57 protein-coding genes (1 of these 57 cut by a window edge) are annotated in these 57671 nt (G+C 37.7%); 21 read left to right on the forward strand and 36 right to left on the reverse strand.

What is annotated here, in order from left to right; all coding sequences use genetic code 11:
- Window positions 1–717: the 5' portion of a GDSL-type esterase/lipase family protein gene (locus AC0VXV_RS09930; RefSeq protein ID WP_475527980.1), read on the reverse strand. The gene continues 195 nt to the left of window position 1, outside the view; only the first 717 of its 912 coding nucleotides appear in the window; its start codon is at window positions 715–717; its stop codon lies off the left edge, out of view.
- A gap of 157 nt (window positions 718–874) precedes the next feature.
- Complete coding sequence (locus tag AC0VXV_RS09935; protein ID WP_475527981.1) at window positions 875–1720, reverse strand: DegV family protein; 846 nt, start codon at window positions 1718–1720, stop codon at window positions 875–877.
- Between the two features lie 197 nt (window positions 1721–1917).
- Here AC0VXV_RS09935 and trhA point away from each other — a divergent pair, with 197 nt between their 5' ends.
- The gene (gene trhA, locus AC0VXV_RS09940) at window positions 1918–2562 is read left to right on the forward strand and encodes a PAQR family membrane homeostasis protein TrhA (protein ID WP_475527982.1); all 645 of its coding nucleotides are present in this window, start codon (window positions 1918–1920) and stop codon (window positions 2560–2562) included.
- 51 nt (window positions 2563–2613) lie between these two features.
- Here trhA and AC0VXV_RS09945 read toward each other — a convergent pair whose 3' ends face one another.
- From AC0VXV_RS09945 to AC0VXV_RS09955, 3 genes are all read right to left on the reverse strand, one after another.
- Window positions 2614–3084, reverse strand: a complete 471-nt coding sequence (locus tag AC0VXV_RS09945; RefSeq protein WP_475527984.1) for a dihydrofolate reductase — start codon at window positions 3082–3084, stop codon at window positions 2614–2616.
- A gap of 12 nt (window positions 3085–3096) precedes the next feature.
- Window positions 3097–4074, reverse strand: a complete 978-nt coding sequence (locus AC0VXV_RS09950) for a thymidylate synthase (RefSeq protein ID WP_475527985.1) — start codon at window positions 4072–4074, stop codon at window positions 3097–3099.
- A gap of 238 nt (window positions 4075–4312) precedes the next feature.
- Window positions 4313–4504, reverse strand: coding sequence for an ABC transporter permease (locus tag AC0VXV_RS09955; RefSeq protein ID WP_475527986.1), 192 nt, complete (start codon window positions 4502–4504; stop codon window positions 4313–4315).
- 436 nt (window positions 4505–4940) lie between these two features.
- Between AC0VXV_RS09955 and AC0VXV_RS09960 the strand changes: the two genes are divergently transcribed.
- The gene (locus AC0VXV_RS09960; RefSeq protein WP_475527987.1) at window positions 4941–5276 is read left to right on the forward strand and encodes a DUF378 domain-containing protein; all 336 of its coding nucleotides are present in this window, start codon (window positions 4941–4943) and stop codon (window positions 5274–5276) included.
- 399 nt (window positions 5277–5675) lie between these two features.
- Here AC0VXV_RS09960 and AC0VXV_RS09965 read toward each other — a convergent pair whose 3' ends face one another.
- Window positions 5676–6269, reverse strand: a complete 594-nt coding sequence (locus AC0VXV_RS09965; RefSeq protein ID WP_475527988.1) for a YpjP family protein — start codon at window positions 6267–6269, stop codon at window positions 5676–5678.
- 671 nt (window positions 6270–6940) lie between these two features.
- Between AC0VXV_RS09965 and AC0VXV_RS09970 the strand changes: the two genes are divergently transcribed.
- Window positions 6941–7996, forward strand: coding sequence for a nucleoid-associated protein (locus tag AC0VXV_RS09970; protein ID WP_475527989.1), 1056 nt, complete (start codon window positions 6941–6943; stop codon window positions 7994–7996).
- A gap of 65 nt (window positions 7997–8061) precedes the next feature.
- On the opposite strand, the gene AC0VXV_RS09975 is transcribed toward AC0VXV_RS09970, so the two are convergent.
- The 4 genes from AC0VXV_RS09975 to rsgA form a co-directional block, all read right to left on the reverse strand.
- Window positions 8062–9858, reverse strand: a complete 1797-nt coding sequence (locus tag AC0VXV_RS09975; RefSeq protein WP_475527990.1) for a M3 family oligoendopeptidase — start codon at window positions 9856–9858, stop codon at window positions 8062–8064.
- 125 nt (window positions 9859–9983) lie between these two features.
- Entirely contained in the window at window positions 9984–11432 is a 1449-nt protein-coding gene (gene cls, locus AC0VXV_RS09980) for a cardiolipin synthase (protein WP_475527991.1), read from the reverse strand.
- Between the two features lie 189 nt (window positions 11433–11621).
- Window positions 11622–12284 (reverse strand): hypothetical protein, encoded by a 663-nt coding sequence (locus AC0VXV_RS09985; RefSeq protein ID WP_475527992.1) that lies wholly within the window; start codon window positions 12282–12284, stop codon window positions 11622–11624.
- Window positions 12285–12406: 122 nt separating this feature from the next.
- Window positions 12407–13468, reverse strand: a complete 1062-nt coding sequence (rsgA, locus tag AC0VXV_RS09990; RefSeq protein WP_475527993.1) for a ribosome small subunit-dependent GTPase A — start codon at window positions 13466–13468, stop codon at window positions 12407–12409.
- 369 nt (window positions 13469–13837) lie between these two features.
- Between rsgA and AC0VXV_RS09995 the strand changes: the two genes are divergently transcribed.
- From AC0VXV_RS09995 to AC0VXV_RS10020, 6 genes are all read left to right on the forward strand, one after another.
- Entirely contained in the window at window positions 13838–14353 is a 516-nt protein-coding gene (locus tag AC0VXV_RS09995) for a GNAT family N-acetyltransferase (protein WP_475527994.1), read from the forward strand.
- A gap of 9 nt (window positions 14354–14362) precedes the next feature.
- Window positions 14363–14965: an FMN-binding negative transcriptional regulator gene (locus tag AC0VXV_RS10000; RefSeq protein WP_475527996.1), complete on the forward strand. Its 603-nt coding sequence runs from the start codon at window positions 14363–14365 to the stop codon at window positions 14963–14965.
- Window positions 14966–15097: 132 nt separating this feature from the next.
- The gene (locus AC0VXV_RS10005; RefSeq protein WP_475527998.1) at window positions 15098–15625 is read left to right on the forward strand and encodes a YceI family protein; all 528 of its coding nucleotides are present in this window, start codon (window positions 15098–15100) and stop codon (window positions 15623–15625) included.
- Between the two features lie 114 nt (window positions 15626–15739).
- The gene (locus tag AC0VXV_RS10010; RefSeq protein WP_475528000.1) at window positions 15740–16285 is read left to right on the forward strand and encodes a DUF5412 family protein; all 546 of its coding nucleotides are present in this window, start codon (window positions 15740–15742) and stop codon (window positions 16283–16285) included.
- Between the two features lie 5 nt (window positions 16286–16290).
- The gene (locus AC0VXV_RS10015) at window positions 16291–16962 is read left to right on the forward strand and encodes an HAD hydrolase-like protein (RefSeq protein ID WP_475528001.1); all 672 of its coding nucleotides are present in this window, start codon (window positions 16291–16293) and stop codon (window positions 16960–16962) included.
- 1 nt (window position 16963) lies between these two features.
- A complete protein-coding gene (locus AC0VXV_RS10020) occupies window positions 16964–17227 on the forward strand; it encodes a translation initiation factor 2 (protein ID WP_475528002.1) in 264 nt (87 codons plus the stop codon).
- A gap of 55 nt (window positions 17228–17282) precedes the next feature.
- On the opposite strand, the gene AC0VXV_RS10025 is transcribed toward AC0VXV_RS10020, so the two are convergent.
- A complete protein-coding gene (locus AC0VXV_RS10025; RefSeq protein ID WP_475528003.1) occupies window positions 17283–17852 on the reverse strand; it encodes a hypothetical protein in 570 nt (189 codons plus the stop codon).
- Window positions 17853–17969: 117 nt separating this feature from the next.
- Complete coding sequence (locus tag AC0VXV_RS10030) at window positions 17970–18479, reverse strand: AraC family ligand binding domain-containing protein (RefSeq protein ID WP_475528005.1); 510 nt, start codon at window positions 18477–18479, stop codon at window positions 17970–17972.
- Window positions 18480–18730: 251 nt separating this feature from the next.
- On the opposite strand from AC0VXV_RS10030, the gene AC0VXV_RS10035 reads away from it, so the two are divergent.
- The gene (locus AC0VXV_RS10035; protein WP_475528006.1) at window positions 18731–19069 is read left to right on the forward strand and encodes a GlpM family protein; all 339 of its coding nucleotides are present in this window, start codon (window positions 18731–18733) and stop codon (window positions 19067–19069) included.
- Window positions 19070–19146: 77 nt separating this feature from the next.
- Here AC0VXV_RS10035 and AC0VXV_RS10040 read toward each other — a convergent pair whose 3' ends face one another.
- Window positions 19147–20499, reverse strand: coding sequence for a TraB/GumN family protein (locus AC0VXV_RS10040; protein ID WP_475528007.1), 1353 nt, complete (start codon window positions 20497–20499; stop codon window positions 19147–19149).
- A gap of 331 nt (window positions 20500–20830) precedes the next feature.
- On the opposite strand from AC0VXV_RS10040, the gene AC0VXV_RS10045 reads away from it, so the two are divergent.
- Complete coding sequence (locus tag AC0VXV_RS10045; RefSeq protein ID WP_475528008.1) at window positions 20831–21307, forward strand: YusW family protein; 477 nt, start codon at window positions 20831–20833, stop codon at window positions 21305–21307.
- Window positions 21308–21434: 127 nt separating this feature from the next.
- Here AC0VXV_RS10045 and AC0VXV_RS10050 read toward each other — a convergent pair whose 3' ends face one another.
- From AC0VXV_RS10050 to AC0VXV_RS10065, 4 genes are read right to left on the reverse strand one after another with little or no spacing between them, the layout of a single operon-like run.
- Window positions 21435–21644 (reverse strand): S-layer homology domain-containing protein, encoded by a 210-nt coding sequence (locus tag AC0VXV_RS10050; protein WP_475531442.1) that lies wholly within the window; start codon window positions 21642–21644, stop codon window positions 21435–21437.
- Entirely contained in the window at window positions 21620–22216 is a 597-nt protein-coding gene (locus AC0VXV_RS10055; protein ID WP_475528010.1) for an S-layer homology domain-containing protein, read from the reverse strand. Before AC0VXV_RS10055 ends, AC0VXV_RS10050 begins: the two co-directional genes overlap by 25 nt.
- Complete coding sequence (locus AC0VXV_RS10060) at window positions 22213–22638, reverse strand: hypothetical protein (RefSeq protein ID WP_475528012.1); 426 nt, start codon at window positions 22636–22638, stop codon at window positions 22213–22215. The genes AC0VXV_RS10055 and AC0VXV_RS10060 overlap by 4 nt, the downstream gene beginning before the upstream one ends.
- The gene (locus AC0VXV_RS10065) at window positions 22577–22783 is read right to left on the reverse strand and encodes a hypothetical protein (protein ID WP_475528014.1); all 207 of its coding nucleotides are present in this window, start codon (window positions 22781–22783) and stop codon (window positions 22577–22579) included. Before AC0VXV_RS10065 ends, AC0VXV_RS10060 begins: the two co-directional genes overlap by 62 nt.
- A gap of 325 nt (window positions 22784–23108) precedes the next feature.
- Between AC0VXV_RS10065 and AC0VXV_RS10070 the strand changes: the two genes are divergently transcribed.
- A complete protein-coding gene (locus AC0VXV_RS10070; protein ID WP_475528016.1) occupies window positions 23109–25616 on the forward strand; it encodes a sensor domain-containing protein in 2508 nt (835 codons plus the stop codon).
- A gap of 57 nt (window positions 25617–25673) precedes the next feature.
- On the opposite strand, the gene AC0VXV_RS10075 is transcribed toward AC0VXV_RS10070, so the two are convergent.
- From AC0VXV_RS10075 to AC0VXV_RS10085, 3 genes are read right to left on the reverse strand one after another with little or no spacing between them, the layout of a single operon-like run.
- The gene (locus AC0VXV_RS10075) at window positions 25674–27488 is read right to left on the reverse strand and encodes an ABC transporter substrate-binding protein (protein ID WP_475528018.1); all 1815 of its coding nucleotides are present in this window, start codon (window positions 27486–27488) and stop codon (window positions 25674–25676) included.
- A 19-nt stretch (window positions 27489–27507) separates the two neighbouring features.
- Entirely contained in the window at window positions 27508–29004 is a 1497-nt protein-coding gene (locus tag AC0VXV_RS10080; RefSeq protein WP_475528019.1) for an ABC transporter permease, read from the reverse strand.
- Window positions 29005–29018: 14 nt separating this feature from the next.
- A complete protein-coding gene (locus AC0VXV_RS10085; protein ID WP_475528020.1) occupies window positions 29019–30416 on the reverse strand; it encodes an ABC transporter permease in 1398 nt (465 codons plus the stop codon).
- A 170-nt stretch (window positions 30417–30586) separates the two neighbouring features.
- Between AC0VXV_RS10085 and AC0VXV_RS10090 the strand changes: the two genes are divergently transcribed.
- Entirely contained in the window at window positions 30587–32323 is a 1737-nt protein-coding gene (locus AC0VXV_RS10090; protein ID WP_475528022.1) for an ABC transporter ATP-binding protein, read from the forward strand.
- 51 nt (window positions 32324–32374) lie between these two features.
- Here the strand turns inward: AC0VXV_RS10090 and AC0VXV_RS10095 are convergent, their stop codons facing one another.
- From AC0VXV_RS10095 to ilvD, 11 genes are all read right to left on the reverse strand, one after another.
- Window positions 32375–33499 (reverse strand): Ger(x)C family spore germination protein, encoded by a 1125-nt coding sequence (locus tag AC0VXV_RS10095; RefSeq protein WP_475528023.1) that lies wholly within the window; start codon window positions 33497–33499, stop codon window positions 32375–32377.
- Window positions 33474–34589, reverse strand: coding sequence for a GerAB/ArcD/ProY family transporter (locus AC0VXV_RS10100; RefSeq protein ID WP_475528024.1), 1116 nt, complete (start codon window positions 34587–34589; stop codon window positions 33474–33476). Before AC0VXV_RS10100 ends, AC0VXV_RS10095 begins: the two co-directional genes overlap by 26 nt.
- Window positions 34586–35929 carry a spore germination protein gene (locus tag AC0VXV_RS10105; RefSeq protein ID WP_475528025.1) on the reverse strand — a complete coding sequence of 448 codons (1344 nt, stop codon included), beginning with the start codon at window positions 35927–35929 and terminating at the stop codon, window positions 34586–34588. The genes AC0VXV_RS10100 and AC0VXV_RS10105 overlap by 4 nt, the downstream gene beginning before the upstream one ends.
- Window positions 35930–36168: 239 nt before the next feature.
- Window positions 36169–36759 (reverse strand): 3-isopropylmalate dehydratase small subunit, encoded by a 591-nt coding sequence (gene leuD / locus AC0VXV_RS10110; RefSeq protein WP_475528026.1) that lies wholly within the window; start codon window positions 36757–36759, stop codon window positions 36169–36171.
- A gap of 12 nt (window positions 36760–36771) precedes the next feature.
- Complete coding sequence (gene leuC, locus AC0VXV_RS10115; protein ID WP_475528027.1) at window positions 36772–38181, reverse strand: 3-isopropylmalate dehydratase large subunit; 1410 nt, start codon at window positions 38179–38181, stop codon at window positions 36772–36774.
- A 71-nt stretch (window positions 38182–38252) separates the two neighbouring features.
- Window positions 38253–39353 (reverse strand): 3-isopropylmalate dehydrogenase, encoded by a 1101-nt coding sequence (gene leuB / locus AC0VXV_RS10120; protein WP_475528028.1) that lies wholly within the window; start codon window positions 39351–39353, stop codon window positions 38253–38255.
- A 127-nt stretch (window positions 39354–39480) separates the two neighbouring features.
- Window positions 39481–41025, reverse strand: coding sequence for a 2-isopropylmalate synthase (locus AC0VXV_RS10125; protein ID WP_475528029.1), 1545 nt, complete (start codon window positions 41023–41025; stop codon window positions 39481–39483).
- 1 nt (window position 41026) lies between these two features.
- Entirely contained in the window at window positions 41027–42040 is a 1014-nt protein-coding gene (ilvC, locus tag AC0VXV_RS10130) for a ketol-acid reductoisomerase (RefSeq protein ID WP_079526917.1), read from the reverse strand.
- A gap of 117 nt (window positions 42041–42157) precedes the next feature.
- Window positions 42158–42673 carry an acetolactate synthase small subunit gene (gene ilvN / locus AC0VXV_RS10135; RefSeq protein ID WP_008403681.1) on the reverse strand — a complete coding sequence of 172 codons (516 nt, stop codon included), beginning with the start codon at window positions 42671–42673 and terminating at the stop codon, window positions 42158–42160.
- Entirely contained in the window at window positions 42670–44415 is a 1746-nt protein-coding gene (gene ilvB / locus AC0VXV_RS10140) for a biosynthetic-type acetolactate synthase large subunit (protein WP_475528032.1), read from the reverse strand. The genes ilvN and ilvB overlap by 4 nt, the downstream gene beginning before the upstream one ends.
- Window positions 44416–44861: 446 nt before the next feature.
- Window positions 44862–46532 carry a dihydroxy-acid dehydratase gene (ilvD, locus tag AC0VXV_RS10145; RefSeq protein WP_475528033.1) on the reverse strand — a complete coding sequence of 557 codons (1671 nt, stop codon included), beginning with the start codon at window positions 46530–46532 and terminating at the stop codon, window positions 44862–44864.
- A gap of 674 nt (window positions 46533–47206) precedes the next feature.
- On the opposite strand from ilvD, the gene AC0VXV_RS10150 reads away from it, so the two are divergent.
- Together AC0VXV_RS10150 and AC0VXV_RS10155 are read left to right on the forward strand one after the other, a co-directional pair.
- Window positions 47207–47749: a cysteine hydrolase family protein gene (locus AC0VXV_RS10150; RefSeq protein WP_475528035.1), complete on the forward strand. Its 543-nt coding sequence runs from the start codon at window positions 47207–47209 to the stop codon at window positions 47747–47749.
- A gap of 172 nt (window positions 47750–47921) precedes the next feature.
- The gene (locus tag AC0VXV_RS10155; protein ID WP_340801317.1) at window positions 47922–48179 is read left to right on the forward strand and encodes a GlsB/YeaQ/YmgE family stress response membrane protein; all 258 of its coding nucleotides are present in this window, start codon (window positions 47922–47924) and stop codon (window positions 48177–48179) included.
- A gap of 57 nt (window positions 48180–48236) precedes the next feature.
- Here the strand turns inward: AC0VXV_RS10155 and AC0VXV_RS10160 are convergent, their stop codons facing one another.
- Entirely contained in the window at window positions 48237–48920 is a 684-nt protein-coding gene (locus tag AC0VXV_RS10160; RefSeq protein WP_475528036.1) for a lytic transglycosylase domain-containing protein, read from the reverse strand.
- A 142-nt stretch (window positions 48921–49062) separates the two neighbouring features.
- On the opposite strand from AC0VXV_RS10160, the gene mscL reads away from it, so the two are divergent.
- The 3 genes from mscL (at window position 49063) to AC0VXV_RS10175 (ending at window position 51915) form a co-directional block, all read left to right on the forward strand.
- A complete protein-coding gene (mscL, locus tag AC0VXV_RS10165; RefSeq protein WP_475528038.1) occupies window positions 49063–49455 on the forward strand; it encodes a large conductance mechanosensitive channel protein MscL in 393 nt (130 codons plus the stop codon).
- Window positions 49456–49639: 184 nt separating this feature from the next.
- Window positions 49640–50755, forward strand: a complete 1116-nt coding sequence (locus AC0VXV_RS10170; protein WP_475528039.1) for a methionine biosynthesis PLP-dependent protein — start codon at window positions 49640–49642, stop codon at window positions 50753–50755.
- Window positions 50752–51915: an aminotransferase class I/II-fold pyridoxal phosphate-dependent enzyme gene (locus AC0VXV_RS10175; RefSeq protein ID WP_475528040.1), complete on the forward strand. Its 1164-nt coding sequence runs from the start codon at window positions 50752–50754 to the stop codon at window positions 51913–51915. The genes AC0VXV_RS10170 and AC0VXV_RS10175 overlap by 4 nt, the downstream gene beginning before the upstream one ends.
- Window positions 51916–51975: 60 nt before the next feature.
- Here the strand turns inward: AC0VXV_RS10175 and AC0VXV_RS10180 are convergent, their stop codons facing one another.
- Window positions 51976–52407, reverse strand: coding sequence for a DUF4362 domain-containing protein (locus AC0VXV_RS10180; RefSeq protein ID WP_475528041.1), 432 nt, complete (start codon window positions 52405–52407; stop codon window positions 51976–51978).
- Window positions 52408–52583: 176 nt separating this feature from the next.
- On the opposite strand from AC0VXV_RS10180, the gene AC0VXV_RS10185 reads away from it, so the two are divergent.
- From AC0VXV_RS10185 to AC0VXV_RS10195, 3 genes are read left to right on the forward strand one after another with little or no spacing between them, the layout of a single operon-like run.
- Window positions 52584–53018: a MarR family winged helix-turn-helix transcriptional regulator gene (locus AC0VXV_RS10185; protein ID WP_475528042.1), complete on the forward strand. Its 435-nt coding sequence runs from the start codon at window positions 52584–52586 to the stop codon at window positions 53016–53018.
- A 17-nt stretch (window positions 53019–53035) separates the two neighbouring features.
- Window positions 53036–53974: a ring-cleaving dioxygenase gene (locus tag AC0VXV_RS10190; protein WP_475528043.1), complete on the forward strand. Its 939-nt coding sequence runs from the start codon at window positions 53036–53038 to the stop codon at window positions 53972–53974.
- A 13-nt stretch (window positions 53975–53987) separates the two neighbouring features.
- Entirely contained in the window at window positions 53988–55043 is a 1056-nt protein-coding gene (locus AC0VXV_RS10195) for an LLM class flavin-dependent oxidoreductase (protein WP_475528044.1), read from the forward strand.
- Between the two features lie 92 nt (window positions 55044–55135).
- On the opposite strand, the gene AC0VXV_RS10200 is transcribed toward AC0VXV_RS10195, so the two are convergent.
- From AC0VXV_RS10200 to AC0VXV_RS10210, 3 genes are all read right to left on the reverse strand, one after another.
- A complete protein-coding gene (locus AC0VXV_RS10200; RefSeq protein ID WP_475528045.1) occupies window positions 55136–55726 on the reverse strand; it encodes a hypothetical protein in 591 nt (196 codons plus the stop codon).
- Entirely contained in the window at window positions 55726–56532 is an 807-nt protein-coding gene (locus AC0VXV_RS10205) for a hypothetical protein (RefSeq protein ID WP_475528047.1), read from the reverse strand. The genes AC0VXV_RS10200 and AC0VXV_RS10205 overlap by 1 nt, the downstream gene beginning before the upstream one ends.
- Before the next feature lie 124 nt (window positions 56533–56656).
- Window positions 56657–57550: a 3-hydroxyacyl-CoA dehydrogenase gene (locus AC0VXV_RS10210; protein ID WP_475528048.1), complete on the reverse strand. Its 894-nt coding sequence runs from the start codon at window positions 57548–57550 to the stop codon at window positions 56657–56659.
- Window positions 57551–57671 lie beyond the last annotated feature (121 nt).

A 57671-nucleotide genomic window follows, 5' to 3' on the forward strand; every position in this document is an offset into this window, starting at 1 on the left:
AAGCTTTTCGATTTCATCATTCCACTCCGAAATAATCGGATCAAAAGGTGTAATCTCATCGACTACGATTGAAAAGGGATTATAAAATCCAACTAAAATAATTGGGGCATCAGGATTTATTTTACGGATTTCTGCAATGACTTGCTCGTAGCGTTCAGCAAATCGGGGCAATTCCTTATCAAACATAGACTTTTTCATTGAAAATAAATTCTTTTTTACAATTTTCATTACATCATTACCGCCGAGCGTAATCGTGATCAGATTTGCTTTTTGCAGCTCTTCTTCATAGTGGCCACGCTCTAGTAAACTTAACAGCTGGTCACTGCGTCTACCATTTTTACCTCGATTATCGAGTTCCACTTCCTCTACCATCGGCCATTTTTCCAGCTCCTGCTGCAGGCGAATTGTATAACCATAATCCTGGGTTTCGTCTCCAACACCACGTGTAAGCGAATCACCTAATGCTAAATAATAAACCGATTGTGCATCTTCTTCCTTACGATCAGACCAGTCTAGTTGAAATACATCATTTATAATATCAAAAAAGCTCGTATTAATTGTTTCTTCGTTTTCGGCTTCTTCTTCTGATATAGACAAATCATTGTTTTCATTGGATGAATTGTCGGATTGTTGTGCTTCTTCTATTTGTGGGTCAATTGTAACGGAGCATGCGGACAAGAAAATGACAGCTAATGATGTAAGTACTAACCGCCACATGCAACTTCCCCCTTTTTATTTTGTTATTTCATTATAAAATATTTTCCCCGCCTTTAGGAATGATTTGCCTATAAAAATAGTGATATATCAGAAAATATTTTTTCACTTTATAAAAAAAGTAATTCTAAAGTCAGTATCCTTTAGAATTACCTTTTAACTATTCTGTATAATAAATAAAGCCGATTGCACCTTCACCTGTATGTGTACTAATAACCGGTGAAGTAAAGGCAACTTCAACTTGTCCTGTATAACCTGTTGCTTTTACCTGTTCGATTAACGGATTCACTAATGTATCCATTGCATTCGCATGAGAGATCGCAACACCTGCTACTTTTTTACCTTGGGTATCCTTTTCAAATTCACTCATTAAATATTTCACCACTTGCTTATAGCTGCGCGGTTTTGCACAAATCGTCACTTCCCCAATATCTAAGTGACCAATTGGCTTAATATTCAATAAAGAACTAACGACTGCCTTACCTTTTCCGATTCGGCCGCCTTTTACCATGTTCTCCAATGTGTCCAATGCAACAAAAAGACGTGTGTTTTCACGTACACGATTCACACCAGCAACAATTTCCTCCACTGAAGCACCTGCATTACGTAGACGGATCGCTTCACGAAGCTGGAATGCTAACCCAAAAGCGATATAACGCGAATCCATTACGGTTACGTCAGAATCAGTCATTTGAGAAGCTTGATTAGCTGACTGATATGTACCGCTCATACTTCCTGTCATATGGATTGATATAATTTTTGAACTGTCTTTTCCAAGCTCGTCATATAATTCTTTAAATACACCAGGAGACGGTTGAGAACTTTTCGGAAGTTCTTTTGCTGTTTTTAATAATTTAATAAATGTATCCGGTTGCAAATTTACACGATCTGTATACGTTTTATCATCAATTTGAACTGTTAGTGGTACTACATGAATTCCATGTTCCTGAATTTCCGCGTCTGTTAAATCGCAAGTTGAATCTGTTACGATATGAATTTGACTCAAAGAAAACACATCCTTTTTCTATCTTCCTTACTATTATAAAGAAATCATATTTGTTTACCAATATGACATTTGTCATTGAAGAATAACCCAGTTTATCACTATTTTCATATGACATATAGCAGTATAACATCATGACATCTATCTATCACGAATATTATGAATAAGAATTATACTAATATAAAGGAGCGTGATGACTCATGCACAATTTAGACGTATTTGACTATAAAAACTGGAAAGAAGAACTTTGGAATGCCATAACACATGGTGTAGGACTTGCCATCAGCATACCTGCTTGCATACTATTAATAATTCATTCAGCAGTTAATGGCACCGCAGTACATATTACTTCCTACGCTATTTTTGGCTCATCCTTGATTTTACTATTTTTAATGTCGACATTATTACATAGTGTTCCTGAAAAATATAAACGGTTCTTTTCTATACTGGACCATTCTTCAATATATATATTGATTGCTGGTACTTATACCCCGTTTCTACTTGTAGCAATCGGAGGTATGACAGGCATTGTAATGTTATGCATTATTTGGTTTATTGCAATATTAGGCGTTGTATTCAAATGTTTGTTCATTCATCGATTCGAAAAATTATCATTGATGCTTTATATTTTCATGGGCTGGCTTATCATTTTCGCCATTCGACCATTATATGAATATTTGTCGTTTGATGGTTTTATGCTCATGCTTATTGGCGGACTGCTATTTACATTTGGCGCAATTTTTTATGCGTGGACACGCCTTCCGTACAATCATGCAATTTGGCATTTATTCGTCATTGCAGGCTGTGGATGTATGGTGGCTTGTGTATATATTTATTTAATATAAAAGTAAAGGACGTGCTAAAGTTTAATTCAGCACGTCCTTTTGTTTTAAAAGCTATTTTTCATAAATACAGTACTGGAACCTATATCCGTCTTCAGACTCGATCGGCTCGAGACATGAGACCTTCTTCCAGTCATCGTATGATGGGAAATAAGTGTCCCCTTTAAAACTATGGTTGATAAAGGTAATATATAATCGATCGGCAATCGTCATAGACTGCTCAAATATTTGAGCACCGCCAATGATCATCACTTCTTCTTCACCTTCAACAAGCGCCAAAGCTTCTTTTAGGCTTCTTACCACTTCAATTCCTTCTGCTGTAAAGTCTTCATTTCTTGTAATGACAATATTTCGGCGTCCCGGCAAAGGTCGTCCAATTGAATCGTATGTTTTACGGCCCATAATCATTGGTTTGCCCATTGTCATTTCTTTAAAGTATTTCAAATCCCCCGGTAAATACCATGGCAAATCGTTTTGATAGCCAATGACCCGGTTTTCATCATGTGCAACGATTAATGAAATCATTGAGATCCCCCTTTATACCGCAATCGGTGCTTTAATTGTTGGATGCGGATGATAGCCTTCCAGCGAAATATCTTCCATTTCAAAATCAAAGATCGATTGCTTTTCTTGGTTTAACTTTAAGATCGGCAATTGCTTCGGTTCACGTGTAAGCTGTTCTTTTACTTGTTCAAAATGATTTGAATAAATATGGGTATCTGCCATGCTATGCACAAACTCACCTAATTCAAGCCCACATTCATGTGCAATTAAATGCGTCAGCAATGCATAGCTCGCAATGTTAAAAGGCACCCCTAGAAATGTATCTGCACTGCGCTGTGTAAGCATACAGCTCAATTTACCGTCAGCTACGTAAAACTGGAACATTACGTGACATGGCGGTAAAGCCGCTTTACTGCCCTTTCCTCCTGCATCAATCACGTCTTCCGGGTTCCATGCATTCACGATAATACGACGCGAATCCGGATTATGTTTAATTAAATCGATTGCATCTTGTAATTGATCAATCGATTCACCTTCTGAAGTTGTCCAATTACGCCACTGCTTTCCGTAAACATTACCCAAATCTCCGTATTTAAAAGCAAACTCATCATCATATAATACACGTTCACAAAATGAAGAGATCTCTGTTTGATACTGTTCATTAAACTCTTCATCAATAAGGGAGCGTCGTCCAAAGTCGGTCATGTCTGGTCCGCTGTACTCTTCTGATTCTACCCATTTTTTAAATGCCCATTCATCCCAAATATGGTTATTGTTCTGAAGTAAATAGCGGATATTCGTATCGCCTTTAATAAACCATAGAAGTTCACTTGCTACTAGCTTGAATGGAACGCGCTTAGTCGTTAGAAGCGGAAAGCCTTCCTGTAAATTAAAGCGCATCTGATAGCCGAAAACGCTGCGTGTCCCTGTTCCTGTACGGTCAGATTTATCGGTACCGTTGTCCAAAATATATTGCAATAAATTTAAGTATGTATGATCTGCATGTGCCAATGTTTTCACTCCTATAGAATATTCTCCGTTTATTATATAGACTTATTCCGAGAAAAACACGTGAATCTGCAAAATCGCTCGAAAAGCCTACAAAGCGAAAATTTATTAATGATTCAAATAAAACAATATGTATAAAAAAAGGCACAATAAAAGGCGCTACTCGTATTTCGTCTGCTGAGTAGCGCCTTTAGTCAAATGTGTCTAAGTCATCGTATAGCTCAATCGTTTGCGTCAATTTTTATGTTGCCTCCTTAAGAATTGTTTTGTTGTTTTCCAGAATTTGAATCATTTGCAGTAAAATTTTGTCCTCAATTTTTTGAGTACCATTTACTTCTTTCGCAATAATTTTTGTTAATTCCAAAATTGTATTTACGTCGAGCTTATGTTTTTCCGCTAATTGGAATGCTCGCCCTAACTGACCGGTTATCATCGGCAGTCCTCCTTTTTACTATAGTATACAAATATTATACCTCGAGTTACATAAAAATTCACCTTTAATTTTTAAATTTTTTGTAAATTACTTAAAAAAATAAAGGTTCTTTTTTCAGCCGCATAGTAATATTTTGATAAATCGCAGGATACTCTGTTTCCAACGTTAAATAAATAACTTTTGCTTTATTTATTACGAATCAGAACTATATATTTCGCTCTTTGTTGCTGCAGATATTAATTCCTATTTTTAATTATTTTTATTTTCAAAAGGACATTTTTATTCGTATTTTGATACATTTTCTTTTTTTAAAAAGAAGTATAAACTAACGGTTCCCGGGAAAAATACGAGCAGAAATAGATACTTGAATTTCTTTAGTATGTGTTTTTTACATACCGAATGAACTTCTTTATCTAAAATAAAGGAGATGTTATAAATGGGAGCATTATATAGAATTGCCCTCGTACTTGTAATTATTGGAGCTATTAACTGGGGACTTATCGGGTTTTTCAAATTTGATTTAGTCGCATCTTTATTTGGCGGACAAACTGCCGGATTATCACGAATTGTTTATGCACTTGTCGGTCTAGCCGGTCTTGCATGCATTCCGCTGTTAATGAAAAACCTTGATGAAGAGGACAATGCAACCGTTACTCATACAAGAGCAACTAACAGACCGAATTATAATATGGAAGCTGGAAAAGAAGCCGATTTCTCAGAATACGCAAAGCAAAAAAACAAAAACAACAATAACGACAATAACGAGAAGTAATTCAGAAATAATTCAAAAGCAAATGACCAGGCTCAGTAATGAGTACCTGGTCTTTTTAGCTTATTCAGAACTTTATCTTGGGATTAAGTAAAAAGCTCATCTCTTCGCATATATTTTCCTACTTATAATAAACCGGTTATTATTTTTATCCATCCGAAAATAGAGGTCCATAATATAATGCTTAAAATCAGACCATTCAATAAACCTAAGAAAAATCTGTGTTCCAAGATTACCACTCCTTAAATTAAAGGTTTGCCAATCGGAGACTATTTAAGCTTTGATTCCTTAGGTTTCTTTTGGTAATGGATGGAAAGCATAGTTTTAACCAAAGCGACCGTGGAGTACATTTGCTGTACATAAAAAAACACCCGACCAGTAGGCGGCGGGTGCTGCATATTGCTATGATAACCATTTAGGCGGTGTGTTTTTGCTCCAGTAAATCTCGCCAAGGTCGTAATGCTTTGAATAGTTGTCTTCAAACGTATGATAGTGGAAATTGTAGTAGTAGCCATCAAAAGGACGGTTCTCTGTTCGAACATGGAAGCGAATTACGTCAGTTTTTGATTTGCTGTCAACAATGTGGAAGATTTTTTCTGAGTAATCACCACTCGGTTTTTCGGAAACCGTTAAGTTACGCAGTTTTTCATCGCCAACTCGTTCCACTGTCATTGCAATAGCTTCTTCGATTTTCGGAAAAATATTTGTTTCGAATTGTTGTTCAATAACCGGTCCGACTTTTGTTCCAAATTTTATGTATGATTGTTCTTTTGCAGCAGACACAAAGTCATCCGTAGTTGGCAGCGGTTTTTCATCAACGATAATATCATCCAACTGATAGGCAGCTGAAATATGGTTGTCGCTTGGACGATCCAATACCGATTTGTCATGACGTTCTTCATCAAAATTTGCCCAAATTTCATGCTTTGGTGTAATTAAACCAAACGATAACAACGCGACAGAAACAACGAGAGATTTGTAAATCCATTTCTTCAAGTCTATCACCCACTTTTATTATGTATAATTTTAAAACGCTCTTACTAATATATACGAATATTATAACAAATAGTTTCATCTTTATTGTAATCATTGTACAATAAAAAAGGAAGATATTGTAGGTTATATTGAGGGAGGTTTTAAAAAATGGACATTGTTATGGGTCTTGGATTATTACTAATGCTTGGGTATATGACTTCTTTATGCTTCACGGACTAATATTTTTTAATGTGCCATCCAAACCGATTTGGATTGTTTTTATTCGGAGAATTGGACAAGGGGCCCCCAAATATTGGGGACCCCTTTAGTATTTAATAGATAGATTTATAAATAAATGAAAGTCTCAACCCGATCATCCGGGGAATTTATATTTATTCGGAGTGCACAACTCCAGTTTTAACCGCGGTAAAATTCTACTAATCTCTTCTAACTTAAGCAACATAGTCCCAACCTGCTACTATGTCCTTGCAGCCCTGAAGCTTGCGCCAGTGTGAATAAGTATCTTCAAAAACACTAGCAGAAATGCCAATTCATTTATAGCACTATCTAAAATAGCACAAAAATAATCATAACACATACGTTCGCTTTTGTAAACTAAATTTGACCCCGTGCAAATTTTCATAATGTCCGCTATACTTGAAAAATCGGAATTTAAAAGGAGTTATGTCAAGATGAATGAAGTTGAAACAACATTATCAATCCAAATGAAACGAATGGCTGTAACACTGCTGGATATGCAGCAAAGCCGTTTTGTGTCTGCAAGTGAAACAATGGATTTATCCGCACTCCAATCTGAAGTGTATAATCATTTTTTTGAATCCTACATAGATGCAACAATGAATAGTACGAAATCTGTTGCATGTAAATTTTTAGACCGTGACAATGATATTTTAACGAAAATGAACCGTTATGTAGAATATCCTGATGACACCCACTTCTTATCACTGGCCAATGATTTATCAAATAAACTGTATCAAATTATGCAAACGGTATCGAACAGTAACGGTTCTGTATTTGTCGCGCATATTGAACTTATTGGAGAAGATTATATTCTTCTGCTAAAGCTGGATCCAAAAGATGCAGTACAGATCGATTTGGAAACATTGCATTTGAAAACGATCGAAAATATTTTGCCTGATGCATCCAGTCGTGTACAAAAATGTGCTCTTATTCGCATGAATTATGATCCGCTTGAAGAAAATGTTTATGTACTCGATAAGCAATCAGATGGCGAACCGGCGAAGTTCTTTATGGAAACTTTCTTGCAGGCTACTCCAATCGCATCAGACAAAAAGAAAACAAAAATGCTCATGAAGGAATTATATGAGAAAATTGCGGAATCTCTAAACGAAGAGCATACTCCCCAACTTCAACGAGCGATTGACGAAGAATTTGAACATGGTAAATATATTGAGCTCGACGCATCGGTCCATAATATTTACGAAGCGATCGCCCCACCGGAGAATCGGGAGGATTTTGTTGAGCAGGGTGCCAAGTTGTTTATCAATGAATTTACCGACCGCAATCCCGACTTTACGCCTACATTTGAAGTGAAACGCGATGATTTGCATGTCGTCTATAAATCCAATGAAGGTGAAATTCTTTTCCGTTATGATAAAGGATTGGGCAATATTGATGTAAAGCACGATCAAGTAAGCGGTACATTTACGATCACTATACGTGACGCGGATACATTAGGGTTCACGCTGCACAAAAAACCGCTATAAGCTTATTGATATTATAATAGAACATAAAAAAGGGGCTGTGTTTTTTCACAGCCCCTTTTTGCAACCTATTTAGATGTTAACGCAATAAATTCCTCAACATCTTTTTCACAAAGTGCGATTCCTTTTAACCAGAAATCTTCTTTCGTAATGTCTTCACCTAAATGCTTCATTGCCAATTCTTCAACTGTCATGATAGCTGTGTCACGCAACAGAGCCATATACTTCTCTTCGAAGCCCTTACCTTCTTCTTTTGCTTTCGCGTAAATGCTTAATGAGAACAAATATCCGAATGTGTACGGGAAGTTATAGAACGGTACACCTGTAATATAAAAGTGCATTTTTGATGCCCAGAAGTGCGGGTGTGTTTCACCTAACCCGCCTGCATGCGCTTCAATTTGAGCTTCTTCCATAAGTTCGTTCAAGCGTTTCGTTGATACAATGCCTTTTTTGCGCTCATCATAAAAACGAGTTTCAAATAAGTAACGCGCATGGATATTCATAAAGAAGGCAACAGAACGTTGAATTTTATCTTCCAGTAATGCAATCTTTTCTTGTTCAGTTGTTGCTTCTTCAACCGCTGCATCTGCAACAATCATTTCTGCAAACGTTGAAGCTGTTTCAGCAACATTCATTGCATAGCGGCGGTTCAATGGATGAACAGGACGCAAAGCATACGAATGAAAAGCATGTCCCAGTTCATGTGCAAGTGTCGAAACATTTGACATCGAGCCGGAGTATGTCATGAATATACGAGATTGCTCTGATAATGGCATTCCTGTACAGAAACCGCCCGGACGTTTATTATCACGGTCTTCCGCTTCGATCCACCCATCTTCAAATGCTGAACGTGCAAAGCTTTCCATTTCCGAACCAAAGCGGCCGAAATGCTTCAGGATGAACTCGGCACCCTCCTGATAAGACATAGTTGCTTTTGAATCCGTAACCGGTGCATCAAAGTCAAACCAGTCCAATTGCTCTGTACCTAATAGATTTGCTTTGTGCTGTAAATAACCTGCAAATGTCGCCTTACGAGATGTAATGGCACCCCACATTGCATCGATTGTTTCCTGCTTCATACGGTTAATTTGAAGCGGCTCTTTTGTTACTGAGTCCCAGCCTCGCTTTTTATAGACGGCTAAACGGAAACCTGCTAAGTGATTCAATGTTTTTGCAAAGAACTCTTCTCGTTCTGTAAATACTTTTTCCAATGCTTCAAATGCCGCTTTTCGAACTGTACGGTCTTTATGTGAACTTAAATTGTTCGCTTGTCCAACTGACAGTAATTTCTTTTCGCCATCCACTTCTACTTCCACTTTAATATCGCCGATCAGCATGTTATAAAGTTGGCCCCAAGAACTGTACCCATCAACACCTAAAGCTGAAATTAGCGCTTCTTCTTCTTCGGATAATGACTCTTTTGATTTTTCGCGCCATTCCGTTAAGATGAATTCGAATTGAGCTAATTCTTCTGTCTGCAATAATGCTTCGAAAGTTGACTGTTCAATTTTACCCAATTTTTGATTGAAGCTTTCTAAGATAGGAGATGAATTTGCCGCAATACCGGATAATTGGCCTTGCAATAATAATGCATCACGATCTGTCGTGTCTTGTGCAGTTAAGCAAGAAAGTACCGCCCCTGCCTGAGAAATATGCAGCATTACTTCTTTGATGCTTTCCAATATCGATTGAATTTCTAATGCGGCATCACTATTTTGCGGAACTTCGAATTTGTCGATTTTCTCTTTTAATACTTCTAGTTTAGGAGTCAAACTTTCAATATGCTCGATTAATTGTGGAGAAGCACTACCACCAGGGAAAAACACATCCAAATCCCAAACTTCAGGATATTTAACATTCACCATTCTATTACCTACTTTCTGAATTATATTTCAATTCTTATTTTACTAAAAAATAAGTTAAAATGCTCGAAAATATTTCGGTTTAAGAAATAAAAAAAGCTAGCCTTTGTAATTGGCTAGCTTCAGCATTATAAAATTGGTGATAATAAACGCGAAACGGATTCTCGAATTTTCGTCCAATTTTTGCGCTCATCATATTGCTCCTTCGTTAATTCAAAACTGTCATTAATATCTGCCTCAAACAGCTCTCTGCATTGTATCGCCAAATTAGCATCATATAGAATGGCGTTAATTTCAAAATTCAGGCTAAAACTTCGGACATCAATATTTGCCGTACCAATTGTCGCCACTTCATCGTCAATGACAATCATTTTTGCATGAAGGAAGCCCTTTTTATAACGGTATACTCGACCGCCAACCTCCAACAAGTCGCCGCTGTATGCAGAATTGGCTCCATATACAAAGGGATGATCGGTTACTTCGGGTGTCATAATGCGCACATCAACGCCTGATGAAGCAGCAATTTGAACCGCATGCATAAATGGTTCGTCCGGTACAAAATATGGCGATTGAATATAAACATACTTTTTGGCACTTAAAATCATCCGGATATAGCTGTTTTTAATCGATTCAAAATCCGTATCAGGGCCACTCGATACGATTTGAACAGGTGTGTCCGCATCTACTGTAAACGTTGGAAAATATCTTTGTTCGATTTCAGTCAGCTCTTCTTTTCTCGCCTGGTACCAGTCAAATAGAAAATGTGCCTGCATGTTATAGACAGAATTGCCTTCGATTCTCAAATGCGTATCGCGCCAATATCCGATTTCATCATCCAAACAGGCATATTCATTTCCGACATTAAACCCTCCGATATATCCTACCTTGCCGTCAATAATAATGAGTTTCCGGTGATTACGAAAATTGATACGCGGATTAAACAGCTTAAAATACGATGAAAAATACGCTTCCACCTGCCCACCGGCATCCGTTAATTTTTTCAGATCTTTTTTGCGTAATGTCCGAGAACCTAAATCGTCGTACATCATCTGCACTTCAATGCCCTCTTTTGCTTTTTTAACGAGCGCATTAAAAATACTTTTACCGACATCATCCATTTTATAGATGTAGTACTGAATATGAATGGTCTGTTTTGCATTTTCGATATCTTCAATAACCGAGCGGAATTTTTCTTTCCCTTCGGACAGTATTTTGACATCATTTTTCGAACTCAATAGAGAATGGTTATAATCGACGTTCATCTTAATTAATGGTGCATGTTTTTTAGTAATGGCATTTGGAAATTCGTATGTTCCCTCTTCCAACGCATTTTTTTGATCCTGGAATATTTCCAGTGTTTCCTCCTGCTGTACCGCATGCCACCTTACAAAATGTTTCTTCTGTAAATTCCGACCTATTAGTAAATATAATATAAAGCCAAAAATCGGTAAGAAAAAGAGTACGAATAACCATGCCCATGTAGATGAAGCGCTTTTTCGGCTGATAAATATTAATACGAGGGCAAATAATATGTTTAATGCAAATAAGGTGACGGTTAAAATACCAGTGACTGTCATGTAATTCATCTCTTTTCATTATTTAATTATTAAGAGAAAGCAACTACTAAATGTTATAAATTACTAGTTTTTTCTACTATTTTACTATTCCCTGTAAATATACATTTAAGACATATAAATATATATTTTTAAGGAATAGATTCACTTTTGGGGTGAGAATTGTAATTATAGTGAAAATGAAAATACCGCTTACCGGATAAGTAAGCGATAACACGGTTTAACACTTTTTTCCCCCTCATTTTCCTGTTTAGCTTTTTTCAAACTGTAATACAATGAGTAGCGCTGTAATCCTTTTGCACCCTCAATTGCTTTCGCTGCAAATTGGTCATATATCTCAATATCACTTTCTACTAATGCTAATTGGGCATCAACCGCGTCATTCATCCACGCTTTCTTTAATGGATAACTTTTTGCCATATCTCGATTTCCCAATAACGCGGCAATGATGGCCTTTCCATATGGTCCATTTGGTGTACCCATCAGTTTATCCGCAAAATGCTCCGCACGACCAAAATCGTTAAGACGGATTGCCCGGTTCATTTCATATGTATGTTTAATAATGGGTTGCTTGTAATGCGCGATAATGCGATCCATAGCCTCGAGTTCCTCTTCTTTTGTCCCGTTTTCTATGACAAGGATATAATTTAGCATTGGATCTTTTTTATGCTTTTCGATGTACTTTTTTATTTTCAGCAGATTCGTTGAAGCAAATGCAATGTAATACATATAGCCGATGGAACAAAGTGCAAATAGGACAATTATTGATAAGCTTACAGAGAATGGCCAATCCAACATTGCACTAATTACCCCTACTGCTACTCCTAAAATAATGACATAAATCCAGTTAATCAATTTCTCACTTCCTCTTCGTTACTTCATACATTATAGCGCAATCTCCCTTACAATCAATGACTGTTCAATTTTACCGTTTACATGAAAAAGCAGATGCACAAAAACTGTGCATCTACTATAAATTATCTCAATTTCTTTATGCTTTTTGATATTTGCTTCCATTTACGTTTTTCCGCAAGCTGGGCATCTGTATTCGACTTTTTCTCGATATAGGCAAGTTCCCGCTGCAGTTTAAAGAAGCTCGTCAACCTTGCTGCATCAAGTGCTCCTTCTTCAACTGCCTGCAATACAGCACAACCGGGTTCATTTTTATGCTTGCAGTCGCGGAATCTGCAGTTTTCTGTAAGCTGTTCAATATCGGAAAAACTTGCATTTAGACTGTCCCCCTGATCCCATAGCTGCAACTCCCGCATTCCGGGAGTGTCGATCAGGCAAGCACCGGATGGTAAAACAACAAGTTCCCGGTGTGTCGTCGTATGGCGGCCTTTTGCAACATCTTCTCGAATTGTGGACACTTTCATTTGGTCGGTATTTAACAAAGCGTTCGTAAGTGTTGACTTCCCTGCACCGGAAGAGCCGAGTAATGCCGCAGTTTTCCCTTCAGTTAACAACGTATTTAATGAAGCCATTCCTTCACCCGTCTGCGCACTCACCGTCAAAATATCCACACCGAAAGCAACCGATTCGACTTCTTTTAAATACGGCGTGACATCCTCACATAAATCCGCTTTCGTTAATACAATAACCGGTGTTGCCCCTGAATCCCATGCAGCTACTAAATAACGTTCTAAACGGCGTATATTGAAGTCATCATTTAAACTCATAACAAGTAAAATGAGATCAACATTTGTTGCGACGATTTGTTCATCAACTTCAAGACCTGCCATTTTTCTTGTGAATTTGGATTTTCGATCAAATAAATGGTGAATAATAGCACGCTCTTCTCCCGGCATTTGTTCAATACCGACAAAATCGCCAACAGCCGGGTAATCTTTTCTTGAAAAGGCGTGGTATGCAAAGTTTCCGGACACCGTTGCCAAATATTCACCCTGTTCTGTCAGGACACGGTAAGAATGTTTATGTTCGAGTATGACGCGTCCAACAAGCTTAGTCGTCATATCATTCGATAATGTTTGTAGTTGTGTTTCAAAGAATGCTGTAAAACCTAATTGTTGTAAATTCAATGGAATTGCCTCCTAGTGGCGTATGATAATATTTTTGTTTTTCAGGCAAACAAAAAACCTTATGACCAGCAATTTTGCCCGTCATAAGGTTTCATACGCACAGTTAAGAAGCGTGACTCTTCTATATTAGAAGGCACTTTTGTGGCGAATGTCATATGACAAGCATAATTGCATTGATTCAATCTCATGTAATTTAGTCATATTCATCACCATCTTTCTCCATTAGTTATTCCAACTATAACAATAGATAGAATGTTTTGTCAATACAGTTCTTAACTATTTTTTTATCAAAGTATTGGTTTACATCTCTTTAAAAGATTGGGAAAATGTAAGCGAAGAAAAAAACGCAATTATTAAGGAGTAATGATAATGAACATTCAACTAATACAATGTACTACCGAAAATTTAGACGCTTTACAAACAATCAGCCGGGATACGTTTTATGAAACGTTTCATGAGCAAAACAGCGAGGAAAGTATGACGGCTTATTTGAACACAGCTTTTTCATCAGAAAAACTGACAGCTGAGCTTGAAAATAAACACTCTCTATTTAAGTTACTGTATGTAAACAAAGAGCTGGCAGGGTATCTAAAAGTCACTATAGAAGAAGCCCAGTCCGAACAATTAGGGCCGGATATACTTGAAGTAGAGCGAATTTATATTTTGAGCCGTTTTCAGAAACTCGGTTTAGGGAAAGTATTGATGGATGATGCGATCAAACTGGCCAATGAAAAGAATAAAAACAAAATTTGGCTCGGCGTGTGGGAAAAAAATATGAATGCCATTGCGTTTTATGAAAAAGCGGGCTTTGAAAAAACAGGCTCCCATTCATTTTTCATGGGTGAAGAAGAACAAATCGATTTTATTATGACAAAACAATTGTGAGGGAGGACGATGTACATTCCAAAACAGTATCAGTTAACAAATGATCAAAGGATTCATCAGATTATTAAAGAATATAGTTTTGCGACAGTTATTTCCATTCATCAGGGGGTACCGGAAGCCACTCATTTACCGCTCTATTTAAGTGAAGATGGAAAGTTTCTATACGGTCATTTTGGACGTGCCAACACACAGTGGAAAGATATTCTCGATCAACAGGTGCTCGCAGTTTTTAATGGACCGCATAGCTACATCTCCTCTTCCTGGTACGAAACAAAAGATTCAGTACCAACGTGGAATTATGTATCTGTTCATGTAAAGGGGCTTATCGAAATGATGGAGGATGAAGAAGAAATCCGGAGATCTCTTCAACATTTAGTTGAGAAGTACGAAACTCCAAATAGCTCCTATAATGTAAATGATGTTGACTCCAAATATATGACCGGCTTATTGAAAGGCATTGTGCCGTTCAAATTACGAATAAGTTCCATTGAAGCTGCGGCAAAATTGAGCCAAGGTCATTCGAAAGAACGCCAAAAACTCGTCATCGATGAATTACTAAAAAGAAATGACGGTTTTGATGAAGTTATCGCTAAATTAATGATGGAAAATTAACGTATTGTAAAATGTTAGAATTATTTAAATAGTCTTATATTTTAATTGACACCTTTCCCCTGATATGGTAAATTTATCTCGAATTCAAGGTAAAGAATTTCTTGGATTTATAATAGTTGGGAGGAATTTATCATGGCAAAATGGCAAATCGATCAGGCACACTCAACAATTGGTTTTGAAGTCAAGCATATGATGGTGTCGAAGGTTAAAGGTCAGTTTACTAATTATTCAGCGGATGTAGAAGTTGATAATTTAGAAGATTTAACATCGGCTCAAATTGAAATTGCTATCGATACGACGAGTATTAATACAAGCAATGAAGATCGTGACAACCACTTAAAATCAGCGGAATTCTTTGATATTGAGCAATTCCCTGACATTAAATTTAAATCGACAAACATTACAAAAGATGGTGATGATTATAAAGTTTCAGGTGATTTGACGATTAAAGATGTAACAAAACCGGCAGTATTTGCTGTGGAATATGGTGGTAAAGGAACAAATCCATGGGGCGTTGAAGTTTATGGTTTTGAAGCGGAAACGAAAATTGACCGTGAAGAATTCGGCCTTACTTGGAATGCAGCACTTGAAACAGGCGGCGTATTAGTCGGTAAAGATATTAAGATTAAAGTGGAACTTGAATTAAACCCAGCACAATAATTATTTATGAGCAGCCGTTGCTATTTTGGAAACGGCTGTTTTTTTTGCAACTTTCTATTTTATACAGCGTCAAATGTTAAAACAATATTTTCCAGTTGGTTGAGAGGTGCTTTTTTGCGGAATTTTTGGTCTGCCATTACAATCTTCAGTTTCTGTCTAGCCTTTATCGGTGTTTGCTTTTATTTAATGAGTACAACATTATGGACGTTTTCCTATACAACACTTATTGTTGTCGCCCTTCTTTTTGTGCTGATTATATATACGTTACTACAGGAATATAAGCAATTGTCACGCTTAAAAAAAGTGGTTACCTTTTTCGTAAATACAATCTCCATTGTATTTACATCAATCATTATTTTATTTTTCTCATTAAAAATCGTTGTCTATTCATTTGGGGGTACAGAACATCTGTTAACATCTTATTCACTAAACATGGGCTATACTTTGGATTTCTATGCTTTTGATGCAGGGGCGATGGGATCGTTTGGTATCCGTGGAGAACTTGATGGTCCTTTTGGATTTAAAAAGCAGGTTTATTATGAAAGGCATGCCAATGAAGCGAATATTCAATGGCTGACCAATGAGATTGTCGTTATTAATGGGCACGAACTCAATTTAAAAAACGGAGAATCATTTGGCTATAAAATTAATACGAGGTGAAGTTAATGCAAACAGCAATTATTTTTGATATGGATGGCACTTTATTTCAAACAAATGTTATTTTAGAGCCGGCGCTCGAGCGTACATTTGAATATTTACGTCAAAATAATCTATGGTCAGGTGCTACCCCTATCGAGAAATACCGAGAAATAATGGGTGTCCCTCTCAATGTTGTTTGGAAATCGTTGTGTCCCGATCATTCCGATAAAATTCGTGAAAAGAGCAATCATTATTTTCAGGCGGTACTTATTGAAGAAATCCGACAAGGCAACGGTGCACTTTACGAAAACGTATTGCCGACAATTCAAACGTTGAGTGAATCTTACCCCTTATATATTGCAAGTAATGGCGAAACGGCTTATTTACAAACAATTATGTCAACTTATAATTTAGAACGGTGGATAAAGGGATGCTATAGTATCGATATAATTCCTTCAAAAAATAAATCACATCTTGTTGAACATATAATGATGGAACAGGATATAGTCAGCGGTTTTGTCGTTGGTGACCGCGCATCCGATATTAACGCAGCAATTGATAACAATCTAATTGCCATTGCAGTTAACTTTGATTTCGCCCAACTTGAAGAAATAAAAAAAGCCCATCATATCGTAGAACAGTTTCCGCAACTAATCGACATTATAAACACCTATCGAACACCTATAGTGGAGGGATAACATGACAAACTCGACTAGAAGCTCGGATATGCTTAAATTAAGCAGCATATTTGCGCTCATTGGACTACTATTAATTATTTTTAACGGAAGAATTGCCAATACATTTGGTTCAATTTGGATACATTCTCTCGGGGGTATGTCAGATACGAATGAATACATATTTATAAAAACGAGTTATGCCAATGCATCCCTTGTTATTGGCGGGATATTATTGAGCATTAGTTTAATCGCTATGCTGTTCAGCTGGTATCAGCTTAGAAGCTAAACAAAAAAGCATCGATTTTTAATTCGATGCTTTTTTACGTATATTGAGATGAAATTTATTTGTTTTTACTTCTATATTTTTCATGTACAGATGTTTCCTGAACTGGTTCGTCAGGTATACGGTTATATGATTCTTTTTCGGTCGCAACATTTGTTTCTTTTTGCTGATTCCCTTCTACGTGACTGCGTTCATTATAAGATTTCATCTCTTCATCATTACGTTCATCCGGCAAACGGTTATATGATTCTTTAACCGTCTCAGCAGTTTTATCCTGCTTCATGTTATCTTCTACATGGCTGCGTTCATTGTAGTCTTTTAATTTTGCTTCATCACGCTCATCCGGTAAGCGGTTATACGATTTTTTATTCGTTTCTAGGCTTTTTTTTTCCTCGTTCCCTTCGACATGACTGCGTTCATTGTAGTTTTCTATTTTCTTATCATCACGCTCATCCGGTAAACGGTTAAACGATTCTTTATTCGTTTTAAGCAATAAATCATCTTTCATTGATTCGTTTTGTACATTTACGTGATTCGTTTCATCAAATTTTTCTACTTTCTCGTCTTTACGTTCATCAGGTAAGCGGTTATATGATTTTTTGTTTGTTTCAGATTCTTTGTTTCCCATTTTGCATTCCTCCTACTATATACATGTAGCTAACGATGATTGAAGCGTGATAGTCATCTTTTCCCTTTAATAACTAGATAAAAACATGCTGTGAAACTGGCCCCGTATGAAAACATTTCATACCTGGTCCACTACATTGTTTGAAGTTTGCATTTTTGCGCAAATAACAATGAATTCCACCAACTGCAAGAACAGAGTCTTACATTTCAGCCGGTTCATATCGCCCGGTATTTTTTCGAAATGGATTAATTGATGGACTAAATAATCCAATTTATGATGATGACCAGTAGCGATTTCAAAATGGCCTATATCCATTGGAAAAGGACGGTTTAACATTTCATAATGCAGTACCGTATAATGCCATGGTTCCTTACTTATAACTTTAATATCAATCGCCATATTAGGTCCGGCATGGAGGATTACCCCTTTATGTAAAGCGTATACTTCACCATTCAGCGAAAAATTTGCACTACCCGACAGTGTAATAACAAGTCCATTTAAACAGGGTGCTGTATTACGATTGTGATCATGTACATTAGGACCTAAACTTATAACAAATAAATCTGCATATTCAATCGTTGAGTTGGCGAAATATTTTATTAAATCGTTCGTTTGAATTCTCCTCACCTGTTATATTATTCATCATTATGCGAATGATAATCATTTTCAATAAGGGTACAATACTATGACCAGAAAATTCAACATATTTTTACAACTTGAGTGAATTAATGCAATTCTTCATACAAATCTTATTAGAAAATACACTAAGGAGATCTCGTTTTACATTATTAATTCTATATTTTCCGAAAATAATGTTGATAGATTTAAATCGATGATTTATAGTTATTGTATTTTAAAGGAATTGAGGTAAGCGGAACGTGTTTTATGTAATTCAATTTATTCTTGGCGGTATAGTGATGCTGCTCGCTTCTTGGTTAAGCAAATCGAATTTGCATTTTTTATCCGGTATTATTACATTGCTTCCGATATTAACGTTGCTTAATATGCGGCTGCAAATGAAAAATATGACGGATGAAACATTTCATATTGTGCAGCAAAACGCCATTTTCGGAGCTGTCGGTATGGTATTATTTACTGTACTTGTTTTTTATTTTTCAGGTTTGTGGAAGCCTAGTTATGCTATTTTAGGAGCCCTTTCAATCTATATCATTTTCATGGTCGCCGGCAGACCTTTACTTACTTTATTTCAATCATAATTCATATTTTTATGGAGTTCCCAAAAATAAAACGCATGGACCAGTTACTTTTGTAATCAGATCCATGCGCTTTTAATTTATTGATAAAACGGTTTTACTTCGTAACCGCTTTCCTCTAGGTGATAGCGGATATTTTTATCAACTAAAAAGTGACCCGCGCCGACAACGACAAAGAAAGTCCCTTTCTGTTCTTCCAATAAATCAACAAGCTTTGCGGCCATTTCTGCATCACGTTTACCGAAGAGCATCTGATTGAACTCAGATGTGTCTCCTTCCATTTCAGTTAAGCTTTCCGCAAACTTTTCCACATCACCTTTGACCCAATTCGTGAACCAGTCTGCCATTAACTGAACATCTTCTTCAGACTGTTCAGTTGGCTCCAAAATACCGTCAAGTGCAGCTACTAACGATTCTTCCTGTGCTTCTGGCGATAATGCTTCAAACATATCGACTTGTGCATTGATTCCTTCCAGCTCATAAATAGGTTTTTGCTGTAAGTAAGCACTTAATAAAAATTGCATATCTACTCCATGCATCGCCATTTCTTCTGCTGTTAAACCAAATGCCCCGTCCATCATCATTGTTGAAAAATTATTTGAAAGTAGCCATGGCTTTTGCATTTCCAGCTCTTCGATAGGCATTTCAAGCTGTGCTGCAACCTTTTGAAGTTTCGCATACGTTTCTTCACTTACAACATCTTTAATCGTACGTCCATCATTAAACATTGCCTTTTCAATATAATAATCCATACCCGTAGGATCTAATAAGTTCGCCTCAACGAAAAGGCCGTCCGACTCATCAAAGGCTTTTGTCAGTTTTTTATGCATCGGGTACAGATCCGGTGTTCCTACATGAATTGATCCAAGCATATACACTTTTGTATCTTCATCTTCCACTACCCATGCAACACCTTTCGCACCGGCATTTGCCTGCTCAAATGTATTCTGGATTAGGCGTACGGCGAAAATAACCGCATGTTGTGTTGTAGCTTTTTGATCGAGCATCAAGCCTTTTTCAGAACCTTGTAAAATTTTATGTTTCTGCATATATGTAACAGCATCTTCAACTGTATCTAATTTATATTGTCCGACAATATTATAAAGGCGGTTAATAATATCGCCTCGTGTGCCATCACCTTTTACAGCGACTGGATTGAATTTTTCATTTTTATCCAAATTTAAACTTGCAATTTTTTGTGCAGTTAGCTCAATTAATGAATCTAAACGCTCCGTTGTAATCGCTGTACGGAAGCCATCATAGTACCATTCAATCGGGAAAATCCCGTATTTCTCACCTTCATTTAATGTACCGAGTGCCCAGCTGCTAATATCCGGTGTTACTTCATCAGCTTTAACGGCAGGCAAAATCGAAGTTAGCATCACTGTAGTCCCCAATGTTGTAGCCAAAACGGTTTTAGTCATCTTTTTCATTCAAACATCCTCCTGAATTAGAAAGTTATTTCCAATTGGTTTTATGAAATAAATGGGAGAGACAATGGAGAAATTCAGCTTAAGATCATTTTCCATTTAAATCTATTTCATCTGATAAGTGTAACATAAATTTATTTATATATAGAATATTTTGGCATTTAAATTTTTTATTGATGTATCTACTTTATTTTTTAATTGCTGTACTAATTATTTGCTATAGATAATATGACATAAACAAAAATAACTATATTTTTCGAAATAATATTAAGCTGATTAATTTTTGATTAATCGGGTATTTTAACAGTAGTTACAAGAAAGGTGGTTTACATTCATGAAAAAATTTGCATTAATTTGCGCATTAAGTACAACTGCATTGTTAGTAGGCTGTGGTGACAGCGAAGAAGCAACCAATTTGCCTGAAAATGCACCGACAGAACAGAATACAATGAATCAGACAAGTACTGTAACAGAAACAACGGATGCCCCATTTAACTTTACTCACTTTGATTTGGATATCCAGTATGCGGATGATAAAAGTTATGAAGTGAGTTATGAAAATGAAGCATCTCGAGCGGAAGCACAAATTGAAGATGAAGTTAACAAAACAAAATTAGAAGGTAACGAAGCAACGAACAAATTGGTACCGATTTTCGAAGGGTTTACATTCGATAAGAATACACCAGATGATGAAGTAATTGATGAGGTACTGCAAAAATTTGAACAACCTGACAGCTTTTTGGAAGTGGAAATAGAAATTAAATTTGCTGATGGGACAATAAAAGAGTACCGTCGTGTAGCACAGCAATAATAAAAGGGGTGGGACAGAAGCTGAAATTTTATAAGTACCTTCTTTCCGCCCAGTTTAAAAGCCGTTATCTCTCAGAGAAAAACGGCTTTTTAGGTTATCGTCTTACTACTGTAATTTGTCGTTCAATTTAAATCATCTCTGCAATCTGTAATGATTTGTATAATACTTTTGCCATTTGTGAACGCGTCAGATTTCCATTCGGATCAAATTGGCCATTTTCCTTACCATCAAAAATCCCTAATTCGTATGCTGTTGCAACAAAATAACGATCAGATGTTGAAAGCTGTTTAAAATCGGTAAATGGAACGTTATTTAAATCAGGGTCTGAAATTGGAATTCCTGCATATAGAAGTACTCATATTGATAATATAGCCGCATCTTTTCGTGTAACATCTTTTCGGCATTAAAGTAATTTGAATTTGGTTGCTCAAGTATACCTGCTTCCAACAGCGCTTCTATAGAGCTTTCATACCACTTTCCATGGACATCTCGATATGAAGAACCTTCATTTGTCGTTATATTCATCGAACGAGCAATCATAGCAGCATATTGTGCCAATGTTACTTTGGCATTTGGTTTGTAAAATCCGTTCTCTACTCCTGATACGATTTTACGTTTCGCCAACTGTTCAATTTCATATCGTTGTCCACCTGTATGAATATCAAAAAATTGGACTCGACTATTTGTAGCTGTAAATTGTGCGGATGTTTTCGTTTTTATCATAAATTTATTGGCTATTTTTCTGTATGGCGTTGCTATATAATCCCCACCGTCATGCAACCGGACAATTGTTGCTGATGAAGGCAGGCCTTTTACTTCTATATCAATATAGGAAGAAAATTCATAGCTTTCATCATACATATTTGCCGTAAACAGTAGGGATTCTTCATTCATTTCTTCAATTGTCATGTCAAAACATCATTATTAGTTGTCTTTCGCACTGCATCTTTCGGGATTGAAAGTGTAATATTATCTGAAACAGTTATTTTCGTGTTCGTATAACGATTCATTTTGGACAAAGGCATTACTACTGTGTACATTTGATCTCTTTTTGTAACGTCTATATTTGCCGGATATTCGTTTGGCTTGTCCCTATCATTCTCATAGTAAGGGTCCCATCCATAAGAATTATTGCGTTGTACTTCTTCGATATACAGTAGATCATGGTATTTGGAAACAAAGGTTTGCTGTAAAGCAGTTAACCCGCTGTACCTTACACGTACGGATGCTACTTGTTCCTGTAAAGAGTTTGTCGACAATTCGGAAATTTCATTTATTACTTGCTGTGCGATCGGCGATTGTTTGCTGGTGAAAATAAGTCTCATACTCATGCTTTTTCTCATTCATAAGTGGTGTTAACAACATCCGAAAATCATATGGCAATAATTGATACGCCTGCATGGTAGTTTCATAATTGTAAACATAACTGCTGTTCTGTACAGATAATTGTTCAAGTTTAAGTTGTACTGCTTTCATTTTAGCCATGTTATCCATATAATTTTGAAGCTGTAAGTATAGATAATTTGGGGTGATCGCTTGCTGAAGTCGTCAATGAAAGGTAGTAACGATTTGCTTCCTCTATAAAGTACTGTTTCGTGCAGAGATGACAGCCATTTTATTTGTAAACGTCGTCAGCACATATTGATGATCGTCATTACTTACAGTATCGCTAAGTTTTATGAATAAATAAATTGTAATGTCGAAAATAGCATTTTTTTATCATATAATCAGAATACAAATTTTGTTTTGTACTCTTACGTGTCAACTAAATGGATTTTATAGAGGGATGGTGGATAAATTAATGGAAAATGATATGAACTATCACAAATTCAATCAATTATTTTCAGAACAAAATCTCAATCAAGAAGTGAATAAAGACTTTTTCAATTATTTCACATCTCTTACGAATAATCATCCGAATATTGTTGTTGTATTATCTAAATTCGGGAAAGTACTTTCAATGAACAATAATAAACTCCATGATTTACTCGGTAAGCCTATAGTAAATGACGAGGATTTCCAACAGTTTGTGTATGGTGATAACTTAGATTTACTCGAAACTACATTTAATAAAACAATACAAGGCCATGCTGAAAAATGTAATATTGAAATAAAAAATAACCTTAATAAAACACTGTTTCTCGAGCTTACTTTCATTCCGATAGTCATTGAAGAAAATATTGCCGGTGTTTATTTAATCGTTACCGATAATACAGATAAAACTATGATGAAACAAGAACTGATGCAATGGGAAAACCATCTGAACTATGCTCAGCAAATTGCTGAAATCGGAAGCTGGGAATATCATTTTAATGAAGATAAACTTTTCTGTTCCAAAAATTTTTACAATATGTTTGGACTTGATTATCAAAAATATATAAGTATTGATGAGCCGTTCAAGCTAATACACCCTGAAGATTTGAATATGTCTTTACAATATTTAAAAAAGTCCATTAGTGACGGCGAAAATTATACGCATAAAATTCGGGTTTATCATAGAAAAACAAAAGAACTAAAATATTTCAAAGTACATGCAGAAGTGTTTTCAGAAGAAGGAAAACCAGCTAAAATCTTCGGGATTATTAAAGACGAGACATATCAAACATTTCTTAAAAAAAAGCTGATCGAGCAGAATGAAGAATATAAGTCAATTTTTGATACTCTGACATCAGGAATTTGGATGCGTGAAAAGTTAGGTGGTAAATTCCTTTTCGCTTCAAAAGGATTGGAAGACATATTGGAGATCCCCCTCTCAAACCTTTATGCGGATTCTAAAGCCTGGTATAACATGATCCAGCCTATCCATCTTCCGGAGTTGGAAAACGGTAAAAAGAAAATGATGAGCGGGCAAAGTTTCCAGTGGATTTATCGGATTAATTCCGGAAATGGTAATATAAAGTGGCTGCTTGAAGAAGTTGTTCCCCGTCTTGATGATCACGGCCAAATAACGAATATATTCGGTTTAGTTACGGATATTACTTATGAAATAGAAAAAGAACATAAAATAAATTACTTATCCAACTACGATAATCTTACAGGCCTGCCAAATCAGCAAAGTCTATTTAAAAAATTGGATGACATGTCCGAAAGTGATGAGCCATTTGCCATTCTTTATTTCGACCTGGACCGCTTTAATATAATCAATGATTCACTCGGTTATTTCATCGGGGATGAAGCATTAAAATTCGTCGCAGACCGGCTTGAAAAAATAATGCCTAAAGATAGTTATCTTGCACGTTTGAGCAGCAATGATTTTATTATGATCATAAAAAATTTCGGAAATAAAAAAGAAGTGCTTCAATACGCCAAAACAGTCATCAAAAAAATTAGAGAACCGTTCACTATTCAGGATTATGAGTTAAATATCTCGACTAGTATCGGCATTACCTTCTATCCCGAGGAAGGCAGGGATAAATTGACCCTTTTGAAAAATGCTCACACAGCACTTTATAAAGCGAAAAAGGAAGGGAAAAGTACTTATCAGCTTTCATCTGATGATGGTGATATATCAACATATAAAAAGTATGCCTTGGATCGCGATATGCGAAAAGCTATTTCAAATGAGGAATTTGAATTACATTTCCAGCCGCAAGTGGAAACAGGCAATGGTTCTCTTTGCGGAGCCGAAGCGTTAATTCGCTGGAACCATAAAGAATGGGGATTAGTCTCCCCTGGAGAATTTATTCCGCTGGCGGAAGAAAACCATATGATTAACGGGATCACTGATTGGGTGATTGTAAAGGTATGCCAGCTTCTTAAAGAATGGAAAGAAAAAGGACTGCCAATCATTCCGATAGCAATTAATATCCCACCTATTCGATTTATGAAAAAAGGATTGTTTCAACATGTGAAAACACAATTGGAACATTTCGGGATTGATCCCTTCTATTTGGAATTCGAAATTACTGAAGATACATTGCTGAATATAGAATCGAGTGTGTATTCAACGATTCAAAGCTTAAAAGACCTGGGAATTCGAATCGCGGTTGACGATTTTGGCACCGGCTATGCATCTTTAGCTTCGATTCGAAAGTTTAAACCGAATAAAATTAAAATCGATAAAATATTTATAGATAATATTAATAATGAGGACAAAGTAGATAACGGCATTATTTGTGCTACATTGCATCTAGCGAAATCGTTGGAGATGAATGTGGTCGCTGAAGGTGTAGAAGAGTTTGAACAGCTAAAATTTCTTAAGAAAAATGACTGTGATGTAATTCAAGGGTATCTATTTTCCAAACCCCTTAAAAAAGAAGAGTTTGAACACATCCTGAAAATCGGTTATTTATCCCCGCAAGTTTCATAATCATTAGTTTAAACAAATAAACCGAAGCAACTTTCATAGCTGCTTCGGTTTTTAATATTATTTTGATTCGTTATATGCTTTTAAGAACTCTTTTACTTTTGCGCTGTCTGCTTCCAGTTTTAAACCTGTGTCAATTAAAGGTGAAACTGTTGATACAGCCGGCTTTTTCTTACCTTGATAGTAGCTGATGAACTCATCTTGATTGATCGAGTGAAGGACTGCCTTACGTAAGTCTGCAGATTTTGCTGTTTCACGACCGCTTGTATTGAACAACAAGTAAGAAACGGCATTGCTGTCAGCTGTTTTTAATTGTAAGTTTTCATCGCCTTCAACTACATCTGTTTTCGTTTCAGGAACTGATTGCAATACGTGGATTTCACCATTACGCAATGCTGATAGTGCACTGTCATTATCCTGGATGAAACGAACGCTGATATTTTCAATTTTCGGTTCGTTTTCAGTTCCTACCTGGTATGCAGGGTTTTTCACGAATGTTGCTTCATAGTCATTTTTCTTCACTAAAATGTATGGACCAGATGCTGCTAAATGATTTGCATAGCTTGCGCCTTCTGTAACAGTCGATTGATCACCATAAGCAATATCCGAGTTAGGATCATAGCTTGCTACATCAAAAGTATTCACTGCAGTTACCGCTGCTTCAGATACAATACCTCCAGATTGGTGCGCTAAGTAGTTTAATACTTGCGGGAAAGGATTTGGTGTTGTCAATTTAATAACTTGGTATTTCCCTGCTGCATTGTCTACATCTTTTTCATCTGTCACTACTTCAGAAATCGCTGCAGGCAACTCATCCGATAATTCTTCTAAAACAGACTTGCCATCTGCTGTTTTCACTGATTCCAATGATGTAATATCAGATACGATTTCAACTGTATCAATATTTTCATGGATTGAATATGTGCGGTGATCAGGTACCGATGTTTCATCTTTAGCACGGTTTAATGAGAATACAACATCTTCTGCTGATACTAAATCACCTGTATCAACTGCTTTTTCGCCTTCCACTTTTGCGAAGTTAATATCATCGCGCAGCACGAAATAATACTCTTCATTGTTTTCGGCTACTGCGTGGTCATAAGAAAGTGAGCCTTCTGATACGACTTCATCTGTATCCGATAAGTTTACTAAACGAACATACATATTTGTGTTTAATGTATTAATCGAGCCATCGTTTGCTTTAACCGGATCAAGTGATGTTAATGAAGCTAATGCTTGATGAAGGACCAATGTTTCTGAAGCATTTTTCGCTTCATCATTGAATGAAATTGTTTCCCATGCTTGAGCACGTGATTTTGGCAGCCGTACTGTATCAGGATTTACTTCTGCTTTATAAATACCTTGGAACTTTTGAGAAATATATAATGGTGCAATATAGGCATTGTCGAATACTAAAGCTTGTTCCAGCTCTTTATATTTTTCCTTTGCTTCATCACCTGTTAGCGTACTCGCTTCATCGATTAATTTGTCGACTGTTTCATCTGATATACGGCTGTAGTCACCACCTGTTTTGAATAAGCCGCGTACTGCATAATCCGGGTTACCTGTTACAGTCGTCCAGCTTGAAATGGCAATGTCAAAGTTGCCAGCATCCTGCTGTGCTGTAAATGAACCGTAATCCGGCTGAATATTCAATTTCACATCGAAACCATTCTTCACTAATTGGTCACGCACAATATTCATGTCCTGCTCTGAAGAAGCCATACCAAGTAATTCGATGACTGGCTTTGCCCCAGCTGTTTCAGTAGTTGCTGAATCATTTTCTTTTACATCCGATTTTGTTTCGACACAGCCTGCTAATGCTACTGCTGCCACTGTTGCTGTTGATGCTAACGTAAATAATTTTTTATTCATGAAAAATTCCTCCAAAAAGTTAATTAGATTTTGGGTCCAATGCGTCACGCAGTCCATCGCCGAAAAAGTTAAACGATAAAACGAGCAGCATAATACATAGCCCCGGGAAAATCGCTAAATATGAATGTGACTCTAAATACGTACTTCCAACTTTTAAAATATTGCCCCACTCCGGTATATGCGGTTCAATACCTAATCCGAGGAAGCTTAAACTACTAGTTGAAATAACAGCTCCTCCGATTGTTAATGTTGCTTTGACAATCATAGGTGCCAATGCATTTGGGACGATATGCTTGAAAATAATCGAGCGGTCATTTGCCCCTAATGCGCGGGCGGATTCAACAAATTCATAGTTTGAAATCTGCAGTACATTTGCCCGCATTGTCCGCGCATAAGTCGGAATAGCGCCGACACTTAATGCGATGATCAAATTGGTCGTATTTGCGCCAAATGCGGCAATGATCGCAATTGCCAGCAGAATTCCTGGAATCGCATATAGAATATCCAGTGCACGCATAATAATATTGTCGGTATTTTTTCCGTAATAGCCAGAAATCGCACCGAGCGCCCCTCCGATTATTGCCGGGATGATTGTTGCACAAAAACCGACTATTAATGAAATTTGCGCACCGAACACAATGCGGGAAAATAAATCCCGACCGAAATTATCGGTACCTAACGGATATTCAAGTGTCGGTGTTTGCAGCAATACCGCATAATTGTTTTCAACCGCAAAGTCATAATCGAATGTCCATGAGCTGACAACCGATAAACTGAACATGAAAACGATGAAAAACAGGCCAAATACAGCCATTGTATTACGCAAGATCTTATTCCATGTTTTTTGCCATTTCTCTACTGCGGACGGATCTGCATTTCGCGCTTTACGAATTAGCGTAATACCTAGTAACAATGAGAAAAAATTGCCTGTCACTGTTGGGATAAGCAGTACAATTCCAAGCGGAAGCATCCATTTAGGCGCTGTATCAAACGTGACAAACTTTGCGATTAACACAGCTGCTGCTAAATACAGCAATGCTAGTAGGATAAACCCGCCCATTGCAAGAACAAATGTATCCACTACATATGGTTTGAACAAATTTAATCCCGAAATCAGGATAATGAATATTTGCGTCATAAAAGCATAAACAGCAAAAGTATATTCTGCCGTTTTATTTTTCGATGCGAGCATAAAACCGAATCCAGCAGCAAATACATTCCCGACAAAAATCGTAAGTATCAACGGGATACCGAGAAGGCGTGTACGCTTTGTCAATTCCCGGTGCTTCGCTAAATCCTTCTTAATGAGCAGAGATGTGAGCCATACATATATCGTTGTACCAATATAAATTGCAAAAAAAACAACTACATATCGACGCCATACCCCTTCAGAAAAATTAAAACTATAAAGTAAAAACAGCAATGAAAAAATCGCAGAAAAAGCAATGGTAAACTGTGCATTTACATACTCTTGTGTTATTTTCAACAGCAGTTTTACGTCTGATATAAATTTCACGTCGTTACCCTCTCCTAAGATTTTTTCATTTTCGAACGAATTCTCGGATCAAAGAAAGCATACAAAATATCGATCAGCATGTTCACAATGGAAATGGTAATCGCAATATAAACAACACCACCCAAAATTGCCGGAATATCCGGAATAAACTGCTTGTCGACAATATAACTTCCTATACCGCTAATATTAAATACTTTCTCGGTTACTGCCGCACCGCCTAGCATTCCGCCAAACAAGAGTCCAATAACTGTAATAATCGGAATCATTGCATTACGGATCGCGTGCTTAGTAATTACTTTCCGTTCACTTAACCCTTTTGCTTTTGCTGTAATAATATAATCTTCATGGATTACTTCCAGCATACTTGATCTTGTCATACGGGCAATCGATGCAGTTATCGATGTTCCGAGTACGACAATCGGCAGAACGATCGACATCCAATTGCTCGGATTGTACGTCGCCGGAAACCATTTTAATTCGAGTGAAAACGTCAAAATAAAAATCAGCCCTTGCCAGAAACTTGGAATAGATAAACCGATTAATGCGATTAACATAAATACATAATCGATAAATGAATTCGGACGTACTGCTGAAACAATACCGACCGGAATTGCAATGGCAATCGCCATCAGTAATGAGAACATTGCGATTTCAAGTGTTACCGGAAATTTGTTTAATATGCTTTGCGTGACATCTTCCTTTCCGGCGAAAGATGTTCCTAGATCAAATGTGAACAGACCTGACAGAGAATGCCAAAGCTGCACTAAATAAGGTTGATCCAACCCGTATAGCTTATTAAAGTTTTCGACTTGTGCAGGTGTTGCCTCCACCCCAAGCAAATTGCGGGCGGGGTCAAACGGTGAAATATACAAAATCGTAAACACGAGTGTCGCCACCCCAATGATAACGAACACACTTTGTAATAAGCGCTCAAAAATAAAGCGAGCAAATGGATTACTCGTTAAGAGTAGTAAAGCATACATCAAAATACCAGGAATTATCGTAATCAGTAAAAAGTTCGGACGCTTTAATAGTGTACTAAAATAATTTTTATAGGAATTTTCCACTACTCCATTTGCCGCAAGTCTTTTTTCAACTTCACGCTCTAACTTTTGCTGAGCAAGCGCTTTCGCAGCTTGAATGATCGTTTGCTCATCGACTTTTTGATTGAAAAACTGAGCTTTTGTCCGTTCCTCTACTTCATATTGCTTATGCCATTCAAATACTTTCTCGTCTTCTATTAATTGTGTCTTCACATTCATAGCTTTTTCCGCATACGTTGATTTAGATCGATTTACTAAATAGAACGGAATTGTAAAAATGTGTACGATCAGACCGAGCAGCACGAAAGCAAAATAATAACTTTTTTTCGAAGCATTTTTTTGAAAGCTTTCAAAAAATAAATGCTGCATGTAACTAAAGCAGCTCCTTTCTTACCAATTCTCTCCACCCATAAAAAGGTGTAAAGAATTTTCACACTTTTAATATTGTATAATCCCTACCTGTATAGTAATGTATTATGTAGAACGAACATTCAGAAGTCAATGAAATTATTTTATTTTTATTAAAGGATGAGCATTTTATGAGTAAAACGTTGCTTCAAGTAAGGGATTTACGTGTATCTTTTATAACTGGAGAGCAGGAATTTGAAGCCGTTAAAGGCGTAAGTTTTCTTGTAAATGAAGGTGAAACAGTCGGAATTGTAGGAGAATCCGGTAGTGGAAAAAGTGTAACAGCCCGTTCAATTATGCGTTTACTTCCTTCCCCTCCTTCGTTTTTAAAAGATGGAACGATTGAATTCCAAGGGAAAAATCTAATTACACAAACGGAAAACCAAATGGAAGCGATCCGAGGAAAAGACATTAGTATGATTTTCCAGGATCCGATGACCTCTACGAACCCAACTATTCGTATTGGAGACCAAATTGCGGAAGGTATCATAAAGCATCAGGGGCTTTCAAAAAAAGAAGCGTATCTAAAAACAATTGAACTACTAAAATTAGTCGGAATAAAAAATAGCGAAGAACGGTATAATCAATATCCTCATGAATTTAGTGGTGGAATGCGACAGCGAGTTATGATTGCAATGGCATTAGCATGTAATCCTTCCCTTCTTATTGCCGATGAACCGACAACAGCGCTTGACGTAACAATCCAAGCTCAAATTTTATCGTTGATGAAGGACATGCAGCAGCGGTTTGGTACATCTATTATATTGATTACCCATGATTTAGGTGTCGTAGCGGGAATGTGTGACCGGGTTGTTGTCATGAAGGAAGGTGAAGTCGTTGAACAAGGTACAACGGAAGAGATTTTTGCTAATCCGCAGCATCCTTATACGAAACGACTATTAAACGCTTTGCCAAAGCTTCATGAACCGAAGGAGCCAAAAGAACTGCCTAATTTATCGCCTGATTTAAATATTAACGTGCCTCTAGTCGAAGTTAAAAATATATCCAAACATTTTGAATTGGCAAAAGGCAATGTATTAAAAGCGGTGAACGATTTATCATTTCAAATTTTCCCGGGTGAAACTTTAGGGCTTGTTGGTGAATCAGGCTCAGGCAAATCGACAACCGGCCGTACACTGCTGCAGCTGCATGAGCCAACGGACGGTGAAGTGCTTTACAAAGGCGTACCCGTTAGTCGATTAACGAAAAACGAACTGAAAAGTATGCGTCGTCATATGCAAATTATATTTCAAGATCCATATTCAAGTTTAAACCCTAGAAAAAAAGTGCTGGATATTATTGGAGAAGCATTGGATGTCCACAAACTGTCCCCCTCAAAGGAAGCGCGCCGGGCACGAGTGGAAGAATTGTTGGAGCTTGTTGGCTTGAAAAAGGAGCATGCACTTCGCTATCCGCATGAATTCAGCGGCGGTCAGCGCCAACGAATTGGAATTGCACGTGCACTTGCTGTGGAACCACAATTTATCGTTTGTGATGAACCATTATCCGCGCTTGATGTCTCCATTCAAAAACAAGTTGTGGATTTATTAAAAGATTTGCAGCAACGACTAGGATTAACTTATTTATTTATTGCACATGATTTGTCGATGGTGAAACATATTAGTGATCGTGTAGCTGTTATGTATGGTGGGAAAATTGTTGAGCTGGCAGAAAGTGAAGAGCTGTATGCCAATCCGCAGCATCCTTATACTAAGATGCTGCTCGACTCGATACCAATTCCGGATCCGGCTATCGAAAAACAGAAAAAGCGCCGCGTTATGACAGACGAAGAACTGGCAGCGAACCGGTTCGATGTAGAGAACACAGAGCTTGTTGAAGTTACAAAAGGTCACTGGGTAGCGATGTAAACTAAAAAGACTTCAAACTTTTGATTTGAAGTCTTTTTGTTATTATATAGCTTATTGGATTGACCCGGTACTTTTTAATCCCGGTACGATAGTTACGCTTACTTCAGCTTTTTTATACGCTTCCATCCACTCTTTATCAGTCATGCGCCGATTATGAAGTACCTTGGCTTTGTAGTTGATACCAAAACCAAGCGGATCATAACCAAGCTCTCTCATTTCCAAAACAAATTCCGAAATTTTCTCTTCCGATTCCTTTTTCAACTGCTCATTGTATTTCGGGAGATCCTTATTTTTCAGTGACTTTTTGGATTCAGAGATTGATCCATTTAAACTTACTTTTAAATCCAGATTGATATCGGATCCATCTTTTATATTCACCTTATATTTTGATTTAATGGTATCAATATTTGCAATAAATTGATTTCCCTCTTCTTTTACGATGAGATTTGCATGTTTCACCCTTCCTGACAGAATATTATAAATCGATGTATCTAAAGGATTGAGTTCATGCGGTTTTTTATTATTGGCGATCAATAGTGATTTATTCACTTCAAAATGCTCGTCTTCCTTATTCAATTCAATAATCGGAAGTACAGAATCGATTCCATTCTCCTTCATGTTTCGTCTAAATTCAAATAAATGTGTTGTCACAATATATGGAGTAGTTGTGCCGTTATTATCAAAATAATTAAATAACTCGGGATATGCTGCCGATTCCCCTTGCGGTATCATTTTTATAATCTCTTCAGCGGAAGGCCTAGCTACAGTTATCCACGAAATCAGTTGGATATCCGGCCTCCTAAGCAAAAAGTCAAGTATTTCCTTATTTTTATTTTCCTTTACTAAATCCTCCCCAAGTATAATGAGCTTCGAATGGCCAAATTCGAGCTCCTTGTCCGAATAGGATTCCATTATACGAATCGCTTCCGATAATGTTTCTCCATCTTCTGTTAAATAGGAATACTGAGGTTCTGTTGCTTCTTTAAAAGATCCGGTAGGTTCATAAAGCTTCAATGTAACTTTATAAGGCTTTTCCTCATCATCAGAAATATCTATGGCAATCATTGCAACAAAAACACTTTTATCAATATCTTTAAAGGCACACCCTGATAAAAAAACAATACTGAGGGCAAAAATCAACTTACTTATATTAATTTTTGGAGGCAGGTCCGTCATTTTTCATCCTCCTGTTAATGTATAAAAACACTAAAATCATGCTAGGGAAAATAAAAACCAATCCATCATAAAAATAATTTGTAAACTGAAATAGTTGGTATTCAGTTAGTTTACTTACCAAATATAAAGAAATCAGAACAAAAAAAGGGAGCGGTATAAATATTCCGACAATTTTACCTTTAAACTTGATTTTCTCCAATTTAAATACAAATTTTAAAAACTCCATTGAGGCATGCCAGTGAATCAGTATACTTAAAAAAGCAATCCCTAAATAAAACAAAATAAATATAAACAAAACACGTTCTATAATAAAATAATCCATCCTTATAGAATCGGTCGTTGAAATCCACGGGTAGATAAGTTCATTAATTCCTTCGAAACCGTTAAAGCCTATCGGTATGAAATAAGTTGTAAATAATGTTCCGACAGAAATTAAGACAATCACCATAATCTGCCTAAAGCCAAATGTTTGTTTTTGCGTAAAGAACCGGTTGAAAATGAACAAGTTTACTGTACCTAAAAACAAAAAAAAGCAAGCAGAAAATGAATGCCAGTTCGGTATTTGATTTATATATAAAACAGCCTCCATAACAAAATCCCAATTTAGACTTTTGCTGCTATATGCTTTATAAAATACGAATAGAATTAAAGGGCATGTTACAAGTATAATCATCTCTACCGTATATAACACACGTTCTGTTTTCATTAAACACCCAAAAATAACCGCAAATATTATCGTTAAGCAAATTTGAATTATCGGCATTTCGGGACTTAAATATCGAATCAATAAAAAAGTAAATGTTATGAGCGTGATAAGCCCTGCAATAAACCATAAGACAGCGAGTGAAAAGACAAATGGTAAGTAAAACCATCTGGAAGTCGTTTTTTCAAGTAATTCGGGTAAAGTTTTACCTGGATATGAAAGGAAAAACCTCGTATAAATGGTCACAAGAACGACACCTGCTGCAATGGCTAAAAGCATCGAAATTACCGTACCTTCATTGTGATTATGCAAAAGTATGGCAGGTACCGATGCGATAATGTTTGCAACCATATTAATCAGTACCAAATAGTAATAAAACCTGCTCATGGTTTCTCACCCGCCTTCACTTTGTTGCCCTTATTTCGATTAAATTTAAGATAAGGTTCCCCGAAGCTGTCGCTGCTTACTAAATACATAATAAATGCATATAATCCAAGCGTTAATCCTGCCAAACCGAAGATTGTTGCTGCAAGAATGAATAAAAGCCGTATAACTCGAATGGAAAATGCCATTTCGTTGATGGGAATGACAAAGGTCGATATTGCCACCGCAGAAACGATAATAATCATAATATCCGATGCAAGTGCTGCTTCCGATACTGCTGTCCCTAAAATCAATCCCCCAACTGTTGTCGCAGTTGCGCTTATTGTTTTAGGGAGCCGAATACTCGCTTCCAGAAGCATTTCCATAAAAAACAGCATGAACAATACTTCCACAAATGAAGAAAACGGAACTCCAGTACGGCTTCCCGCAATTGTCAATGCAAGTTCGGTTCGAAAAACTTCCGGTGCAAATGAAGTAATGCCAATATATAAACCCGGTAAAAGAAGACTGATGAATAACCCTGTATAACGGAGAAATTTAAGGAAAAACGAAATGAAAAATGTATGATAGTTGTCCTCCATTGATGTCATGAAATCGAAGAAATATACAGGGGCAATCAATGCCTGTGGATTCCCGTCCACTAATAATATCACCTTGCCTCCAGCCAAGTTATAAACAATACGGTCTGGACGTTCGGTCATGATCAACTGAGGAAATAATGAAAACTTTTTGTTATTTAAATAGTTACTTAGCTGAACCGTTGATGTAATTACTTGCTTATCAACTTGCTGAAGTTTTTCGGTGATGATGTTCAGCACATTTTCATTAACCTTTTCTTTGTCATAAATGATGGCCATTTTATGTTTATTTACTTGTCCTGTCGTGGAATATTCAACAAACAATGTAGGCTGATGGTAATCAGATCGTATAAGATTAATGTTAGTCGCGATATTGTCACTTAGTGCCAGCTGCGAACCATGGATTGTCGTCTCGACGGAGGCAGTATTTACTTGATCATTAAATGAAAATTTCAAATCCAGCAAATAAAATTTATTTTGTATGAAAATAAGCACATTGCCGTTTAAAACTTCTTCTTTCAACTGTTCTTTTGACTTACTGTCCTGAAATTGAGGCAAAGCTTTCAAATATCGGATAAATTTCGTTTCGGATTGCATTTCAAAATAAGGTTTAATGACGATTTGTTGAAGCAATTCCACATCGATGAGAGGCTTTATGTAAAATAGCTCGGTTTTTTTTTCCTCATCATCCAACGTCTTCATCGTTAATTCGTTTGTATCTTTGAATTGTTCATTAAGCCACTTAATGTTCTCTTCCGAAGACATAGTATTTCTCCAATCTCAGCTAAACTTTATTATAGAATGCCCAATAAGAGAAATATTATTCAAGGAAGGTTATAACTGGTTACTTATAATACAATTGACTGTCGCTTCTAATAAACGGTATATACTCCCAATACTAAAAAAATGGAAGAAAATTATAGCACCGGAAAATTGACACAACAACCGGTAAAATAAGACAAAGCCTCTTGCTAAGGGTGAACCCAAAGTAAGAGGCTTGTAGATTAGTATGCTACGCGGTTTTTCTCGTATGCTGCAATTTGCTCTTCATACTGGAATGTAAGAGAAATTTCATCCCATCCATTTAATAACATTTGTTTATAATATGGATCGATTTCAAATGAATACGTTTTGCCGTAACCTGTAGTAACTGTTTGCTGTTCTAAACTAACTTCAATTGCTTGTGCTTCTGCTAATCCTTTTACTAAAAGTTCGTCACATTCGCTTTCAGTTAATTTAATCGGTAAAATACCGTTTTTGAAACAGTTATTATGGAAAATATCCGCAAAGCTTGGTGCGATGACAACTCTGAATCCGTAATCAAGGATTGCCCACGGTGCGTGTTCACGTGATGAACCACAACCAAAGTTATCCTGTGCAACTAAAATTTCCGCGTCTTTATATTCTGGTTTATTTAACACGAAATCCTCAATCGGATTGCCGTTTTCATCAATACGCCAGTGATAAAATACGAATTGTCCGAATCCTGTGCGTTCGATGCGCTTTAAAAATTCTTTCGAAATGATCTGGTCGGTATCGACGTTTTTACGATCAAGTGGTGCATAAATACTATTTACTATATTAATCGGTTCCATGCTGATCTCTCCTTATGCTTCCTGCTTTTGTAGCTTGCGAACATCGACAAAACGTCCGTGAATTGCAGCAGCTGCTGCCATCGCTGGTGATACAAGATGTGTTCGTGCACCTGCACCTTGACGTCCTTCAAAGTTACGGTTAGATGTAGAAGCACAACGTTCACCAGCCGGAATAACATCTTCATTCATTCCTAAGCAAGCAGAACAGCCTGATTCGCGCCATTCAAAGCCGGCATCAAGGAAAATTTGATGTAGACCTTCTTCTTCTGCCTGGCGTTTTGTCGACCAAGAACCAGGAACTACAATCCCTTTCACACCTGGTGCAAGCTTTTCGCCTTTTACGATTTCAGCGGCTGCACGTAAGTCATTAATACGGGAGTTCGTACAAGATCCGATAAATATATGTTGGATTTCAATATCCGTAATTTTTTGGCCTTCTTGTAAATCCATATATTTCAGTGCTTTGTTTAATGCGGATCTATCAGTTTCATTGTCATAATCAGCAGCAGTAGGAACTGTTTTGGAAACGCCGACACCCATCGCTGGATTTGTACCCCATGTTACAATCGGTTCAATTTCCTGAGCATCAATTTCAAGAACAACATCATATGTTGCATCCGCATCAGAAGCAAGGCTTAACCAATATTTTGCCGCCTCCTCAAATTTTTCACCTTGAGGAGCATGACGACGACCGCGTAAAAATTCAACTGTCGTTTGATCCGGTGAAATCAGGCCTGCTTTTGCTCCTGCTTCAATTGACATATTACAAATTGTCATCCGCTCTTCCATAGAAAGCTTGCGGATTGCTTCACCTGTATACTCTACGATATGACCTGTACCGATGCCAATTCCCCATTTTGCAATGATTGCTAAAATGATGTCTTTTGCTGTTACACCAATTCCAAGTTCACCGTTAACACGGATTTCCATTGTTGGAGGCTTTAATTGCCATAATGTTTGTGTCGAAAGCACATGTTCTACTTCCGATGTACCGATTCCGAATGCGATTGCGCCAAATGCACCGTGTGTTGCTGTATGGGAATCACCGCAAACAATTGTTTTACCAGGTTGTGTAAGACCTAATTCCGGTCCAATAACGTGAACAATCCCTTGATCCGGATGACCAATATCCGCTAATTCGATACCGAACTCTTTTGCATTTTCAGCAAGTGTCATAATTTGTTTTTTTGCGATTGGATCGTTAATCGTAGGCAGGTTTTTTGTAGGTACGTTATGATCCATTGTTGCGAACGATAGATCTGTACGACGCACTTTCCGTCCTGCCAGGCGTAGTCCTTCGAATGCTTGAGGACTTGTTACTTCATGAATTAAATGCAGGTCGATATAAAGTAAGTCCGGCTTTCCTTCTTCACGATGTACGACATGCTGTTCCCACACTTTTTCAATAATATTTTTCCCCATAGTTCTCACCGTTCCTTAACCATATATAGTGTTGATATCCAAAACCATCAACAGTTTTCTTTCGATTGAAATTAGTTATATGAAATCATAATGCTGTCTGATACGAAGCTTGCATCGATTTCATTTAGTACTTTTTCTGTCCATTCTTCTGTTGATAATGTACGTGTATGTTCCTGTGCTAAATCGGCTGTGTAGTAGCCATCTTCGAATACTGCTGCAACAGCACGTTCGATTTCTGCAGCTTCTTCTTTTAAGCCGAATGAATATTGAAGCATCATTGCTACTGAAAGAATTGTTGCTGCCGGATTCGCAACACCTTGGCCTGCAATTTCAGGAGCTGAACCATGTACAGGCTCATAAAGTCCAAAATTATCGCCGCGAATTGATGCAGAAGGTAATACACCAAGCGAACCCGTAATAACAGAAGCTTCATCACTTAAAATGTCGCCGAATAAGTTTTCTGTAACAATGACATCATAATGACCCGGGTTAGTAATCAGTTTCATCGCCACTGAGTCAACTAAGTTGTGTTCTGTTTCTACATCTGGGTACTGCTTTTTCTTTTCTTCTACAATTTCACGCCATAAACGGGATGTATCCAGTACATTTGCTTTATCTACCGAACAAAGTTTTCCACGGCGTAAACGAGCTAATTCGAATGCATTTTCGACAATACGTTCGATTTCTTCGCGGGAATACACACATGTATCAATAGCACCTGCATCTGTTTTTTTACGTGGCTCTCCGAAGTATAGCCCTCCTGTTAATTCACGGACGATCATTAAGTCTACATTTTCCGCAACTTCACGCTTTAATGGAGAAGATGCAAGTAAACTTGGGAATGCTTTCACAGGACGTAAATTCGCAAATAAATCAAAGTGCTTGCGGATCTTTAGTAAACCTTTTTCAGGACGCAATGCTGGCGGGTTGTTATCCCATTTCGGACCACCTACTGCACCTAATAAAATGGCATCACTTGCTTCACACATCGCAATTGTCTCTTCCGGTAATGGATTATTGTACAGGTCAATTGCAGCTCCGCCGATTGAAGCATAGTTTAAATGAAATGTATGGTTAAAACGTTTCCCGATTACTTGTAATACTTTTACTGCACTTGCAACAACTTCTGGACCAATGCCGTCACCTGGTAGTACTGTAATTCTCTTTTCCATTTGTAAAACACCTTTCTTTCTACGTGAAGTAACTTGATGTAGAAGCGCCACCAATTAAGATGGCGCTATTATTCTTATAATGAGTTTGCTAGTTGTTTTCCTTTACAGGAACAACCTTATTATTCTACTAAACCGTAATTTCTTGTTTATCGCGTACTTGCTGTTGGATCAATTGTCTGTTTACTGCATTTAAATACGCTTTTGCGCTTGCTTCCAGCACATCTTGTGCTGAGTCACGTCCTGTTGATGTATAGCCGTTATATTTTAAATTAATGACCGCTTCTCCAAGTGCATCGCGTCCTTTACCGACTGATTGTACTCGATAGTCCAAAATATTGACTTTACCTCCAACAAGCTGTTCAAGTGTATTAAAAATGGCTTCGACTGAACCTGATCCTGTTGATGCGATTGTTTTCAACTCACCATCAGGAGTCATAACTGAAGCAGTAGCTGTTGGAATATTTTCTGTACCGTATTGAACTTGAACCGATTTAAGTTCAAATAACGGAACATCTTCTATTGAAACTTGCTGCTCAGTTAAAATCGTTGTTAAATCTTCTTCTGTCACTTCTTTTTTGCGGTCCGCTAATTTTTTGAACTCAGCGAAAGCTTTGTTCAATTTTTCATCCGACAGCTGGAAGCCCATTGTTTCGGCACGGTCACGGAATGCTGCGCGGCCTGAATGTTTTCCTAAAACTAATGGGATATCGTCTTCACCGATCAGTGCCGGTGAAATGATTTCGTATGTTTCAGGATTTTTCAGGACACCATCCTGGTGAATACCCGATTCATGTGCGAATGCATTTTTACCGACAACTGCTTTGTTCGGTTGAATGACTACGTTTGTTAAACGGCTTACCATCTGTGATGTACGTTTTATTTCTTTTAAGTTCAAGCCAGTTTCAACACCGTAGAAGTCTTTACGAATATGTAGGGCAACACCGATTTCTTCTAATGCGGCATTTCCTGCACGTTCACCTAGACCGTTAATTGTACATTCTACTTGGTCTGCACCGTTTTCGATGGCTGCCAATGAGTTTGCAACTGCCATTCCTAAATCGTCATGACAATGAGCAGAGAATTTAATTTTTTCTGCACCGATCACGTTTTCACGTAAATAGCGGAATAAAGCGCCGTATTCTTCCGGTGATGCGTAACCAACTGTATCTGGAATATTAATCGTTGTTGCACCAGCTTTAATAACTTCCTGACAAATACGAACTAAAAATTCTTTGTCTGAACGGAAACCATCTTCTGCAGAAAATTCTACGAGTGAGAATTTTTCCTTTGCATACTTTACCGCAGTGATAGCTTGCTCAATAACTTCATCCGGATTTTTTTTAAGCTTATATTCCATATGAATCGGGCTTGTTGCGATAAATGTGTGAACATGTGGCTGCTCAGCATGGCGAATTGCTTCCCAAACTGCATCGATATCACTTTTCACAGCACGTGCTAAACCTGTGACGATTGAATTCTTCACCGTTTTTGCGATTAACGATACCGCCTCCAAGTCACCTGGAGATGAGGCAGGGAATCCCGCCTCAATAATTGTGACACCTAAACGCTCTAGTTGTTTTGCGATTTCTACTTTCTCTGCTGTATTTAAGTTAATACCAGCCGATTGTTCTCCGTCGCGCAATGTTGTATCAAAAATGTCAATTTTTCTCATATTATTTCACTGTTACCTTTTGTTTTCCTTGGTTGATGAATGGCATCATAGCACGTAATTTTTCGCCAACTTCTTCGATTTGGTGGTTTGCGCCAGCTTCTTTGAATTTTGTATATTCAGGACGACCGTTTTCATTTTCAGCGATCCAACGTTTCGCAAATGTACCGTCTTGGATATCAGTTAATACATCTTTCATACGCGCTTTTACTGATGCGTCGATAATACGTGGACCTGAAACATAATCGCCCCACTCTGCTGTATCAGAAATTGAGTAGCGCATTGTCGCCATACCGCCTTCGAACATTAAGTCAACGATTAATTTAAGTTCGTGTAATGTTTCAAAGTAAGCTAATTCTGGTTGGTAACCTGCTTCAACTAATGTTTCGAAACCTGCTTTAACAAGTTCAGTTGTACCACCGCAAAGTACTGCTTGCTCACCGAATAGGTCAGTAACTGTTTCTTCAGCAAATGTAGTTTCAAGTAATCCGCCACGTGCAGAACCGATTCCTTTACCGTATGCAAGAGCTAAATCACGAGCTTGACCTGTCGCATCTTGGTGGATTGCGAATAATCCCGGTACGCCAGCTCCTTCAGTGAATTGACGACGTACTAAGTGTCCTGGACCTTTTGGAGCAACTAGGAATACGTCTACATCTGCTGGTGGTTGAATCTGACCGAAGTGTACGTTGAAACCGTGTGCGAACATTAACGCTTTACCTGGTGTTAAATGTGGTGCGATTTCTGCTTCGTATACTGCTTTTTGACGCTCATCAGGAAGTAAGATTTGGATTACATCTGCTTCTGCAGCAGCTTCTGCTACTGATTTAACTTCTACGCCATCTTCTTTTGCTGCATCATACGATTTACCTGGACGGATACCTACTACTACATCAAAACCTGATTCTTTTAAGTTAAGCGCATGAGCATGGCCCTGTGAACCATAACCGATGATCGCGATTTTTTTCCCTTGTAATACTTGCTCGTTAATTTCGTTTTCATAATACATTTTTGACATTTTCATTTCCTCCAATTAAGTGAATGTTTTTATATTTTGTAATTCGGGCTTCAGATGACATCCTCCACCCTGTTTTAAAAACAATAATATCTAACTTTTCGGTAATACTTTTAGTGCTTATTTTAAAATTGATAATTGCGGGCTTTCGATTTTTTGTGCCTCACGGATGGCTGCTGTAGCACCTGTACGTGTTAACTCTTTAATGCCATATGGACGAAGTAACTCGATAAATGCATCGATTTTTTCCGGGTGACCAACTACTTCATATGTCACGACATTTTTTGATGTATCGACAACTTGCGGACGGAATGGCTCAACGATTGCATTCATTTCTAAGCGCAAGTTTGGCGGTGAAACTACTTTTATAAGCGCCAGCTCACGAAGGACGATTGCTTTTTCTGTAATATCGTTTACTTTTAATACATCGATTTGCTTCGAAAGCTGTTTGATTAATTGTTCGATTTTATTCTCGTCTTCTACATGGACGATGAACGTCATCTTCGAAAAATTCGGCTGCTCTGTATGACCTACTGTAATCGATTCAATATTGAATTGACGTTTCATTAATAAGCCAGTCACTCGGTTCAATACGCCGCTTTGATTAATTACTGTTACTGTCAGCACTCGCTTCATGGCTTCTTCACTCCAATCATTTCATGTAATCCTTTACCAGGCGCAACCATTGGGAATACGCTCACAAGTTGCTTCACTCTGCAGTCAATAACAACCGGTTCATCTGAATTGATCGCTTCATCAAAGATTGCTTCTGCTTCTGATAAATTGTCAATGCGGTAGCCTTTAATGCCGTATGCATCGGCAAGTTTTACGAAGTCCGGCTGGATTGGCATTAAGCTTTGTGAATAACGCTCATCATAGAATGTTTCCTGCCATTGACGTACCATTCCTAAACAGCTGTTGTTAAGGATTACTACTTTTACCGGTAAGTTAAATTCTTTAAGTAATGCAAGCTCTTGGTTTGTCATTTGGAAGCCTGCATCACCTACAATCGAAATAACTTTCTTCTCAGGCTTCGCAAACTGTGCACCGATCGCTGCCGGGAAACCGAAGCCCATCGTGCCTAAACCGCCTGATGTTACCCAGTTATGCGGATTATTTAAATAATAGTATTGGGCTGCCCACATTTGATGCTGTCCAACATCCGTTGTGACAATCGCATCACCGTCCGTCAATTTATGAAGGATCTCAATTGCTTGCTGCGGTAACACTTCTTCTCCTGCCTCTTCATACCAAAGCGGAAATTTATCGCGGCTATCGTTTAAGTAATAAATCCATTCCGTCGTATCCGGTCCTTGGAAGTCTTTTTTCAACAGTGCAAACAATGCTTCTTTTGCATCCGCAACAATCGGAATATCAGTTGGTACATTTTTTCCGATTTCTGCCGGATCGATATCGATATGGATGATCGTAGCGTTCGGTGCAAATGTTGCTAAATTTCCTGTTAATCGGTCATCAAAGCGTGCACCGATATTAATTAATAAGTCGCATTTTGTAATGGCGTCATTTGCAGTTGCATAACCGTGCATCCCAGCCATTCCATAGAATTGTTTGTGCTGTCCGTGAATACTTCCTAAACCAAGCAATGTATTTACAACCGGTAAATTATATTTTTCAATAAATTCTGTCAATTGTTCGCGTGCATCTGCGAATAATACCCCGGCACCCGCCAGCACTAGGGGTTTTTTAGCTAAACTTAATGCTTGAATTGCCTTTTGGATTTGAAGATAATTCGGTTTCGTTGTCGGCTGATAACCCGGTAAATAAATATCTTCCGGAGCTTTAATTTCATCCAGGAATACTGTTTGAGAGATATTTTTCGGGAAGTCAATGACAACCGGTCCTTTACGTCCTGTATTGGCAATATGAAATGCCTCTTTTACAATACGAGGAATATCAGCTACGTCCTGCACCTGGTAGTTATGTTTTGTAATCGGTGTTGTAATTCCCATAATGTCCGCTTCCTGGAAAGCATCTGTACCAATTACGGATGTCGCAACTTGGCCTGTAAAAATAACTAACGGAATCGAGTCTATCATCGCATCGGCAATACCTGTTACAAGGTTTGTTGCGCCTGGTCCAGATGTTGCAATTACTACACCCGGTTTATTCATAACACGTGCATATCCTTCTGCCGCATGAATCGCACCTTGTTCGTGGCGTGTCAGAATGTGACGAATCGGATTACGGTAAAGCGCATCATAAATTTGTAATACTGCCCCACCCGGATAACCGAAAATAATATCAACATCTTGTTCATGCAGTGCCTGCACTAAAATATCGGCACCGTCTCTCGGTTTTGTTACTTGTTGTTCTTCGGGCTTTTCGATTTCTTGATTTACTGAAACGTTCGCACTCATAGTAATTTCTCCTTCCTTTTTCAAAGCTTTTTATGTGACGTCATTTTTATAAATTGATAAAAAGAAAAAGCCTTTTTCTCCGCACGCAAAAGAAAACCTCTTACGTAGGGATGAAAAAGACTTTTCATGGTACCACCCTCATTTATAACATCGATGAACATGTGCTTCTAAAAGAAACAGTGTCCACCTAGTTACCTCGCGAACCGCCTGAGCCTCTCCATTTCAAAATTCCCATTAGGAAATTTGTGCAACTAAACAAAGAGAACAGTTCATTAATAACGAGCACTTCGAATATGCCCGGAGCTATCTAATGGCGAATGCGTTTAATAGCTCACTCCGAGGGGATGTCGGATATAGTTGTATCGCCGGCTTCCACCAATACCGGCTCTCTGGTAGATACAAGACTCTATATCCTTTAACCTCATCAACGTTTTAAAGTATTCAGATTATATTTTCATTACGCCGCCCTGGGAAGCATTTGTTACTAAAGCAGAGTAACGTGCCAACCAGCCGCGCTTGATTTTTGGTTCAAATGGTTTTAAGTTTTGACGACGCTCTGCAAGAAGTTCGTCGGAAACTTGTAAATTGATCGTTCTGCTTGGCAAATCAATAATGATTGTATCGCCATTTTCGACTAATGCGACCGGTCCGCCTTCAGCAGCCTCCGGTGAAATATGACCGATTGAAATACCGCGTGATGCACCTGAGAAACGCCCATCTGTAATGAGTGCGACTTTCGTTCCTAGCCCACGCCCTTGAATCGCAGAAGTTGGTGCAAGCATTTCCGGCATACCCGGACCGCCTTTTGGACCTTCATAACGAATGACAACTACATGTCCTTCTCGTACTCGGCCTTCATCAATTGCCTGCTGTGCTTCTTCCTGCGAGTCGAATACAATCGCTTCACCTGTGAATGTTTTAATCGAAGGATCAACCGCTCCTACTTTAATTACCGAGCCTTCAGGGGCAATATTCCCGAATAATACGGAAAGTCCGCCTACAGCACTATATGGATTATCTTTTGTGCGAATGACACGATCATTAGTAATTTCATAATCTTTCACGAGTTCTCGCATTGAAACACCTGCGATTGTTGGTCTGTCAGGGTGAATTGCCCCTGGAATTTTTGTTAATTCATTAATAATCGCCTGAACACCGCCAGCTTTTGCAATGTCATCCATAGAAATGTCCGATGCCGGCATGATTTTTGCAATGTAAGGAACACGTTCTGCAACTTTGTTAATGTCTTCAATGTTGTAGTCAATTTCTGCTTCATTGGCGATTGCCAGTGTATGAAGCACTGTATTTGTAGATCCGCCCATTGCCATATCAAGAGCAAAAGCATCATCTATTGCTTCTTTTGTAACAATGTCGCGTGGTTTTACATCTTCTTTAATCATGCGTACTAAATGTTTCGCTGCTTCGTAAATTAATTCTTTACGTTTTTCGCTTGTTGCAACAATTGTACCGTTACCCGGTAATGCTAAGCCTAGCATTTCCATTAAACAGTTCATTGAGTTAGCTGTGAACATTCCCGAACAAGATCCGCATGTTGGACATGCATTGTTCTCGATATCAAGGAGCTCTTCAGCAGTCATCGTACCTGCTTTATGTGCACCGACCCCTTCAAAAACACTCGTTAATGATAATGTTTTACCTGAAGAAGAAGTACCTGCTTCCATCGGTCCTCCTGATACGAATACTGAAGGAACATTAGTACGAACAGCTGCCATTAACATACCGGGCGTAATTTTGTCACAGTTTGGTATGTAGAACACTCCGTCAAACCAGTGTGCGTTAATTACCGTTTCAGCTGAATCGGCAATAATTTCACGTGATGGCAATGAATAACGCATCCCGATATGACCCATTGCAATTCCGTCATCGACTCCAATTGTATTGAATTCGAAAGGAATCCCACCTGCTTCAATAATGGCCTCTTTTACTACATCCGCGAATTCTCGCAAATGGACATGGCCTGGAATAATATCAATATAAGAATTACATACACCGATAAATGGCTTTTCTAAATCTCTCGCCTTTACTTTCCCAGTAGCGTATAAAAGACTACGGTGTGGAGCTCGGTCAACTCCCATTTTAATCATATCACTTCTCATTTTAAACGCCCCTCAACGTAATGCTTTTACTCTAGCTGTATTTTTATATGTTCGATTTTTCATATAAAGTTCGAATATTCGAAATTCTATAATCAGAAAGTATCGAATGTTTTACACCTTGTAAGCTCACATCAAAATGTCGCTTGAGTGATGTGGTGTACTAAATTGTTGTTATCATAGTACGAAATGAACTTGAACGTCAACACTATTTTTTGAATTTTTTATACAATTCAAAAAGTCTGAATACTTTGCAATCGCTTTCATCCTCATTGATGTTACCTTTTTACTCTTTCGTCACACTTTTTCCAAAAATTGAATTTTTAAAATTTTTTGTACATATTTATTGACTACAAATCTTTTTCTCCATAAAAAAGAACCTAGCGCATATTCAGGCTAGATTCTATTAAGTATCGTAATCTATTAGAGTAATAATAATTCAATAGCAAAATTCAAAATGATTAAACTGTGGATTCCTACAAAAATTAACCCCTGACGGTCCAGCTTCTTCTTAATTGCCATATCCATATTAATCACCCCATTTATTTGATAACCTAACTATACATCATCACACATTAAAAATCAAAATATTTAGAATATTTAATTAATGTTTTTACCTACATTTTTTCATTAACAATGGCATAATAACCTTACAACTAAAAAGGAGTGATATACGGATGAAAAAAGCTTTAATCGTAATTGATTACACGTATGATTTTGTAGCAGATGATGGAAAATTAACTTGCGGCAAACCGGGACAGGCAATAGAAAAATATATTAGTACTTTAATAGAACAGTTTATTGAACAAAATGATGTTGTCATATTCGCTAATGATTTACATGTGGAAAACGATCCTTATCATCCCGAATCAAAATTATTTCCGCCCCACAATATTGTAGGAACTAAAGGCCGTGAACTTTATGGTTCAGTAAAAGAGCTATATGAAACATACCAGGATCGCGTTATTTCATTTGATAAAACCCGTTATAGTGCTTTTGCAGGTACGAATTTGGATATTTTACTTCGTGAACGCAATGTGGAGGAAGTTTTACTTGTAGGAGTATGTACTGATATTTGCATTTTGCATACCGCAGTGGACAGCTATAATTTAGGCTATAAAATTACGATTCCAGAACATGCCGTTGCAAGTTTTAATGAAAACGGTCATAAATGGGCACTTGGTCATTTTAAATCTTGTTTAGGTGCATCAATTATATAAAATAAAAAACAACACCTAATTTACTTTTCTATATAAAGTAATATTACTTCCATAATTTCCGGATCTGCTTAAAAACTTCCAGCTAAAAAAATGTTTAAGCTTCTGCCTGATAGGAAATAAATAACTAGATGCAATTATTATTCAATAATTTTAAACAAAGGAGTTGGACAGTATGATGAGTTTCATTTGGTTTTTAATTATCGGAGGTATTCTAGGTTGGTTAGCAGGTGTCATTTTAGGTAAAGATGTACCGGGTGGTATTATCGGTAATATTATTGCAGGTATCGTTGGTTCATGGATCGGTAGCATGATTTTAGGAAACTGGGGCTGGAAAGTTTCAGACTTCTATGTATTCCCAGCATTAATCGGTGCCATCATTTTAATCTTTATCGTAAGCTTTATCCTACGCTCAATGCGTAAAGCAACTTAATTATAAATCTGCATCTAGAATAATCAGCAAAAAGTGTGACGTTACGTCACACTTTTTTTATTTGTCCTCGTCAAGAGCAATTTTTTTCAACTGATTGCCGTAATCTCGGTACAGTTTATAGTAGTGTAAAATATCATCCACATAATCATCACTATGATTATACTGAAAAATAGCTTTTTTCAATTGCCCATCATTTACACCTGCAATGGATAAGAATTTGGCTGCACTGAATACGGCATCTTCAATATCGAACGGATCAGCTACACCGTCGCCATTTGCATCTACCCCATACCCGCCATATTTTTTTATGATTGCTGGATTCGTTTTATCATGATCCGGGATGTTCCCCTGCCCTAAATCTTTGCATGAAGGATGTTGCCAGCCTACGAATGTACAAGGCATAAACTGAAAATGGCCTTCTGCGCCAACAGGTGAAATAAGTGTTTTCATTGTGGAAAAACGGGTTTCTACGCGGTGATGCGCTGCCAAAAGTGTCCACGGAACACCATATTTTTCTTCGGCTGCGACATAAACAGGGATATATTCGATTGGAATTTCCAAATCAAATTGTTCCTGAATTTGCTGATACACTGTTTTTTCGGTAAATGGCCAACCGCGAAGTTGCTGCCAGCTGAAATAAGCGACAATATAAACTGTTAAAGTGATGGGGATAAGCAAAATAATTAATAAAATTTTAGTTTTCGGAGAGAGTAAAGGGTTCTTTTTTTTGCTTTTTGCCATATAAGCCACCAATCTTTAAGACGCAATAATGTTGTTACCTTTCATTCTACTAGAAAAGCAGGTAATTTTCACTGTTGAAAATTAGAATATCAATGTATAAAATTAGACTTTGTTTAATAAAGATAAGAGGAGTTGCTAGATAATGTGGAAAGACTTTAAGGAATTTGCGATGAAGGGCAATGTTATCGATTTAGCGGTTGCAGTTGTTATCGGTGCAGCATTCGGTAAAATTGTTACTTCATTGGTTGAGAATATTATTATGCCGCTTGTCGGTATGCTTACAGGCGGAATTGATCTGACAAACGAATGGAAGTTTGGATCAGGTGAAGCACAAGTTGCACTTGGCGTATTCGTTCAATCGATTATCGATTTCATTATTATTGCATTTGCTATTTTTATGGCTTTACGATTACTGACGAAACTGAACCGTAAAAAAGAAGCGCAAGTTGCGGAAGAACCGACACCGGAACTGGATGCAAAAGAAGAATTGTTAAAAGAAATCCGTGATTTATTAAAAAACGAGCAATCTAAATAAAAATATCTGATCCTAGTTTACAAATCAAACGTATTCTAGGATTTTTTAATTTTTTATTTCAATTATTTCCCTATTCTACTTAATACTCGTTTCTCCTATTGTCCCTTTCTTCAGTTCATGATAAATTGATGTAATACTCGATTCATTCGAAATGTTTAGCAAATTCATGTAAGGAAGTGTATTCATGTCACAACGTTCAATTGAAACAAAATTAGTACAGCTCGGAAATCTAAGCGATGCCAAAACAGGTGCGATCAATCCGCCGATCTATATGTCGACAGCTTATCAGCATACAGGCATTGGTGAATCGACAGGCTATGATTATACACGTACAAAAAATCCAACTCGTACAATTCTCGAACAAGGAATCGCAGAGCTAGAAAACGGCGATGCTGGATTTGCCTGCAGTTCTGGAATGGCGGCAGTACAACTTGTCATGTCATTATTTAAACCGAACGATGAATTGATCGTTCCGGAAGATTTATATGGCGGAACATATCGTCTATTTAAAACATTTGCGGAAAACTATAATATTAAACCGGTTTATAATCCGTTTACTAATGTGGAAGAAGTTGAAAGTTTAATCAATGAAAATACGAAAGCATTGTTTATCGAAACTCCGACAAATCCGTTAATGCAGGAAATCGATCTTGTGGAATATGCGGCTTTGGCAGAAAAACACAACTTATTGCTAATTGTAGACAATACTTTCTACACTCCTTATTTCCAGCGTCCTCTAGAATTGGGTGCACACATTGTTTTACATAGTGCAACAAAATATATTGGCGGACATAATGATGTATTGGCGGGTCTAGTCGTTGCAAAAGGTTCTGATTTATGCGAGAAGTTAACATTCTATCATAACGGTATCGGTATGGTCCTATCACCGATGGATTCATGGCTGCTGATTCGCGGGCTGAAAACATTGCATTTACGTTTAAAGCAGCATGATGCGAATGCAAAAAAAGTGGCGGAATACTTGGCTGATGAACCTCTTGTAACAGATGTACTGTATACAGGAAAAGGCGGCATGCTGTCTTTCCGTGTCAAAGAGCCGTCAATGGTCAACCCGTTTTTAAAAGGTATCAAACTGATAACATTTGCAGAAAGTCTTGGCGGCGTGGAAAGCTTTATTACTTACCCTGCCACTCAAACACATGCCGATATGCCATATGAAGAACGTGTTGCACGAGGTGTTTGTGACCGATTACTTCGTTTCTCAGTAGGTATTGAAGAAGCTGAAGATTTAATCGCAGACTTAAAGCAAGTTTTCGATTCGTTACGAGGTGAATTTGCATGACAAACCGCATTGAAACAGCATTAGTTCACGGAGCGATCCGTGAAGGCTATGCCGATAAAAAAGGTGCTGTAAATGTACCGATGTATTTATCATCGACTTTCCATCAGGAATCGATCGATGAATTTGGCGAATATGATTATGCTCGATCTGGAAACCCGACACGTGCCGCATTGGAAAAAGCGATTGCTGAACTTGAAGGCGGTAATCGAGGGTTTGCATTTGCCACAGGTATGGCAGCTGTATCAGCTTGCTTTATGATTTTATCTGCAGGCGACCATATCGTTATTACCGAAGATGTTTATGGTGGTACGTACCGTTTCGTTACAAAAGTATTGCCGCGCTACGGCATTACCCATACGTTTGTCGACTTTATCGATACTGAAGCAGTAAAAGCAGCTGTACGTCCTGAAACAAAATTAATTTATATGGAAACACCTTCAAATCCTACATTAGGCATCACAGATATTCATGGTGTAGTTGAAATCGCAAAACAACACGGTGCACTTACGTTTTTAGATAATACGTTCATGACACCGCTGCATCAAAAACCGCTTGAATTAGGTGTCGATATTGTTATTCATTCAGCTACGAAGTTTTTATCAGGGCATTCAGATATAGTAGCAGGCCTTGTTGTAACAAAAGATGAAGCGCTGGGCAATGAAATTTATTTTGTTCAAAATTCCTTCGGTTCTGTGCTCGGTGTACAAGATTGCTACACATTAATTCAAAACATGAAGACGACGGCTGTACGTTTTAACGAGGAATCTCGTGTTGCAATGCGCATCGCACAATTTTTGCATGCACATCCTTTAGTGGAAAAAGTATATTATCCTGGACTCCCTACTCACCCAGGGTTTGAAATTCATGCTGCACAGGCAACTTCAGCAGGTGCTGTATTATCATTTAGTTTACCGAATTATGAGATTGCAAGAGCTTTTGTGGAAGCGATGAAAATTCCGGTATTTGCAGTTAGTCTTGGTGGTGTTGAATCGATCTTATCGTACCCTGCCAAAATGAGTCATGCAGCGATGGAACCTGAAGAACGTGCAAAACGCGGAATTACTGATGGTTTGCTGCGCTTTTCAGTTGGGCTGGAAAATGAAGATGATCTGATTGAAGACTTTACACAGGCATTGGAAATCGCCAGTAACATCAAATAAAATAATGTGAAGGCCGACAAAATCTCCTGGAACGGATTTTGTTGGCCTTTCGTTATGCGCTTATTCACTTATTACCGATAATAAATTGATTTCATAGCCACCTTTACATGATTCAAAATTATAATCAGTTAAAGAACCCGTAACATCTTTACTTAATTTACCACATTGATAATTTTCAATATTTTTACTTCCGAAATTATCTTCTCGGTTATCAACTTGTATATTATATTGCCCTTCTTGAAATTCAACTTTCCAGTAAATTGGTGCCCCCTCTATCGTATAGCGCGTCATCTCCAATGACGTTTGTTTGTTTTCATCGGTATCTTTTAAAAACTGATGCAATAACTCCAAATTCTCGACCTGACCATTGTGATCTATGACACGATCGGTTCGTAAAGGGTCTATTTCCTGTTGTTCAATTGTTCCGGCTTGTTCGTTGTCTTGACAGCCCGCCAATAGAAGCAATAAGCCAAATGCGAGTAGTCTGTTCATTATATCCCCTCCTCTACAAGTTTAAATTTAACACAGAATAGTTTTCCTAATCCTTTATTTATAGACGCATAAAAAGGAAAATAGTTACAATAAACATTTATTTTGAATTCGAGATATTTTCCTTGCCATTTAATCATTTGAGTAGTAAAGTGATAATTAAGAAAGGACGTGTACAGATGAAAAGTAATACACTAGGCTCACTTATTTGGCTTCGAATGATGCGCTTTACCCATGAAAGTAATAACCTTTCGAATGGATTTTTAAAACAATTTGATTTGACGACGGCGCAATTCGATGTACTGATGCAAATCTCATTGTTTGAGCCAATTACCCAATCGGAGCTTGCAAAAAAAGTGACGGTAACACAAGGTGGGATTTCACGCATGCTGGCACGCCTCGAGCATGAACAGCTGATCATTAGAGAGCAAGACTGGAAAACGAAATATATTTCATTAACTGAAAAAGGTAATATACTTTTAAACAATGCGTTCGACGCGCAACTTGCCTTTCAAACGTCTTTCTTCGATGAAACGTTAACGAAGGAAGAGCAAAAGACCTTATATAAATTGATCTCCCGCGTTCAAAAAAATAGCGAACAGCGCAGTAAATAATTATTGGAGGAATAAACATGTATACAATTCCAGGACATCATCATATTTCGATGATTACAAAAAATGCACAGCAAAACAACAAATTTTACCGGGATATTTTAGGATTACGCCGTGTTAAAGTGACGGTCAATCAGGATGATACATCAATGTACCACCTCTTTTATGGTGATAAAACAGGCAGTCCGGGTACAGAGCTTTCATTTTTCGAGATTCCATTAGTTGGACGCACACACCGAGGCACAAATGCCATTACAAAAATCGGTTTGATCGTACCAAGCGTCGATAGCCTGCAGTATTGGGCAAAACGCCTGGATGAGTTTGGCGTTAAACATGAAGGTATTACAACATTTGCCGGTCGCTCTGCCCTCCTTTTTGAAGATGAAGAAGGATTACGTTTGGCACTTATAGCTGCACCAAATACGAAAGTGGGACATTGGGAAACATATGAAAAATCCCCGATTCCGGTCGAACATCAAATACAAGGTATGGGAACTGTTGAAATAACCGTAAAAAATAAAGGAAAACTAGTTCGAACATTAACAGAAATCTTTCGTTTTGAATTGAAAATACAAGATGAAACAACTGCCCTCCTCCAATCGATCGATGATGAAATGTTTGGGGAAATATATATTATCGAACAGGACGGACCATCGGAAAAACCTGGTCGCGGCAGTATTCACCATTTGGCAATTCGCGTGAAAAACGATGAAGAACTTGCGTATTGGGATGAGCAAGTAATAGCACGAGGGTTTATATCCTCGGGCATTGTCGACCGTTTCTATTTTAAAAGCCTATATTTCCGTGAATCGAATGGAATCTTATTTGAAATTGCGACAGATGGACCCGGCTTTTTACGCGACGGCGATGTGGACTCGCTCGGTGAACAATTGGATTTACTGGATTTTTTGGAACAGCAGCGTGAAGAAATTACAGCAAAATTGAAGCCTATTTTATAAGGGGGCAATGATTATGGAACAATATCGAATCAATGAAAAAAATGGGATGGAGTTTGGACTATATACGTTAGGTGACCATATTCCGAATCCTTTAACAGGGTCACGCATTTCCCCGCAGCAGCGCATTCAGGAAATCATCGAAGCGAGCCAATTGGCAGAACAGGCAGGAATTGATGTATTTGCAGTCGGCGAAAGTCATCAGCAATATTTCACAACACAGGCTCATTCAGTCGTACTCGGTGCTATTGCACAGGCAACGAAAAGTATTAAACTGTCAAGCTCTGCGACAGTGTTAAGCGTAGCTGATCCAGTCCGTGTTTATGAGGATTTTGCGACAATCGATTTAATTTCGAATGGCCGTGCAGAAATCGTTGCAGGACGCGGCTCACGTGTTGGCGCACATGAACTGTTCGGGGTTAGTCTACGTGACTACGAGGATATTTTTGAGGAAAAACTTGCTCTGTTAAAACAGTTAAATGACAATTCGGTTGTAAACTATAATGGCAAATTTCGTCCTACTTTAAAGGAGGCACATATTTTACCTCAGCCTTTAAATGGCTCGATTCCGATTTGGCGGGCTGTTGGCGGTCCTCCCGGAAGTGCAATAAAAGCCGGCTATATGGGCATTCCAATGATGCTGACAACTTTAGGTGGACCTTCGATAAACTTTAAAGCTTCTGTTGATGCCTACCGCGAAGCAGCAGATCGCAGTGGTTTTGATGCGTCATCTTTACCTATTGCAACGACGAGTCTGTTTTATGTTGCTGAAACGGAAAAAGAAGCGGTTGATGGGATGCACCCGCATTTAAGCGGCGGTTTCCAGGCAATTCGAGGTCAAGGCTATCCGCGCTGGCAAGTGGAACAGGCTCCGCAAGTGGAAGATGCACTCATGGTCGGCAGTCCGAACCAAATTATCGAAAAGATGCTGTACCAATACGAATTGTTTGGTATGCAGCGCTTCATGGCCCAAATCGATTTTGGCGGTGTGCCGTTTGATAAAGTAATGAAAAATATCGAACTGATTGGTAACGAAATCATTCCGGCAATTAAAAAATATACAGCGAAATAATATGAAACCCATCCGTTTTATATGAATGAAATGGATGGGTTTTTTGTTAATGCTTATACGGACTCTATAAAAAACAGCGGTATAAATTAACGTTATTGATGCTCTGTTATCGGCTCCATTTTTATAGTGGAACTAGTTGCCTCGTCCGATTCAATCATTTTTCCGTATTTCATCATTTTATAGCAGTACAAGATAAATTTTATATTACTGATAAGTGAGATAATACCTGCTATTACGAAAATGATCGTAAATACAATCCAGTCGATATGAATCAAAATATAGTTTGCTGTCATTAAAAACCACATACTGCCAATCAGCCAATTTTTAACCCTTTTCGTGTAATCCATATGCGGTGTCTGTTCAGCAAAACTGAAGCAAATCCCAAAAATATAATAATAAAATATGAGGTTTACAAAACTTATAATAAATTCGTAGCTGATTAAATATTCTTGCGGAACCCCTGAAAAGATTCCTTGCAGTACTGGCATTTCAAATATAGATAGAATCCCAGCAAGCCAGCTTAACCAGAAAGCGGTTTTGTTGTATTTTGAATTAACATATTTGTGAATTGCAAAAGCAATCAAAGTAAATCCAATAATATCCGGAAGCCAGTCAATTACGATTTGTACGTCAAAGATAATGATGAGGTATCCAATTAGCAACCGAGAAAAAAATTGATGCATTAGCGATTCCCCATTTTCTGTACGAAATTTTCAACCCATTGTTCAGATGGTGCATTATTCATATAAAATCTCAAATTTTCAACAAAAGGCTCCCCTGTATCAAGTGTTCCGCGTAGAATGATATCGGTGTACATCGATTGCCAAAAACTATAAGTCGATGTTGTACGAATTGATAGGTTTTCCCCTTGTTCTGTATTGTACGGAACTGTCAATGGCATCTCATCTTTATAAATATCGATATTCTCTAATGGAAAGGTCGATTCGATTGATTCAATCGTTGCAACTTCTTTGACAGTAAACGTCGTAAGTGCACCATCCTCTACTAATTCATGCTGTTGCTTTACTGTAAAAGGTTTATCGTTATATTTCTCCAATACTGCTAAATTCAGCGGAAATGATTGCGTGTATCCATTTGAAAATACAGCTGTCGCCTCATTCAAGTCTTGAAGCAGGTCAAACATATTTTCTTCCACTTTAAATTGGGCTGTATGCAATTCGTAATACTGGTAGGTTTCCATTTTTGTATCTACTTTAGTGTTCAAAGGATTAAAGTGTCCATCATTCTTATCGTTTATAGGGCTCAACTGTAAAATCCCCGCATTAATATATGGAATCTCCAAATTCTCATTACGATTTATTAAGTAACTAACCGTTATGAATTGCTTATCCTCATTACCTTCCTGCAGTATTTGCGTGCCAAACGGAATAATGAGCGGTTCTTCAATTGTTTTGCCATGTAAAACAACTGTACTGCTTATAAAAATGAGCAATGTTACTGCAAGCATTGCCATGAAACGTCTGCCCAATCAACCTACCCCCTTTTGTATAACAATAACAAAGTTGGTAGTATCATTCACATGTTTCAAAAAAAAACCGTGAAGCATATATTCCTTCACGGGTTAGAATCAGGTGTTATCCATACTTTTGTTGTTAATTCGATTTTAAAAAGTCAGGATCCATATAGGCTGGATTCGGGTATTTGTAGAAACCTTCGCCTGTTGAAACGCCCATTTTACCTAGATCAATCATTTCGCGTTTAATTTTTTCTGCGACTAATTTTGCTGCCGGATCGTGCTCAGCGCGCATTAAGTTTAAATTATACGGTGTTTCCATTCCTACGATGTCATATATTGCAAATGGTCCGCGTGGCGACCCTGTTGAAACCATCCAGTTTTTATCGATTGTATGCGGATCTGCAATATCTTTCACCCAAAGCTCCATTGCCGCAGATAAAAACGGTACTAATAATGAATTAAGAATATAGCCAGGCTGCTCTTTTTTCAAAACAAACGGAATCATACCGATATTACGTGCAAAATCTGCCACCTGTTCAACATACTGCATATCTGTACCGGGATGTCCCATTACTTCCGCCGTATTGTTTTGCCAAATGGAGTTCGCAAAGTGTAATGCCAGAAACTTTTCCGGACGCCCCGTAAACTCAGCAAATTGGCTTGGTAATAATGTTGAGGAATTGGAAGCAAAGACTGTTTTTTCAGGCGCCACTTTCCCTAGGTTTTCATAGAATTTCTGTTTAATTTCTATACGTTCAGGTACTGCTTCAATAACAATATCTGCATCTTTTGTTGCTTCTGTTAAATCGGTGAAAAATTGAAGACTGCCAGAAGCTTTTTCAGCACGGTCAAAGTCTCGAAAATATTCGCCATATGTTGTTTTTAATGTGGCCATCCGCTGTTTTGCCTTAGTGATTGCTTCTTCATTAATATCATAAACACTAACTTCAAATCCGAAAAATGCGGATTGGAATGCAATTTGGCTACCTAAAACACCGCTTCCTGCAATTGTAACCTTTTTATAATTCATAGGTACCTCTCCTTTTTTAATAGCTCAATCCACTGAGAGTGTTCCCTGTTTTACGGTAAATGAAAAGCAGTTACCTCATAAATTAACAAATAGTTAGAGTTATTCATTCAATAAAAAAAAC

The organism is Solibacillus sp. iso_87, from assembly GCF_056173085.1.

What these genes read in the sequence shown, in the direction of transcription:
- AC0VXV_RS10070 (WP_475528016.1), top strand. Translation starts at nt 23,109, where the DNA reads ATGGAAAATGATATGAACTATCACAAATTCAATCAATTATTTTCAGAA.
- AC0VXV_RS10210 (WP_475528048.1), bottom strand. Translation starts at nt 57,550, where the DNA reads ATGAATTATAAAAAGGTTACAATTGCAGGAAGCGGTGTTTTAGGTAGC.
- AC0VXV_RS10060 (WP_475528012.1), bottom strand. Translation starts at nt 22,638, where the DNA reads ATGAGTATGAGACTTATTTTCACCAGCAAACAATCGCCGATCGCACAG.
- ilvC (WP_079526917.1), bottom strand. Translation starts at nt 42,040, where the DNA reads ATGTCAAAAATGTATTATGAAAACGAAATTAACGAGCAAGTATTACAA.
- AC0VXV_RS10005 (WP_475527998.1), top strand. Translation starts at nt 15,098, where the DNA reads ATGGCAAAATGGCAAATCGATCAGGCACACTCAACAATTGGTTTTGAA.
- AC0VXV_RS10125 (WP_475528029.1), bottom strand. Translation starts at nt 41,025, where the DNA reads ATGAGAAAAATTGACATTTTTGATACAACATTGCGCGACGGAGAACAA.
- AC0VXV_RS10055 (WP_475528010.1), bottom strand. Translation starts at nt 22,216, where the DNA reads ATGACAATTGAAGAAATGAATGAAGAATCCCTACTGTTTACGGCAAAT.
- leuD (WP_475528026.1), bottom strand. Translation starts at nt 36,759, where the DNA reads ATGGAACCGATTAATATAGTAAATAGTATTTATGCACCACTTGATCGT.
- ilvN (WP_008403681.1), bottom strand. Translation starts at nt 42,673, where the DNA reads ATGAAGCGAGTGCTGACAGTAACAGTAATTAATCAAAGCGGCGTATTG.
- AC0VXV_RS09955 (WP_475527986.1), bottom strand. Translation starts at nt 4,504, where the DNA reads ATGATAACCGGTCAGTTAGGGCGAGCATTCCAATTAGCGGAAAAACAT.
- AC0VXV_RS10150 (WP_475528035.1), top strand. Translation starts at nt 47,207, where the DNA reads ATGAAAAAAGCTTTAATCGTAATTGATTACACGTATGATTTTGTAGCA.
- AC0VXV_RS10190 (WP_475528043.1), top strand. Translation starts at nt 53,036, where the DNA reads ATGTATACAATTCCAGGACATCATCATATTTCGATGATTACAAAAAAT.
- AC0VXV_RS10075 (WP_475528018.1), bottom strand. Translation starts at nt 27,488, where the DNA reads ATGAATAAAAAATTATTTACGTTAGCATCAACAGCAACAGTGGCAGCA.
- AC0VXV_RS10065 (WP_475528014.1), bottom strand. Translation starts at nt 22,783, where the DNA reads ATGAAAGCAGTACAACTTAAACTTGAACAATTATCTGTACAGAACAGC.
- trhA (WP_475527982.1), top strand. Translation starts at nt 1,918, where the DNA reads ATGCACAATTTAGACGTATTTGACTATAAAAACTGGAAAGAAGAACTT.
- AC0VXV_RS10160 (WP_475528036.1), bottom strand. Translation starts at nt 48,920, where the DNA reads ATGGCAAAAAGCAAAAAAAAGAACCCTTTACTCTCTCCGAAAACTAAA.
- AC0VXV_RS10015 (WP_475528001.1), top strand. Translation starts at nt 16,291, where the DNA reads ATGCAAACAGCAATTATTTTTGATATGGATGGCACTTTATTTCAAACA.
- AC0VXV_RS10170 (WP_475528039.1), top strand. Translation starts at nt 49,640, where the DNA reads ATGTCACAACGTTCAATTGAAACAAAATTAGTACAGCTCGGAAATCTA.
- AC0VXV_RS10185 (WP_475528042.1), top strand. Translation starts at nt 52,584, where the DNA reads ATGAAAAGTAATACACTAGGCTCACTTATTTGGCTTCGAATGATGCGC.
- AC0VXV_RS10045 (WP_475528008.1), top strand. Translation starts at nt 20,831, where the DNA reads ATGAAAAAATTTGCATTAATTTGCGCATTAAGTACAACTGCATTGTTA.
- AC0VXV_RS09995 (WP_475527994.1), top strand. Translation starts at nt 13,838, where the DNA reads ATGAACATTCAACTAATACAATGTACTACCGAAAATTTAGACGCTTTA.
- AC0VXV_RS09960 (WP_475527987.1), top strand. Translation starts at nt 4,941, where the DNA reads ATGGGAGCATTATATAGAATTGCCCTCGTACTTGTAATTATTGGAGCT.
- AC0VXV_RS10095 (WP_475528023.1), bottom strand. Translation starts at nt 33,499, where the DNA reads ATGACGGACCTGCCTCCAAAAATTAATATAAGTAAGTTGATTTTTGCC.
- AC0VXV_RS10180 (WP_475528041.1), bottom strand. Translation starts at nt 52,407, where the DNA reads ATGAACAGACTACTCGCATTTGGCTTATTGCTTCTATTGGCGGGCTGT.
- leuB (WP_475528028.1), bottom strand. Translation starts at nt 39,353, where the DNA reads ATGGAAAAGAGAATTACAGTACTACCAGGTGACGGCATTGGTCCAGAA.
- AC0VXV_RS10090 (WP_475528022.1), top strand. Translation starts at nt 30,587, where the DNA reads ATGAGTAAAACGTTGCTTCAAGTAAGGGATTTACGTGTATCTTTTATA.
- AC0VXV_RS10040 (WP_475528007.1), bottom strand. Translation starts at nt 20,499, where the DNA reads ATGAAAAAGATGACTAAAACCGTTTTGGCTACAACATTGGGGACTACA.
- AC0VXV_RS10085 (WP_475528020.1), bottom strand. Translation starts at nt 30,416, where the DNA reads ATGCAGCATTTATTTTTTGAAAGCTTTCAAAAAAATGCTTCGAAAAAA.
- ilvB (WP_475528032.1), bottom strand. Translation starts at nt 44,415, where the DNA reads ATGAGTGCGAACGTTTCAGTAAATCAAGAAATCGAAAAGCCCGAAGAA.
- AC0VXV_RS10175 (WP_475528040.1), top strand. Translation starts at nt 50,752, where the DNA reads ATGACAAACCGCATTGAAACAGCATTAGTTCACGGAGCGATCCGTGAA.
- AC0VXV_RS10100 (WP_475528024.1), bottom strand. Translation starts at nt 34,589, where the DNA reads ATGAGCAGGTTTTATTACTATTTGGTACTGATTAATATGGTTGCAAAC.
- ilvD (WP_475528033.1), bottom strand. Translation starts at nt 46,532, where the DNA reads ATGAGAAGTGATATGATTAAAATGGGAGTTGACCGAGCTCCACACCGT.
- AC0VXV_RS09975 (WP_475527990.1), bottom strand. Translation starts at nt 9,858, where the DNA reads ATGGTGAATGTTAAATATCCTGAAGTTTGGGATTTGGATGTGTTTTTC.
- AC0VXV_RS10020 (WP_475528002.1), top strand. Translation starts at nt 16,964, where the DNA reads ATGACAAACTCGACTAGAAGCTCGGATATGCTTAAATTAAGCAGCATA.
- AC0VXV_RS10155 (WP_340801317.1), top strand. Translation starts at nt 47,922, where the DNA reads ATGATGAGTTTCATTTGGTTTTTAATTATCGGAGGTATTCTAGGTTGG.
- AC0VXV_RS10105 (WP_475528025.1), bottom strand. Translation starts at nt 35,929, where the DNA reads ATGTCTTCGGAAGAGAACATTAAGTGGCTTAATGAACAATTCAAAGAT.
- AC0VXV_RS10000 (WP_475527996.1), top strand. Translation starts at nt 14,363, where the DNA reads ATGTACATTCCAAAACAGTATCAGTTAACAAATGATCAAAGGATTCAT.
- AC0VXV_RS09945 (WP_475527984.1), bottom strand. Translation starts at nt 3,084, where the DNA reads ATGATTTCATTAATCGTTGCACATGATGAAAACCGGGTCATTGGCTAT.
- AC0VXV_RS10200 (WP_475528045.1), bottom strand. Translation starts at nt 55,726, where the DNA reads ATGCATCAATTTTTTTCTCGGTTGCTAATTGGATACCTCATCATTATC.
- AC0VXV_RS09970 (WP_475527989.1), top strand. Translation starts at nt 6,941, where the DNA reads ATGAATGAAGTTGAAACAACATTATCAATCCAAATGAAACGAATGGCT.
- AC0VXV_RS10195 (WP_475528044.1), top strand. Translation starts at nt 53,988, where the DNA reads ATGGAACAATATCGAATCAATGAAAAAAATGGGATGGAGTTTGGACTA.
- mscL (WP_475528038.1), top strand. Translation starts at nt 49,063, where the DNA reads ATGTGGAAAGACTTTAAGGAATTTGCGATGAAGGGCAATGTTATCGAT.
- AC0VXV_RS10025 (WP_475528003.1), bottom strand. Translation starts at nt 17,852, where the DNA reads ATGGGAAACAAAGAATCTGAAACAAACAAAAAATCATATAACCGCTTA.
- cls (WP_475527991.1), bottom strand. Translation starts at nt 11,432, where the DNA reads ATGACAGTCACTGGTATTTTAACCGTCACCTTATTTGCATTAAACATA.
- leuC (WP_475528027.1), bottom strand. Translation starts at nt 38,181, where the DNA reads ATGGGGAAAAATATTATTGAAAAAGTGTGGGAACAGCATGTCGTACAT.